This is a genomic window from Kribbella sp. NPDC055071 (assembly GCF_053608045.1).
The window spans coordinates 1-47143 of the sequence record NZ_JBSGUS010000038.1; the positions used below are offsets into that span (position 1 = coordinate 1).

The 47143-nt window shown below is 68.1% G+C and carries 43 protein-coding genes and 2 rRNA genes; 38 read left to right on the top strand and 7 right to left on the bottom strand.

Annotated elements, in window-relative coordinates:
* The 5 genes from ACWF4Z_RS36155 to ACWF4Z_RS36175 form a co-directional block, all read left to right on the top strand.
* Positions 1-88, top strand: a 23S ribosomal RNA gene (locus tag ACWF4Z_RS36155); the annotation flags it as partial.
* Positions 89-299: 211 nt separating this feature from the next.
* A 5S ribosomal RNA gene (gene rrf / locus ACWF4Z_RS36160) occupies positions 300-417 on the top strand.
* A gap of 221 nt (positions 418-638) precedes the next feature.
* Positions 639-1829 (top strand): hypothetical protein, encoded by a 1191-nt coding sequence (locus ACWF4Z_RS36165; RefSeq protein WP_452247731.1) that lies wholly within the window; start codon positions 639-641, stop codon positions 1827-1829.
* A gap of 74 nt (positions 1830-1903) precedes the next feature.
* Positions 1904-2692: a hypothetical protein gene (locus ACWF4Z_RS36170; protein WP_452247732.1), complete on the top strand. Its 789-nt coding sequence runs from the start codon at positions 1904-1906 to the stop codon at positions 2690-2692.
* A 101-nt stretch (positions 2693-2793) separates the two neighbouring features.
* Positions 2794-3660, top strand: coding sequence for a CHAD domain-containing protein (locus ACWF4Z_RS36175; RefSeq protein ID WP_452247733.1), 867 nt, complete (start codon positions 2794-2796; stop codon positions 3658-3660).
* A 32-nt stretch (positions 3661-3692) separates the two neighbouring features.
* On the opposite strand, the gene ACWF4Z_RS36180 is transcribed toward ACWF4Z_RS36175, so the two are convergent.
* Positions 3693-4862: a DUF1015 family protein gene (locus tag ACWF4Z_RS36180; RefSeq protein ID WP_452247734.1), complete on the bottom strand. Its 1170-nt coding sequence runs from the start codon at positions 4860-4862 to the stop codon at positions 3693-3695.
* Positions 4863-4886: 24 nt separating this feature from the next.
* Here ACWF4Z_RS36180 and ACWF4Z_RS36185 point away from each other — a divergent pair, with 24 nt between their 5' ends.
* The 17 genes from ACWF4Z_RS36185 (at position 4887) to ACWF4Z_RS36265 (ending at position 24772) form a co-directional block, all read left to right on the top strand.
* The gene (locus ACWF4Z_RS36185; RefSeq protein WP_452247735.1) at positions 4887-5990 is read left to right on the top strand and encodes an HAD-IIA family hydrolase; all 1104 of its coding nucleotides are present in this window, start codon (positions 4887-4889) and stop codon (positions 5988-5990) included.
* 77 nt (positions 5991-6067) lie between these two features.
* Entirely contained in the window at positions 6068-6604 is a 537-nt protein-coding gene (locus tag ACWF4Z_RS36190) for a phasin family protein (RefSeq protein ID WP_452247736.1), read from the top strand.
* A 1-nt stretch (position 6605) separates the two neighbouring features.
* Complete coding sequence (locus tag ACWF4Z_RS36195; RefSeq protein ID WP_452247737.1) at positions 6606-6977, top strand: hypothetical protein; 372 nt, start codon at positions 6606-6608, stop codon at positions 6975-6977.
* Between the two features lie 4 nt (positions 6978-6981).
* Positions 6982-7797, top strand: a complete 816-nt coding sequence (locus tag ACWF4Z_RS36200) for a TlyA family RNA methyltransferase (protein ID WP_452247738.1) — start codon at positions 6982-6984, stop codon at positions 7795-7797.
* Between the two features lie 14 nt (positions 7798-7811).
* Complete coding sequence (locus ACWF4Z_RS36205) at positions 7812-8747, top strand: NAD kinase (RefSeq protein ID WP_452247739.1); 936 nt, start codon at positions 7812-7814, stop codon at positions 8745-8747.
* Between the two features lie 2 nt (positions 8748-8749).
* Positions 8750-10477: a DNA repair protein RecN gene (gene recN, locus ACWF4Z_RS36210; RefSeq protein ID WP_452247740.1), complete on the top strand. Its 1728-nt coding sequence runs from the start codon at positions 8750-8752 to the stop codon at positions 10475-10477.
* A 79-nt stretch (positions 10478-10556) separates the two neighbouring features.
* Entirely contained in the window at positions 10557-11402 is an 846-nt protein-coding gene (locus ACWF4Z_RS36215) for a helix-turn-helix transcriptional regulator (RefSeq protein WP_452247741.1), read from the top strand.
* A gap of 76 nt (positions 11403-11478) precedes the next feature.
* Positions 11479-12432, top strand: coding sequence for an SDR family NAD(P)-dependent oxidoreductase (locus ACWF4Z_RS36220; protein WP_452247742.1), 954 nt, complete (start codon positions 11479-11481; stop codon positions 12430-12432).
* Positions 12433-12594: 162 nt separating this feature from the next.
* Complete coding sequence (gene steA, locus ACWF4Z_RS36225) at positions 12595-13776, top strand: putative cytokinetic ring protein SteA (RefSeq protein ID WP_452247743.1); 1182 nt, start codon at positions 12595-12597, stop codon at positions 13774-13776.
* Positions 13773-14720, top strand: a complete 948-nt coding sequence (locus ACWF4Z_RS36230; protein WP_452247744.1) for a copper transporter — start codon at positions 13773-13775, stop codon at positions 14718-14720. The genes steA and ACWF4Z_RS36230 overlap by 4 nt, the downstream gene beginning before the upstream one ends.
* A 1-nt stretch (position 14721) precedes the next feature.
* Positions 14722-15531, top strand: a complete 810-nt coding sequence (locus ACWF4Z_RS36235; RefSeq protein WP_452247745.1) for a hypothetical protein — start codon at positions 14722-14724, stop codon at positions 15529-15531.
* Positions 15532-15538: 7 nt separating this feature from the next.
* Positions 15539-17125 (top strand): murein biosynthesis integral membrane protein MurJ, encoded by a 1587-nt coding sequence (gene murJ, locus ACWF4Z_RS36240; protein WP_452247746.1) that lies wholly within the window; start codon positions 15539-15541, stop codon positions 17123-17125.
* The gene (locus ACWF4Z_RS36245; RefSeq protein ID WP_452247747.1) at positions 17122-18147 is read left to right on the top strand and encodes a glycosyltransferase family 4 protein; all 1026 of its coding nucleotides are present in this window, start codon (positions 17122-17124) and stop codon (positions 18145-18147) included. The genes murJ and ACWF4Z_RS36245 overlap by 4 nt, the downstream gene beginning before the upstream one ends.
* A 21-nt stretch (positions 18148-18168) precedes the next feature.
* Positions 18169-19920, top strand: a complete 1752-nt coding sequence (locus tag ACWF4Z_RS36250) for a CTP synthase (protein WP_452247748.1) — start codon at positions 18169-18171, stop codon at positions 19918-19920.
* Entirely contained in the window at positions 19917-20573 is a 657-nt protein-coding gene (locus tag ACWF4Z_RS36255) for an NUDIX domain-containing protein (RefSeq protein WP_452247749.1), read from the top strand. Before ACWF4Z_RS36250 ends, ACWF4Z_RS36255 begins: the two co-directional genes overlap by 4 nt.
* An 88-nt stretch (positions 20574-20661) precedes the next feature.
* Complete coding sequence (locus ACWF4Z_RS36260) at positions 20662-24036, top strand: GH92 family glycosyl hydrolase (RefSeq protein WP_452247750.1); 3375 nt, start codon at positions 20662-20664, stop codon at positions 24034-24036.
* Between the two features lie 16 nt (positions 24037-24052).
* Positions 24053-24772, top strand: a complete 720-nt coding sequence (locus tag ACWF4Z_RS36265) for a peptidylprolyl isomerase (RefSeq protein ID WP_452247751.1) — start codon at positions 24053-24055, stop codon at positions 24770-24772.
* Here the strand turns inward: ACWF4Z_RS36265 and ACWF4Z_RS36270 are convergent.
* Positions 24755-25363 (bottom strand): hypothetical protein, encoded by a 609-nt coding sequence (locus ACWF4Z_RS36270; protein WP_452247752.1) that lies wholly within the window; start codon positions 25361-25363, stop codon positions 24755-24757. The genes ACWF4Z_RS36265 and ACWF4Z_RS36270 overlap by 18 nt on opposite strands.
* 28 nt (positions 25364-25391) lie before the next feature.
* Between ACWF4Z_RS36270 and ACWF4Z_RS36275 the strand changes: the two genes are divergently transcribed.
* Complete coding sequence (locus ACWF4Z_RS36275; protein WP_452247753.1) at positions 25392-25808, top strand: cupin domain-containing protein; 417 nt, start codon at positions 25392-25394, stop codon at positions 25806-25808.
* Between the two features lie 5 nt (positions 25809-25813).
* Here ACWF4Z_RS36275 and ACWF4Z_RS36280 read toward each other — a convergent pair whose 3' ends face one another.
* Positions 25814-26644, bottom strand: a complete 831-nt coding sequence (locus ACWF4Z_RS36280) for an LLM class F420-dependent oxidoreductase (protein WP_452247754.1) — start codon at positions 26642-26644, stop codon at positions 25814-25816.
* A gap of 507 nt (positions 26645-27151) precedes the next feature.
* Here ACWF4Z_RS36280 and ald point away from each other — a divergent pair.
* From ald to ACWF4Z_RS36330, 10 genes are all read left to right on the top strand, one after another.
* Entirely contained in the window at positions 27152-28267 is a 1116-nt protein-coding gene (ald, locus tag ACWF4Z_RS36285) for an alanine dehydrogenase (protein ID WP_452247755.1), read from the top strand.
* Positions 28264-29196 carry a site-specific tyrosine recombinase XerD gene (xerD, locus tag ACWF4Z_RS36290; RefSeq protein ID WP_452247771.1) on the top strand — a complete coding sequence of 311 codons (933 nt, stop codon included), beginning with the start codon at positions 28264-28266 and terminating at the stop codon, positions 29194-29196. The genes ald and xerD overlap by 4 nt, the downstream gene beginning before the upstream one ends.
* 26 nt (positions 29197-29222) lie before the next feature.
* The gene (locus ACWF4Z_RS36295) at positions 29223-30488 is read left to right on the top strand and encodes a hypothetical protein (protein ID WP_452247756.1); all 1266 of its coding nucleotides are present in this window, start codon (positions 29223-29225) and stop codon (positions 30486-30488) included.
* 27 nt (positions 30489-30515) lie between these two features.
* Positions 30516-31772 (top strand): low temperature requirement protein A, encoded by a 1257-nt coding sequence (locus tag ACWF4Z_RS36300; protein WP_452247757.1) that lies wholly within the window; start codon positions 30516-30518, stop codon positions 31770-31772.
* Positions 31773-32200: 428 nt separating this feature from the next.
* Positions 32201-33106 (top strand): ParA family protein, encoded by a 906-nt coding sequence (locus tag ACWF4Z_RS36305; protein WP_452247772.1) that lies wholly within the window; start codon positions 32201-32203, stop codon positions 33104-33106.
* A complete protein-coding gene (locus ACWF4Z_RS36310) occupies positions 33091-33456 on the top strand; it encodes a hypothetical protein (protein ID WP_452247758.1) in 366 nt (121 codons plus the stop codon). Before ACWF4Z_RS36305 ends, ACWF4Z_RS36310 begins: the two co-directional genes overlap by 16 nt.
* A 2-nt stretch (positions 33457-33458) precedes the next feature.
* Positions 33459-34427, top strand: a complete 969-nt coding sequence (locus ACWF4Z_RS36315; RefSeq protein ID WP_452247773.1) for a segregation and condensation protein A — start codon at positions 33459-33461, stop codon at positions 34425-34427.
* The gene (gene scpB / locus ACWF4Z_RS36320) at positions 34424-35887 is read left to right on the top strand and encodes an SMC-Scp complex subunit ScpB (RefSeq protein ID WP_452247759.1); all 1464 of its coding nucleotides are present in this window, start codon (positions 34424-34426) and stop codon (positions 35885-35887) included. Before ACWF4Z_RS36315 ends, scpB begins: the two co-directional genes overlap by 4 nt.
* Complete coding sequence (locus ACWF4Z_RS36325) at positions 35877-36611, top strand: pseudouridine synthase (RefSeq protein ID WP_452247760.1); 735 nt, start codon at positions 35877-35879, stop codon at positions 36609-36611. Before scpB ends, ACWF4Z_RS36325 begins: the two co-directional genes overlap by 11 nt.
* Before the next feature lie 103 nt (positions 36612-36714).
* Positions 36715-37050, top strand: coding sequence for a hypothetical protein (locus tag ACWF4Z_RS36330; protein ID WP_452247761.1), 336 nt, complete (start codon positions 36715-36717; stop codon positions 37048-37050).
* A gap of 102 nt (positions 37051-37152) precedes the next feature.
* On the opposite strand, the gene ACWF4Z_RS36335 is transcribed toward ACWF4Z_RS36330, so the two are convergent.
* On the bottom strand, positions 37153-38055 hold the full coding sequence (locus ACWF4Z_RS36335) for a hypothetical protein (protein WP_452247762.1): 903 nt from the start codon (positions 38053-38055) through the stop codon (positions 37153-37155).
* A gap of 47 nt (positions 38056-38102) precedes the next feature.
* Positions 38103-39206: an alpha/beta hydrolase gene (locus ACWF4Z_RS36340; protein ID WP_452247763.1), complete on the bottom strand. Its 1104-nt coding sequence runs from the start codon at positions 39204-39206 to the stop codon at positions 38103-38105.
* A gap of 185 nt (positions 39207-39391) precedes the next feature.
* On the opposite strand from ACWF4Z_RS36340, the gene pafA reads away from it, so the two are divergent.
* The 3 genes from pafA to ACWF4Z_RS36355 all read left to right on the top strand — a co-directional run bounded on the left by pafA (position 39392) and on the right by ACWF4Z_RS36355 (position 43221).
* Positions 39392-40753 carry a Pup--protein ligase gene (gene pafA, locus ACWF4Z_RS36345; protein WP_452247764.1) on the top strand — a complete coding sequence of 454 codons (1362 nt, stop codon included), beginning with the start codon at positions 39392-39394 and terminating at the stop codon, positions 40751-40753.
* A 52-nt stretch (positions 40754-40805) separates the two neighbouring features.
* Positions 40806-42095 (top strand): GNAT family N-acetyltransferase, encoded by a 1290-nt coding sequence (locus tag ACWF4Z_RS36350; RefSeq protein WP_452247765.1) that lies wholly within the window; start codon positions 40806-40808, stop codon positions 42093-42095.
* A gap of 154 nt (positions 42096-42249) precedes the next feature.
* Positions 42250-43221 (top strand): FKBP-type peptidyl-prolyl cis-trans isomerase, encoded by a 972-nt coding sequence (locus tag ACWF4Z_RS36355; protein ID WP_452247766.1) that lies wholly within the window; start codon positions 42250-42252, stop codon positions 43219-43221.
* 29 nt (positions 43222-43250) lie between these two features.
* Here ACWF4Z_RS36355 and ACWF4Z_RS36360 read toward each other — a convergent pair whose 3' ends face one another.
* On the bottom strand, positions 43251-43673 hold the full coding sequence (locus tag ACWF4Z_RS36360; protein WP_452247767.1) for a hypothetical protein: 423 nt from the start codon (positions 43671-43673) through the stop codon (positions 43251-43253).
* Positions 43674-43749: 76 nt separating this feature from the next.
* Positions 43750-44850: a DUF3866 family protein gene (locus tag ACWF4Z_RS36365; protein ID WP_452247768.1), complete on the bottom strand. Its 1101-nt coding sequence runs from the start codon at positions 44848-44850 to the stop codon at positions 43750-43752.
* A 99-nt stretch (positions 44851-44949) separates the two neighbouring features.
* Between ACWF4Z_RS36365 and ACWF4Z_RS36370 the strand changes: the two genes are divergently transcribed.
* Together ACWF4Z_RS36370 and ACWF4Z_RS36375 are read left to right on the top strand one after the other, a co-directional pair.
* Positions 44950-45906, top strand: coding sequence for a helix-turn-helix transcriptional regulator (locus ACWF4Z_RS36370; RefSeq protein ID WP_452247769.1), 957 nt, complete (start codon positions 44950-44952; stop codon positions 45904-45906).
* The gene (locus tag ACWF4Z_RS36375) at positions 45903-46874 is read left to right on the top strand and encodes a helix-turn-helix transcriptional regulator (protein ID WP_452247770.1); all 972 of its coding nucleotides are present in this window, start codon (positions 45903-45905) and stop codon (positions 46872-46874) included. The genes ACWF4Z_RS36370 and ACWF4Z_RS36375 overlap by 4 nt, the downstream gene beginning before the upstream one ends.
* Positions 46875-47143 lie beyond the last annotated feature (269 nt).

Here is a 47143-nt window from a genome sequence, read left to right on the forward strand (position 1 = left end):
CCAGTAGACCACTGGGTTGATAGGCCAGAAGTGGAAGCACCGCAAGGTGTGGAGCTGACTGGTACTAATAGGCCGAGGGCTTGTCACACACTCACCCATCCCTTCGGGGACGGGCAGAGCACAAAAAGTTTCAGGCTGCGCTACACGTAACAAAGCATGTTCGCGTCCACTGTACGGTTCCCGAAATACGGTCAACCCCAGCAACCGGCAACCCAAAGGGTAGACACCCCACACTGGTGGGATCGACACCCCGGGGGATGCTGTGACTGAGTTGTGGTTGGTTGATATTTTGATAGAGTTTCGGTGGCCATAGCGTCGGGGAAACACCCAGTCTCCATTCCGAACCTGGAAGTTAAGCCCGACAGCGCCGATGGTACTGCGACCGGGAGGTCGTGGGAGAGTAGGACGCCGCCGGACATTCACACTGTTAAGGGCCACCCCACAAGGGGTGGCCCTTAACATTTGTCCGGATCTTTCCGGCCGTGCGATCACGGTCGACGCCACCACGTCACGCTGCAGCCCTCGATGCGGCTGCTGGGCGGAGGTGGCGGTAAGTTTGTGCGGTTGCAGCACACCATCGTTAGGAGTCACCGTGGCTACGCCACCTCGCAATTCTTCCTCCGGCTCAGGGGACCGTCGTGGTTCCTCCGGAGGCGACGGCCGTTCCGGTCGCTCCGGTGGTGGACGCTCGGACTCCGGTTCGGGCCGCTCTGGTGGATTCGGCTCAGGTCGGGGTGGCTCCGGCGGCGGTAGTCGCGGAGGCTCGGGTAGTGGCGGTGGCGGTGGTGGTCGCGCCGGCGCCGGTTCCGGTGGCGGTCGCAGCGGCTCAGGTGGCGGTGGCTGGTCAGGCGCCGGTGGTGGTCGTAGCGGCTCGGGTGGTGGTGGCTGGTCCGGCTCGGGCGGTGGACGGTCGGGTGGCTCGGGCTCTGGTGGATCGAGTTCTGGCGGATCCGGTCGTTCGGGCTCCGGCTCGGGCGGTCGCAGTGGTGATGGCGGTCGTTCGGGGTCTGGTGGCTCGAGCTTCGGCGGCGGGCGCTCCGGCGGAGCCGGCGGTCGGTCTGGTGGACCTGGCGGTAGTGGTGGCGGGCCGCGGAGTTCTGGTGGACCGCGTAGTACTGGCGGCTTCCGGGGTGCTTCGAGTCGAGGGGACGCGCCTCGGACTGGTGCGCCTCGTGGTGGCTCGCGAGCCGGTGGCGGTCGCGATGGAAATCGGGACGAGACGCGGTACGACAACCGGCGCGGATACGTGCGCGGTGATGACAAGGGTGAGCGGGATCCGTTCCGCGGGCAGTTGTCCGGGCGTGGAGACGGCGATGACCGAGGCGACCGCGGACGCGGGCCTGGTCGCGACGACCGCTCTGGTGGATATCAGCGCGACGACCGCGCGGGAAGCGGTCGTGGTGGTCCCCGGCGGGACGACCGGACCGGCTATCAGTCCGGTGGTGAGCGCGGTGGACCGCGGCGGGATGAGCGTTCCGGTGGTGACCGGGGTGGTTATCGGGCCGGTGAGCGGACCGGTGGCGACCGCGGTGGGTATCAGCGGGATGATCGCGCCGGCAGTGGTAGTGGCGGCGGTGGTTATCGCGGTGGTGAGCGCACTGGCGGTGGTGATCGTGGTGGATTCCGGCGTGATGAGCGTGCCGGCGGTGGAGACCGCGGTGGGTTCCGGCGGGACGACCGCGGTGACCGGCGGGATGCTGGGCGTGGTCCGGCCAGTCGTGGGAGTGGGCCGGCGCGGGGAGAGCGTGGAGCTTTCCGGCGCGACGATCGGAACGAGCGTGGCGGACGCGACGACCGTCGCGGTGGGCCGCGTCGCGACGACCGGGTAGAGGAGAAGGCTGGGCCTCGACGGGATGATCCGGCGATTCCGGCCGGCATCACCGGGGCCGAGCTGGATCGATCCGTGAAGGCGGAGCTGCGGTCGTTGCCGCGGACTCTGGCGGACCTGGTTGCGCAGCACCTGGTGGCGTCGGGGCGATTCATCGACGACAACCCTGAGCTCGCGTATCAGCATGCTCGGACGGCTCGGCGGCTGGCGGCGCGGCTTGGCGGCGTACGGGAGGCTGTGGCGATCACGGCGTACCTGGCTGAGCATTACGACGAGGCGCTGACCGAGTTCCGGGCGGTGCGGCGGATGACCGGGAATCACGAGGTTCTCGCGATGATGGCCGACTGCGAGCGAGCGCTCGGCCGACCGGACAAGGCGCTGGCGCTGACCAAGGACAAGCACGTTCGCGATCTGTCCGAGGAGACTCAGATGGAGCTGCTGATCGTCGCGGCTGGTGCGCGGCGCGACATGAAGCAGACGGCGGCGGCGATCCAGACGCTCGAGGTGCCGGAGCTGACCAAGCGCACGCGCGCCGAGTGGTTGCCGCGACTGCGTTATGCGTACGCCGATGCACTCGAGGAGGCTGGACGCACGGAGGAAGCGCTCATCTGGTTCCACCGGGCGGCCGGTGTGGACGCCGACGGAGCCACCGGCGCCGCTGAGCGCGCTGCGCGGCTCGAGGGCCTCGAGTTCACCGACCTGGACGAAGAAGAAACCCCCGAAGAAGACGACTACTTCGAGGACGAGCCCGAAACCGAGCTCGAGGACGACGAACCCGCCGAAGACACGCCGGAAGACGCGGTCGACCTCGAAGACACCGCACCGGAGCAGGCATCCGATCCCGAGGAAAAGCCAGAGCAGTAACCACATGTACCCCGCGCTCTGCGCGGGGTACATGTGTTTTGGGGGAGGCCGGACTGGTCGGAAGGGGCCCGCTGTTTACCTGGAGTAGGGAGAATGGGGGGATGGGTGAGAGTGCGGGACCTTTGGATGGGGACGTGCCGGTTGCGGCGTTGGTCCGGAGTGCTCTGACCAAGGGGATGGGGCGGTTGCGGGGCGCCGTCGGAATGGTGGAGAACGGGGAGGCTGACGCCATTCATCAGGTGCGGGTTTCTTGCCGGCGGTTGCGGAGTGATGTGAAGTTGTTCCGGAAGTTGCTGGCGGGGGATTGGGCCGATGAACTGCGCGGGGAGCTGGCTGCGCTGGCGCAGGCTTGTGGTGAGGCTCGGGATCTGGAAGTTGTTGCGGGGTTGGTTCGCGAGACGGCGAACAGCGAGGACGATGCGGAGCACGTCGAGACGATCCTGACGACGCTGACTCTCGGGCTGGATCGGGCGGCGGCGCGTTCGGCTGAGGTGGTGCTGGGGGAGACCACGGCGGAGTTGCTGCTGACGCTCGAGGCGGTCGCCGCGGGACCCAAACTCAAAAGCACGGCGAGCAAGCCCTGTAATGAGGTCCTGCCCGAGCTGATCGACGCCGCCAATCGCAAATTCAGCGGAGCTGCTGACCAGCTCGAGCCCTGGACCCCGGACGACGATTGGCACCAGGTGCGCCTGTTGGCCAAGCGCGTCCGGTACGCCGCCAGCACCAGCGCCCCTGTACTGGGTGAAGAAGCCAAAGCCACCGCGTCCCAAGCAGCGAAGTACCAGGAACTTCTAGGCCGGCATCAGGACCACTGCGCCGCGGCCGAAGCCTTGACCGCGATGGCCGCCGACGCCGCGTCCCAGGACGACCCAGAGCTGTCCTTCACGCTCGGACGGCTGACAGAGCGCCACCGCGCCGCCCGCAAACCACTCCGCGAGGAATTCCTCAGCCTCTACCACCGAGCCTGACTGACACCAGCGAGCCTGACGCCGGCAACACCTCACAGCGTGCGGAACAGCAGGCCCACCCGCGGCTTCGGACCGAACGACGTCGCCTTCTGTGGCAACACAGCGCCCCGGAGAGCAGACCGGAGCACCTGGTCCATCAACGGCGCCACAAGCTCCACAGCCGCCTGGTGAGGCCCTGCCAGCGCCAGCGCGTCCGCAAACGTGTGGTGGAAGCTGATGTCATCGGCAACCACCCCCCACGCCGGCACCAGCACCTCATGCAGCATCGACACGGTCGGCGTCTCCTGGCCGCGCGTAGACCGCAGCGTCACCCAGTCGGACCCATCAGTCACCGCAATGCGGTCCGGCACATGTTCGACTCGACCAGGTAGGACCTGCCAGCCTTCCGGCGTACGCGATCGCACGGTGTCGAGGTCGAGCCCGGGCACGACTCGGTGGATCGGGTCGAGCGTGAGTGGGTGCCGGTTGTAGTCGACCAGCATGGCCAGACCCACGTCTGTGCCCGCGCGGGTCGGCTCACGGCGTCGGCGTTCCAGATAGGCGGCGTACCGGTGGTGTCCGTCCGCGATCAGCGCCTCGTGCCGGGCCAGCTCCGCTGCGATCGCTGCGAGCTGTACCGGGTCGTCGATCCGCCAGATGCGGTGCTGGCCACCGCCCGCGTCCGCCTCCAACCAGGGCTCACCGGACCGCGCCGCGTCGACCGCATCGCTGGCCACGCCACCATCGCCGTACGCGAGCAGGATCGGCTCCAGATCGGCGTCGGTCGCCTCCATCAGCTCGAGCCGGTCGTCCACCCAGTGCTGCATCACGTTCTCGTGCGGCAGTACGACGCGCCGCGCCGGGTCCAGGCCGAGTGAGCCAACCAGACCGCAGAGTACGGCGTCTCCCAGTTGCTGCTCGTAGACGTAGAGCGCGGGCACCTGGTCCTGCACCACGACACCGGCATGCTGCCACGTGGTCAGCCTGCGCGCGGGTTCGTCGTACCGGCCGGGGCCGAGGTCGGGATCGCGTGGAAGGATGAGCCTCACCATGTTGTGCAGATCAGAGTCAGTCAGCCGCCGGACCAGCTCGGGTTCGAGCACGTCGTACGGCGGGGAAGTCACAGCGCCGAGCGCGCTCACCTTGCCGGCCACGAATCGCCACGCGCGCAACGGATCGAGCCGCAGAATGCTCCCGTTCGACTGCGGATCCGGCGCTGGCATGAGGGGCATCGTACGGTGGGAAGCATGACCACGGCACGAAAAGCGCCCGCCCCGCTCTCGGCGTGTGACGAACCACTCGCCGGCCGGTACGACGTGGCGCTGCTCGATCTCGACGGCGTTGTGTACGTCGGGCCCGATCCCGTCCCGGAAGCACCGGAGAACCTCCGGAAAGCTGCCAAGGAAGGCATGCGGATCGGCTACATCACCAACAACGCGAGCCGGCCGGCGCGGGTCGTCGCCGAGCACCTCGCGTCGTTCGGGCTGGATGTGATCGCGGAGGACGTGGTGACGTCGGCGCAGGCGGCGGCGAAGCTGATCGCGAGCGAGTTCCCGGCGGGGTCGCCGGTGCTGGTGGTCGGCGGCGAGGGGCTGTATGCGGCCCTCGAGGAGTACGGGCTCAAGGCCGTGCAGAGCAGCGATGCGCGCCCGGTTGCCGTCGTACAGGGCTTTCACCCGGATGTGAACTGGGTGATGCTGGCCGACGGCGCGCACGCGATTCACGAGGGCGCGAAGTGGTTCGCGACCAACCTGGACCTGACGATTCCCACCGCAGCCGGGAAGGCACCGGGGAACGGGACGCTCGTGCAGGCGATCCGGGCGGCCGTCGACGTGGATCCGGTGGTGGCCGGCAAGCCCGAGCCGCCACTGCTGGAGACGAGCATCGAGCGGCTCAAGGCCAAGCGGCCGTTGATGATCGGGGACCGGTTGGACTCCGACATCGCCGCGGCGCATGCGGTCGGGATCGCGAGTCTGTGGGTGGCGACCGGGGTGAACGACGCGCATGACCTCGCGCAGGCGCCTCCGGAGCAGCGGCCGACGTACATCGCGGCCGGGTTGAGCGCGCTGGCGCAGAAGCAGCCCGGGGTGACGATCGAGGGCACGCGCCACATCTGTGTCGGGTGGAGTGCTGAAGTCGTCAACAATGCTGTGGCGGTGAAGGGCGAGGGTGAGCCGTACGACGGTCTGCGCGCGATCCTGTCCGCGGTCTGGACCGCGGTCGACGCGCCCCCGAAGCCGGCTGCCAAACCGGCCAAGACCGCCGGCCGGACCCGTCACCCCCGCCCGAAGCCCGCCCCGGCCCCGGGCACCATCGCGATAGACGCGGCACTGCACCGAATCGGCCTGTAGATCAAGCTGTAGGTGGGCTTGGGTGGTATTGCTGGGTTGAGGCGATACCGTTGCTGGAACGAAGCGAGGAGGCAGTCATGGTGATGGACGCACTGCGCGGCTACGTACAACTGGCGAACGGACTGACCGAGGTCACCCGGCAGAAGGCCCAGGCGGCCGCGAAAGCGCTGCTGCAGCAGACCGGCGCGGACACGCTGACGAGCGGTCTGACCAGCCGAGTCAGTGACCTGACCGACGAGATCGTTGCCACCAGCAAGAGCAACCGCCAGCTGCTGCAGGCGATCGTGACGAACGAGGTCGAGGGTGCGGTCGCGCGGCTCGGGTTCGTCCGGTCCGAAGAGGTCGCCGCGCTGACCCGGCGCGTGAAGACGCTGGAGTCGGAGCTCGCCGAGGCGCGTGAAGCCGCCGCTGCCCCTGCGCCGGCCGCGACCAACCTGTCGGCTCAGGCCGCTGCCGCGACCGCGCGCAAGGCGCCGGCGAAGAAGGCCCCGGCCAAGAAGACAGCTGCGGTGAAGAAGACAGCTGCGGTGAAGAAGACAGCGGTTGCCAAGAAGAGTGCAGTGAAGACGACGCCCGCGAAGAAGACCGCCAAGAAGACGGCGAAGAAGGCGTGACGTGACCGAACACCCTGGCGAGCAGTTCCCACCGAACGTCGACCCCGACGTCGAGCCGTACCCGTCCGAGGAGACGCCCGACCAGCCCGACTACGACGCGGAACCTGGTCGGATCGATCCGGCGGAGGTGGAGTTCGGGCCGGAGTTCGCCCGGCCGCGCGGTGAGGAACACGAGCACGCGTTCGTCGCCGAGTCCGCGGAGGATCCGCAGGCCGAGGAGGAGGGGCATCCGTTGGTCGAGGAGACGATGGACCGTCTCGACGGGCTGCGGGATCGGCCGGTCAGCGAGCACGCCGAGGTGTACGCCGACCTGCACGAGCGACTCCAGAGCGCCCTGGTGGAAGCGGACGCCGAACACGGCGATCGCACCTAAATAAGTGGCCAAAGGAGTCAAACGGTCCCGTCTGGACGCCGAGCTGGTACGACGTGGTCTGGCGCGTTCTCGTGAGCACGCGAGCGACCTGATCGCCGCCGGCAAGGTGAAGGTGTCCGGGACGGTCGCGACCAAGCCCGCCACCGGCGTCGGCGCGGACGCACCGATCCTCGTCGACACGTCCGAGACCGATGACCCCGGGTACGCCAGCCGTGGCGCGCACAAGCTGATCGGTGCGCTCGAGGCGTTCCCCGGCGTACAGGTGAAGGGACGCCAGACCCTGGACGCGGGTGCGTCGACCGGCGGGTTCACCGACGTACTGCTCCGCAACGAAGCCACGCACGTGATCGCCGTCGACGTCGGATACGGCCAGCTGGTTTGGGCCTTGCAGACCGACGACCGCGTCACCGTGATGGACCGGACCAACGTGCGGACGCTCACCCTCGACGACATCGGTGGTGAACCGGTTGATCTCGTCGTCAGCGATCTCAGCTTCATCTCGCTCACGCTCGTCCTGACCGCGCTGATCGGTGTGGTGAAGCCTGACGGCGATCTGGTGCTGATGGTGAAGCCGCAGTTCGAGGTCGGGAAGGAGCGGCTCGGCAAGGGTGGCGTGGTCCGTGACCCGGAGTTGCGCGCCGACGCCGTACGCCAGGTCGCGGCCAAGGCGCACGAGCTCGGCTGGGGAATCGCCGGTGTCGCGGCCAGCCCGTTGCCTGGTCCGTCAGGAAATGTCGAATACTTCCTGTGGATACGCCGGAATGCGTCGCCTCTCGATGAGACGATGCTCCTGACCGCGATCGAAAGCGGTCCACAGTGACGTTGGAGGGCAGGGTGGCTGAGCACGAGCCGCGGCGCGTGCTGCTGGTGACGCATACCGGTCGGGAGGAAGCCGTCGAGGTCGCGCGGAACGCGCACCGCCTGCTGACCGACGCCGGGATGCAGGTCCGCCTGCTCGGCGGTGAGGCGGAGGCCCTGAAGCTCGACCCGGTCGAGATCGTCGACGACCACGAGAAGGCCGCGCTGGACGTCGAGCTGATCATGGTGCTCGGCGGCGACGGCTCGATCCTGCGCGGCGCCGAGCTGGCGCGCCCGCACGGTACGCCGGTGCTCGGCGTGAACCTTGGTCACGTCGGTTTCCTGGCCGAGGCCGAGGTGGACGACCTCGAGCGGATCGTCCAGGTGGTCGTGGACCGCACCTACACCGTCGAGGAGCGGATGACGCTGGCCGTCGAGGTCCGGTCCGGCGACGAGCTGATCTTCGACACCTGGGCGCTGAACGAGGCGAGTATCGAGAAGGCGGCCCGCGAGAAGATGCTCGAGGTGCTCGTCGAGGTCGACGACCGGCCGTTGTCCCGCTGGGGCTGCGACGGCGTCGTCGTGGCGACTCCGACGGGGAGCACGGCGTACGCGTTCTCCGCCGGCGGGCCGATCGTGTGGCCCGAGGTCGAGGCGATCCTGATGGTGCCGCTCAGCGCGCACGCGCTGTTCTCGCGGCCGATCGTGGTGGCGCCCACGTCGCGGCTGTCGATCGAGCTGGTGCAGTCCTGGCACGGTCGTGGGGTGCTGTGGTGCGACGGCCGGCGGATGGTCGAGGTGCCGCCCGGCGCCGAGATCCAGGTGCGGCGCGGTCGGACGCCGGTCCGGCTGGCCCGCGCGCACAAGGGGCCGTTCACGGACCGGCTGGTGGCGAAGTTCGATCTCCCGGTGCTCGGCTGGCGCGGCGCCGCCGAACGCAAACGCAACAACAACGGCTTACAGGAGACCTAGGCATGCTCTCGGAGATTCGTATCACCGGGTTGGGCGTGATCGAGGACGCGACACTGGACCTCGACCCGGGGTTCACCGCCGTCACCGGTGAGACCGGTGCGGGCAAGACGATGGTCGTGACAGGCGTGAACATGCTGCTCGGCGGCCGGGCCGACAGCGGGCTGGTGCGGCACGGGACCCGGCGGGCCCGGGTCGAGGGACGGGCGAGCGACGTACCGAGATCGATCGTTCAGCAGGCCGAGGACCGGGGCGGTGAGCTGGACGACGACGAGTTGTTGATCGCGCGGGAGCTGTCGTCCGAGGGCCGGTCGCGTGCGTTCCTGGGCGGTGCGTCCGTGCCGGTGTCGGTGCTGGCGGAGGTGTCCGGCGACCTGGTCGCCATCCACGGGCAGGCCGATCAGTGGCGGCTGCTGCAGCCGGCCCGGCAGCGGGAGACGCTGGATACGTTCGCGGGCAAGGCCGTCCTGGTGCCGCTGCAGGACTATGCCGCCGGCTACAAGCGCCATCGTGAGGTCGAGGCCGAGTTGACGGAGCTGACCACGCGGCAACGCGATCGGCTCGCGGAGGCGGATCTGCTGCGGTTCGGTCTGGACGAGGTGGCGAAGGCTGAGCCGCTGCCCGGCGAGGACGTCGAGCTGGCTGCCGAGGAGGACCGCCTTTCGTACGCCGATGGCCTGCGGACTGCTGCCAGCACTGCAGGGGACGCGTTGGCGTCCGAGGAAGACCAGGATTCGGCGCGTCCGAACGACGTACTGGGGTTGCTCTCTCTGGCGAAGCAGGTCTTGGACGGCGAGCGTGAGCACGATCCCAAGCTGGCTGAGCTGGCGGATCGCGCCGGCGAGCTGGGGTACCTCGCGGCGGATCTGGCCGGCGAGCTTTCGTCGTACGCCGCCGACGTCGACACCGATCCGGCCCGGCTGGCCGTGGTGAGTGAGCGGCGTGCGTTGCTGACCAGTCTCGTGCGCAAGTACGGCGCTGAGCAGGGGACTGTGGATGAGGTCATCGAGTGGACGAAGCGGTCGGCCGAGCGGTTGGCCGAGCTCGATGGGAGTGACGAGAAGGCCGAGTTCCTGACGGCGGAGCTGGCTGAGCTGGACGCGAAGCTGGTCGACCTCGGGCAGCAGATCCGCGCAGCGCGGATCGAGGCGGCCGAGCGGCTCGGTGTCGCGGTGACCGAGGAGTTGAGCGGGCTGGCGATGCCGCACGCGAAGCTGTCGGTCGAGGTGCACGAGGCGAGTGCCGGTCCGTTCGGGATCGACGAGGTCGAGTTCTGCTTCGCGGCGAACCCGGGAAGCCCGGCTCGCCCGCTGCAGAAGGCCGCATCGGGCGGTGAGCTGTCGCGGGTGATGCTCGCGCTCGAGGTGATCCTGTCCGACACGCACCCGGTGCCGACGCTGGTGTTCGACGAGATCGACGCCGGGATCGGCGGCCGCGCCGCGGTCGAGGTGGGCAAGCGACTCGCGCGGCTGGCGGAGAAAGCCCAAGTGATCGTGGTGACCCACCTACCGCAGGTGGCCGCGTTCGCGGACCGTCACGCCGTGGTCCTGAAGAGCGACGACGGCTCCGTCACCACCAGCGGCCTGGTCGCCCTCGACGACGACGCCCGCCTGAAGGAACTCTCCCGCATGATGGCCGGCCTCGAACACTCCGACGCCGCCCAGGCCCACGCCGAAGAACTCCTCGCCCTCGCGGCCGAGCGGCATATCAAGCCGAAGGGCAAGAAGCGCTGAGAGGGCGACCAGCTCCCCGCGTCGTCGTAGGACTGACAGGGCCAGGACAGCGGGGTCGTGGGCCACGCACACTTGGATGATGGAGCGCAGTGAGTTCGGTCAGACGGTTCGCCGCTGGCGGGAGCGGGTCGCGCCCGGGGCGGCGGGGTTGCCGGCGGATGGCCGCCGCCGTACGACCGGTCTCCGCCGAGAGGAGCTTGCGGCGCTGACCGGCATTTCCACCGACTACCTGACTCGACTCGAGCAAGGCCGCGCAACGTCTCCATCGGCACAGGTGGTCGAGGCGCTGGCTCGGGCGCTGAGGACCTCCGACACCGAACGTGCTCATCTGTTCGAGCTGTCCGGACACGCCGTTCCAGGGCCGCACGTCGTGCCGACTCGCATCACGGCCAGTGCGCAGCGCCTTCTCGACCGGCTGGCTGACACGCCGGTGGCGGTCTATGACGCCACCTGGACCCTCATCGCCGCAAATGCGCCGTACGACGCGCTGATGGGCGAGACCGCGGCATGGCAGGGACTCGACCGGAATGCGTTGTGGCGCAACTTCGTCGGTCCCGGCAATCGCGTCGTCCACACACCTGACGAACGGGCTGCTGTGCAGGCAGGCCAGGTCGCCGACCTCCGGCGAACCGCGGCGCGGTATCCGGCGGATCAGTCGCTGCGCCGGCTGGTGCGCGAACTCTCGACGCACAGTCCGCGATTCGCTCAGCTCTGGGCGCGAGACGATCCGGAACCGCGGCGCGACGAGTCCAAGCGCAAGGTCGTCGACCACCCGGTTGTCGGCCCGATCGCGCTCGACTGCGACGTGCTTTTCGTTGTCACCGACGACGTACGGTTCATGGTCTACACCGCGGAGCCGGACACCCGGGACTCCGAGCGCCTGGCCCTGGCAGTGGTGCTCGGCACCCAGCAACTGGTCGAGTAGGTCGCGCCTGGACCTGTCGGTCCTAGGAAAAGCCGACTACTGGCTGGCTGACGATGACAAGCTGAGACTCGAAGGTATGACAGTTCAGAAGTCTGACAGCGCGTCACCGGCCCGGGCGTGGATCGTCACCGGGCCGACGTCCGGCATCGGCCGTCGGACCGCCCTGGAGCTCGCCGCCCACGGCTCCGTCGTGCTGGTCGGGCGCGACCCGAGCCGACTCGCCGGGATCGAGAAAGAAATCCGCGCCAACGGCGGCCAGGCGGTACCGGTGGTCTGCGACTTCTCGGACCTTCCGGCCGTACGGCGCGCGGCGGCCGAGATCGTCGCGCTCGACCTCCCGATCGCCGGGCTGCTCAACAACGCGGGCACCATGCCGATCGGCGAAGGCCGCACGACGTACGGCCGAACCACGCACGACTGGGACCTGGCGTTCAGCACCAATCACCTGGGGCCGTTCGCCTTCACCGAAGCGCTCGCCCCGCATCTCCGCGACGGCTCGAACGTCGTTTTCGTCTGCTCCGGCGTCGAGGATCCCGAGCGTAAGCCCGCCGTCGCCGCGGGCTTTCGCGGCGGTCGCTACATCTCCGCCGAGGCGAGCGCGCGCGGCGAGTGGAAACCGGGCGGCTCGTCGCGTCCCGGCCTCGACGCCTACGCGACCTCGAAGCAATGCAATCTCGCGACGGTTTTCGCGTTCGCGCGCGAGACCCCTCGCCTTCATTTCAACGCGGTCGAACCTGGCTTCAACCCCGCCACCGGCCTCGGCCGTGACGCCAATGCTGCCTTGCGGTTCGTCGCGCGGTACGTCCTCTCGCCGCTGGCTCCCTTGATCAAATACTGGAGCACTCCGCGGCGCGCCGCGCGCGTGATCACGACGGTTCTGACCGACACCTCCGGCGCGACCGGCGTCTACTACGACGAGAACGGCAAGCCCATGCTTGCTTCGACCCAGGTGCGCGATCCCGTGTTCTGTGCGCGCGTCGTCAGCGAAACCCGTGCCCTGCTCGCGGGCGTACGTCGTTCGAAAGGATGAATTCGTCGTTCCTGTACGCCCGCAGCACGCCCGCAGCACGCCCGCAGCACGCCCGCAGCACGCCCGGAGTACGCACAGTGATGGTTAATTCAGTGGGTGAAGGGGTGGCGGGCGGGTAAATGGGCCGGGCGGGGGCTCTTGACATGGCAGGATGAGAGGGCGATGAAACTGCCCAGCCTGCGGAGAGCCCGTCCTACTGAACTGCCCGGTGTCGCCGGAGTGGTCCGGCTGGATCGGCGTACCAAGAATCTCACGAAACGCCTCAAACCGGGCGAGATCGCGGTCATCGACCATGTCGATCTGGACCGGGTCAGTGCCGAGGCGCTGGTCGAGTGCAAGGTCGCCGCGGTGGTGAATGTGGCCGACTCGATCAGTGGCCGGTATCCGAACCTCGGTCCGGAGATCCTCGTCGAGGCGGGGATTCCGCTGGTCGACGGCGTCGGCCGCGAGGTGTTCTCGATCCTGCACGAGGGCGAGCGCGTCCGGCTGAACGAAGGCTCGCTGTACCGGGGCGGCGAGGTCGTCGCCAAGGGTGCGAGCCAGGACAGCGCGTCGGTCGCAGAGCTGATGGACGACGCCCGCGCTGGACTGTCCACCCAGCTCGAGGCCTTCACCGCCAACACGCTCGAGTACCTGCGTCGCGAGCGCGATCTCCTGCTCGACGGTGTCGGCGTACCCGAGATCCACACGCCGATGGACGGCAAGCATGTCCTGATCGTGGTCCGCGGGTACGACTACAAGGAAGACCTGGTCGCGCTGCGGTCGTACATCCGTGAGTACCGCCCGGTGCTGATCGGCGTCGACGGCGGCGCGGATGCCCTGGTGGAGAACGGCTACGTCCCCGACCTGATCGTCGGCGATATGGACTCGGTCAAGGACGAGACGCTGAAGAGCGGCGCCGAGGTGGTCGTGCACGCGTACCGTGACGGCCGCGCGCCGGGTTCGGAGCGGCTGGAGCGCCTGGGGATCGAGTCGATCGAGTTCCCGGCCACCGGCACCAGCGAGGACGTCGCGATGTTGCTGGCCGATTCCAAGGGTGCCTCGCTGATCGTCGCGGTCGGCACCCACAACTCGCTGGTGGAGTTCCTCGACAAGGGCCGCTCCGGGATGGCGAGTACGTTCATCACCCGCTTGCGCGTCGGCGCGAAGCTGGTCGACGCCAAGGGTGTCGGCCGGCTGTACCGCAGTCGGGTGTCCACCCTCCAGGTCGCCGCGCTCGCCGTGGCAGGCCTGTTCGCACTCGGCATGGCGCTGGTCGCCATCGGTGCCGACGACGTGCTCTGGTCGATCCTGCGGGCGCGCTGGAACGACTTCTTCTACTGGATCCGGGAGCTGTTCACGTGATCGACTTTCGCTACCACATCGTCTCGATCGTGGCGATCTTCTTCGCTCTGGGCGCCGGTGTGGTGCTGGGTGCCGGGCCGCTGAAGGGCACCGGCAGCGAGATCGTGCAGAGTCAGGCCGAGCGGGACCGGTCGCAGTTGGCCGACGCGCGCGACGAGATCGTCGACCTGAAGGCGCTGGACAAGTACCGCGACGACTACGTCGCCAAGGTCACCGCCGGGCTGATCGACAACAAGCTCGCGGCCAAGGACATCACGATCGTGACGATGCCGGGTGCCGACAACGACCTGGTCAACGGGCTGCAGGACGAGGTAGAGAAGGCCGGCGGCCAGGTGACCACCAAGGTCGCGCTGGACCCGAAGATGTTCGACCCCGCCCAGCGCCAGCTGGTCGAGTCGCTGGTCACCCAGCTGGTGACCGCGGATGTCGCGTTCCCGGCCGACAGTACGGCGTACGAGCGGGCCGGCATGATCCTGGCCCGCGGGATCGCGGCCAAGGAAGAGGGCAAGACCACCGACGCCGACGCGGTCAGGGTGATCGGCGGACTGACCGGCGCGAAGTTGCTGTCGCTGAAGCCTTCACAGCCGAAGAACCGGGCCAGCCTGGTGCTGGTGGTGGCCGCGAAGCCACCCACGCCGGTCCCGACCACGACGTCGTACAACGACACGGTCGACTTCCTCGAGGGTCTGGACCAGGGCAGCGCCGGTGTGGTCGTGGCCGGTACGGCGGACACCGCGAAGGACGGCGGCCTGATCAAGGCCTTGCGGAGTGACTCGGCGGCCACCAAGATCGTTTCCTCGGTGGACGTGGCCGACCTCCCCTCCGGGCAGATGACGGTCGTCTTCTCGCTGGTCGAGCAGGCGAGCGGCAAGGCGGGGCAGTACGGCGCCATCGACGCGAAGAACGGCGTCGCGCCGCCGGCCGTACAGATAAAGGACAACTGACGTGGGAATTCTCAGCGCTGCCGTCGCGGCAGCCGTCACCGCCGGGCTCGAACGCGCCGCGGAGAAGCTGCCGAAGGAGAACCGGGCGCCGTTCGAGCGGACCAACCACCGCGGTGAAGCGGTCACCCTGCTCGAAGGCCCGATCGCGGTGCTCGGCGCGCTCGCCGGTGTCGCTGCGTCGCGCTCCGATGGCAAGGTGAAGGCCGCGGCGCTCTTGGCCGGCACGGTTTCCGGCGCGGTCGGTGCGTACGACGACCTGCGCGGGACCACCCAGGCCAAGGGGTTCGGCGGCCATCTCGCCGCCCTGAAGCGTGGTGAAGTCACCAGCGGCGCGATCAAGATCCTCGGCGTCGGTGCGGCCGGTCTGGCTGCTGCCGCCCTGCTGCCGCGCAAGTCCCGCGGAGCAAAGGCTGTCGCCGGAGTCGTTGCCGATGGCGCCTTGATCGCCGGCACCGCCAACCTGGCCAACCTGCTCGACCTGCGCCCCGGCCGCGCACTCAAGGCGGTCACCGCGGTGACCGCACCGCTGGCTGTCGTGAACGGCCCGGCCGGCGCTGTTGTCGGTGCTGCCGTAGCGTCCGCGCCCTCCGACCTCGGTGAGCGCTCCATGCTGGGCGACTGCGGCGCGAACGGCCTCGGTGCCATCACCGGTACGGCGCTCGCCGCGTCCCTCCCGGGTCCGTTGAAGACCCTGGTCCTCGGCGCGGTCATCGCGCTCAACCTGGCCAGCGAAAAGGTCAGCTTCACCAAGGTCATCGCCGACACGCCGGTCCTGGACAAGATCGACCAATGGGGCCGGCGGCCTCGATGATCGCTCGGTGACGTCCCGGGACAACCCGGTGACCGGCAGTCGGGTCGCCCGGGCGGCGCTGCTCGTCGCCGGGGTGACGGTCTTGGCCCGCGTGGTCGGGTTCGGCCGGTGGCTGGTCTTCTCGAAGACCGTCGGCGCGGGCTGCCTGGCCGAGGCCTACACGACCGCGAACCAGCTGCCCAACATCCTCTTCGAGATCGTCGCGGGCGGTGCGCTGGCCGGCGCGGTCATTCCGGTGCTCGCCGGTCCAGTAGCTCGGGGCGATCGGGCCGCGCAGGGCCGGATCGCCGGTGCGCTGCTGTCCTGGTCGCTCCTGCTGCTGACGCCGTTCGCCTTGCTTTCTTGGCTTCTGGCGTCCAGCTACACCGATGCGCTCCTGGATCCTGGTGCGGACTGTGGTGGTTCGGCGGCGACCGCGACGCGGATGCTGGTCATCTTCGTGCCGCAGGTGTTCGGCTACGCGATCGCCGTGATTGCGACGGCGGTTCTTCAATCCCACAAGCGATTCGCGGCCGGTGCCTTGGCTCCGCTGATCTCCAGCTTGGTTGTCGTCGCGACCTATTTCGTGTTCGCATCCGCCGCTCCAGATGCGGACGCGGCATCAAGAGGCGCGACCGATCTGCTGGCCTGGGGTACGACGGCCGGTGTGGCCGCACTGGCGCTGACCGTGCTGGTGCCGATGCTGTTGCTGCGGTTGCCGATCAAGATCACGCTGCGGCTGGACCCTGGCGTCGGTCCGGTGCTCCGCAAACTCGCCCTGGCCGGTCTGGCGGTACTGATCGCGCAACAGCTCACCTTCGTCGTCACTACCTACCTGGCCAACCACAGAGGCGTTGCGGGCAGCATCGCCGTCTACACCTGGGCCAACGCGGTCTACCTGCTGCCGTACGCCGTACTCGCAGTCCCCATCACCACCGCGGTGTTCCCACGTCTCGCTGCGGCGTTCGAGGCCAATGATCGCTTCGAGGTCTACGCAGCCGCTTCAACGCGGGCTGTGATGCTGGCAGGCGGTGCAGGTGCCGCACTGCTCGTTGGTACGGCGGTCCCGGTCGCGCGGATCTTCGCGTACGACAACGGATCAGTGCAGGAGGCGCAGGCCACCTCACTCGGCAACGGCCTGGTTGCCTTCGCTCCGGCGGCGATTGGCTTCGCCGTGCTGATGCATGTCGGCCGAGTGCTCTATGCAAGGCACTCCGGTCGGGAGGTCGCTGTCGTGACGTCAGCCGCGTGGGCGTTGGTCGCAGTGACCGGAGTGGTCCTGACAGCTCGGTGGGACGCGGTTCCGGCGTTGGCCGCCGCGATGTCGGTGGGCATGGTGGTCGGTGCGGTGGTCCTGGTGATTGTCCTGAGTCGTGCAGCCGGCTCAGCCGCACTGGTGGGCCTTGGGCGTGCGACTCTGGCTGCGCTGGTTGGTGCGGCGGTGGCAGGCGCAGCAGGCTGGGCGGTCGCTCTGCCGGCTGACAACGCCGGAGTGGGTGCGGCAGTGGTCTTCGCGCTGCTCTCCGGTCTGGCCGTCGTCCTCGTGTACGTCGTGGTCGTACTTGGATTGGATCGCGCGGACGCCCGCGCGCTCATTCGTCGGGAGAAGCTATGAGGATCGGGCTGCTGCTCGCGGAGTCGCGAGGCGGGATCGGGCAGCACGTCGCCTCACTCGCGCCCCGTTTCATCGACGCCGGCCACGAGGTGGTCGTCTGCGCACCGCCCGGCACAGCCGAGCACTTCGACTTCGGTACGGCGACAGTCGTAGCGCAAGCCCCGGCGCTCCGCGGGTCGGATGTGGTCCACGCACACGGCTACCGCGCCGGCATGGCCGCACTGCGCGACCGGTCACAGCTCCGGCCGCTCGTGGTCACGTGGCACAACGCGGTGATCGCACCCGGACCGCGTGGCCTGGTGATGCGGTTGGGACAGCGCCTGGTCGCCAGGGGAGCGGACCTGACGCTCGGCGCCTCCAGCGACCTGGTCGACCTGGCGAAGAGCCTTGGTGCCCGCCGCGCAGAGCTGGCCCCGGTAGCCGCTCCCGCGCTCTCAGCGGCCCGTACGTCGCCGGAAGAGGTCCGGGCGGCGCTGGGCCTCGCCGATCAACCCCTGGTGCTCACAGTGGGGCGCCTGGCGCCGCAGAAGGACTACCCGACGCTGCTGTCCGTGGCGGCCCGCGTGCACGAGTCCACGCCGGACGCGGTGTTCGTGGTGGTCGGCGACGGGCCACTCCGGGACAACCTGCAGGCGCGAATCGACGCCGAGCAGCTCCCGGTCCGCCTCCTCGGACACCGGTCCGACGTGGCCGACCTTCTCGGCGCGGCCGATGTGTTCTTGCTCACGTCGCACTGGGAGGCCCGGGCCCTGGTGATCCAGGAGGCGATGCAGGTCGGCGTACCGGTGGTCGCGACGGCGGTCGGCGGCGTACCCGAGCTGGTCGAGGACAGCGCTGTACTGGCGTTTCCCGGTGATGCGGACGGGTTGGCCGACGGGGTCCGGGCGGTCCTGGCGGAGCCGGCTACCGCGAACGCTATGCGGACGCGGGCCCGGGAGTTGGCCGCCAGATGGCCGGACGAGGACGCGGTGGCGAAGAATCTGCTCGACCTTTACGCGGGTCTCGTCGCGACCGGGGCTTGACAACAGGTAGGCTGAAGGCCCGTGGACAGGGCTTCGAACTCCCAGCAGACCAAGCACGTTTTCGTCACCGGCGGTGTGGCGTCCAGCCTCGGCAAGGGGCTGACAGCGTCAAGCCTCGGCAGTCTGCTGACGGCACGGGGCATCCGGGTCACCATGCAGAAGCTGGATCCGTATCTGAACGTGGATCCCGGCACCATGAACCCGTTCCAGCACGGCGAGGTGTTCGTCACCAACGACGGCGCCGAGACCGACCTGGACATCGGCCACTACGAGCGTTTCCTCGACCGCGACCTCTCCCAGGTCGCCAACGTCACGACCGGACAGGTCTACTCCAGCGTCATCGCCAAGGAGCGTCGCGGCGAGTACCTCGGCGACACCGTCCAGGTCATCCCGCACATCACCAACGAGATCAAGGAACGGATGCTGGCGATGGCCGGCGCCGATGTCGACGTCGTACTGCACGAGATCGGTGGCACCGTCGGTGACATCGAGTCGCTCCCGTTCCTGGAGGCGGCCCGGCAGGTCCGGCACGACGTCGGCCGGGACAACGTCTTCTTCCTGCACATCTCACTCGTTCCGTACATGGCGCCCAGCGGTGAGCTGAAGACCAAGCCGACCCAGCACTCGGTCGCCGCCCTGCGCTCGATCGGTATCCAGCCCGACGCGATCGTCTGCCGGGCCGACCGGCCGATCCCGGACAGCGTGAAGCGGAAGATCTCGCTGATGTGCGACGTCGAGCAGGAGGCCGTCGTGGCCGCCGTCGACGCGCCGAGCATCTACGACATCCCGAAGGTGATCCACGCCGAGGGCCTGGACGCGTACGTCGTCCGCCGGCTGAACCTCCCGTTCCGTGATGTCGACTGGCACCGCTGGGACGAGCTCCTGCGGGTCGTGCACGACCCGAAGGACGAGGTCACGGTCGCACTGGTCGGGAAGTACATCGACCTGCCGGACGCGTACCTGTCGGTCGCGGAGGCACTGCGGGCGGGCGGCTTCGACAACGACGCCCGGGTGAACCTGCGCTGGATCGCGTCCGACGAGTGCGCCACCCCGGAGGCCGCCGCGCGGCTGCTGGGTGACGTCGACGCGATCTGCATCCCGGGCGGCTTCGGCGTCCGCGGGATCGAAGGCAAGATCGGCGCGATCCGGTACGCCCGGGAGCAGGGCGTCCCGATCCTGGGCCTGTGTCTCGGCCTGCAGTGCATGGTGATCGAGGTGGCCCGTGACCTGGCCGGCCTGGTGGAGGCGAACTCCAGCGAGTTCGACCCGGACGCCGAGCAGCCGGTGATCGCGACCATGGAAGAGCAGAAGGACATCGTCTCCGGCTCCGGCGATCTCGGCGGCACCATGCGGCTCGGCCTCTACCCGGCGAACCTGGCCGACGGCTCGATCGTCCGGAACCTGTACGGCGCTCCCTCGGTCCAGGAACGGCACCGCCACCGCTACGAGGTCAACAACGCCTACCGCGACAAGCTGGAGACCGCGGGGCTGGTGTTCAGCGGCCTGTCGCCGGACAACGAGCTGGTCGAGTTCATCGAGCTGGACCGCTCGATGCATCCTTACTTTGTCGCCACCCAGGCGCACCCGGAGCTGCGCTCGCGGCCGACCAAGCCGCATCCGCTGTTCTCCGGGCTGATCTCGGCCGCACTGGTTCGCCAGCGCGAGTCGCGGCTACCGGTCGAGGAGCCCACGATGGCCCAGCCGAAGACCACTCAGCAGAAGACCACTCAGCAGAAGGCCAATCAGCAGAAGACTGCGGTCAAGACCCGATGAAGGATCACCCCGAACTGCGCTTCGGCGACGGACTGATCGACGTACCGGAGCACTGGCCGGTCTCGAAGTCGGAGGTCGTGTACGAGACCGGCCGAGTGATCTCGGTACGGCGTGACACCATCGCCCCGGCAGGTCAGGACCCGTTCGTGCGGGACGTCGTCGTACACCCCGGTGCCGTCGGCGTGGTCGCGCTGGACGAGCACAACCGGATGCTGCTGGTGCGTCAGTACCGGCATCCGGTCGGCTACCGGCTGCTCGAGCCGCCGGCCGGGTTGCTCGACGTCCAGGGCGAGCAGTACCGCCTCGGCGGCGAGCGGGAGCTGTGGGAGGAGACCGGGACCAAGGCCGCCGACTGGCGCATCCTGGTCGACGTGTTCAGCTCGCCGGGTCTGACCACCGAGGCGATCCGGATCTTCCTGGCCCGCGATCTGTCCGCCGCCAACGACTCCTACGACCGCCGCGACGAAGAGGCGGACATGGAGACCGTGTGGGCGCCGCTGATCGACGTGGTCGGCGCGATCCTGGCCGGCCACCTGCAGAACCCGATCCTGATCATGGGCTCGCTCGCCGCCTGGACCGCCCTGAACGGCCCCGGCTTCGATACCCTCCGCCCGGCCGACTCTCCCTGGCCGGCCAAGGACATTGGTGGTTAGTGCTTGACCGTCGGGACACGGCGGGGTATTTGTTGCTGACAACGATGTCACACCGCCCTGTTCCGACGTCGAAATGTGGGGGATACCCATGCCGCGCTCCGTCCCGCGCCGCCGTACCACTGCTGTCCTGACCGCCACGCTCTCGCTCGCCCTCGGGCTGACAGCGACGGCTCATGCCACGCCGAGCCCGGCGCCTCCATCGGATGGCCCGGTCCAACCGACCACAGCTACTCCGCCGGATCCTCTCGCGGACGCCTCCCGTGCCGCCACGGCCGATGGCGCGACCCGGATCACCAGCAGCTCGGTGGATCCGACCGAGCACGTCGATCCGTTGATCGGTACGACGAACGCCGGCAACGTCTTCCCGGGCGCGGTGACGCCGTTCGGGATGTTCTCGTTCAGCCCGGAGACGAGCCGCGGGAACGCCTACCGCACCGCCGCGCCCGGCGGCTACCTGTACTCGGCCACCAAGATCCGCGGCTTCAGCCTGACTCACATGAGCGGCACCGGCTGCGCGGGCGGCTCGGGTGACATCCCGATCTTCCCGTACGTCGGCGACGTGACGACCTCACCGCAGAGCGACGCGAAGGACGACGTCTACGCGAGCACGTTCAGCCATGCCAACGAGGTCGCCGAGCCCGGTTACTACAAGGTCGGCCTGGACTCCGGCGCCACCGCCGAGTTGAGCGCGACCACCCGCAGCGGCTCGGCCGCCTTCACGTTCCCCGCCGACAAGGCGAAGACGCTGCTCTTCCGTACGTCGAACTCCGAGGTCGGCTCGAGTGACGCGCAGCTCAGCATCGACCCGGCCAAGCGCACGGTCAGCGGATCCGTCACCAGCGGCAACTTCTGCGGCTACCTCGCCAGCGTCGGGCAGCGCAGCTACTACACGCTGCACTTCGTCGCCGAGTTCGACCAGCCGTTCAAGAACCAGGGCACCTGGACCGACACGACGGTCACCCCGGGGAGCACGCAGGCGAGCGGCGGAACGACGTACGGGACCGATGGCTGGATGCCGCCGAACAAGGGCTCCGGTGGGTACGTCGGATTCGCCGGCGACAAGGTGACGATGCGGATCGGCATCTCGTACGTGAGCACCGCCAACGCCCTGGCCAACCTGCACGCGGAGAACCCACGCGGTACGTCGGTGGCAGTCACAGCCGCGAAAGCCAAGCAGGCTTGGCGAAAGCAGCTCGGCCAGGTGGAGATCTCCGGTGGCACCACGGACCAGCGCACCACGTTCTACACCGCGCTCTACCACGCACTGCTGCACCCGAACGTGTTCAGCGACGTGAACCGTCAGTACTGGGGTTTCGACCAGAAGCCGCACTACCTGGCGCGCGGACAGCAAGCGCAGTACGCCACTTTCTCCGGGTGGGACGTCTATCGGTCGCAACTGCAACTGTTGACGCTGCTGGAGCCGGAGAAGGCCGGTGACATCGCGCAGTCCTTGCTCAACCAGGCCTCGCAGAACGGAGGCATCTGGGACCGCTGGACGCATGCGGCCGGCAGTACGGCGGTGATGACCGGCGACCCGTCCGCACCGGCCGTTGCGGGCATCTATGCCTTTGGTGGCACGAACTTTGACGTGCAGAAGGCTCTGAAGTCCCTGGTGCAGGCTGCGACCGTACCGACCGCCAAGGACCTCAGCTCGGCCGGTAAGCCGGTCATGTCGATCGGACAGCGGCCGTCACTCGACAAGTACCTCGCACTGCACTATATCCCGACCAAGTCGAACGCGTGGGGCGGTGCGGTCGAAACACTCGAGGACTCCACCGACGACTTCGCTCTGGCCCAACTAGCGCAGCGTACTGGCGACAAGTCGACGTACAAGACCTTCTTGACCAGGTCGCAGTACTGGCAGAACGTCTTCAACCCGCAGAACGGCGGCTACATCCAGAACCGGGACGACAACGGCGCATGGCCGGGCTTTACGCCGTCAACCGGTGACGGGTTCGCCGAGGGCAGCAGTGCGCAGTACACGTGGATGATTCCGCACAACCGAGCCGGACTGTTCGATGCGATGGGTGGTGTGGATGAGGCGCGCCAACGGCTCGACGCGTTCTTCAAGAACCCGGATGGCACCTGGGCGCTGACCGGATCGGGCGACCTGCACGCGGAGATGGACAACGAGCCGTCGATCAACACTCCGTGGATCTACAACTACACAGGCCGCCCGTACCAGACGCAGGAAACGTTGCGGCAGGCAATGAACCAGCTCTGGAACACCAGCACCGGTGGGATTCCCGGGAACGACGACCTCGGCGCGATGTCGTCCTGGTTCGTGTGGACAGCACTCGGCCTCTACCCGGACGTACCGAGCCGTGCGGAGCTACAGGTCGCCGCACCGCTGTTCCCGCGCGCTGTGATCCACCGGGGCAGCAAGACGATCCGGATCAACGCTCCCGGCGCGGATGCGACGTACGTGCAGTCCTTGAAGGTGAACGGGCGTACGACGACCAAGCCGTGGCTGCCGGAGTCGTTCGCGCAGCACGGTGGGACGTTGGACTTCACGCTCGGTACGACGGCCAACACGTCGTGGGGCTCGGCGGCCAAGGACGCACCGCCGTCGTGGCGGACTGGCGAAATCCCCTTCCAGACGTCGACTGATGCGAGCCGGGTAGTCATCGCTCCGGGCACCACCAGCGCCCCGATCGCGCTGCAGGCACACCGGCTCAGTGGCACCGCTCAGCAGGTCTCGTACGTCGTGACCACACCGGCCGGTCTGACTGCGACACCAGCCAGTGGGTCCTTCGCCGTTGACACCGAGGGGAGTGCGCCGGTGACGATCACCGCCGCACCGGGTACGCCGGACGGGCGCTATGCGGTCACCGTGGCGATGAAGGCGGCAGACGGTACGCAACTGCCGCAGGTCGGTTTCACTGTCGTTGTGGGTCAGCCGAACTCGTTCTTCGTCCTGCGTGAGGGCGTGGCGATCTCGGACGACGCCGGCGACCACACCGAGGCCGACTTCGACGGTGGTGGCGTCAGCTACTCGCGGCAGGCACTGGCGGCTGCGGGACTCACACCGGGTGGTGTGAAGACTGTGGACGGCCTGACCTTCACCTGGCCCGACGTCCCGGCGGGAGACCCCGACAACGTGCCTGCCGACGGACAGCTGTTGAACCTGAATGTTCCGGCCGGTGCGACCAAGCTGTCGTTCGTCGGCAGTGCAGTGAACGGCAATCAGCAGACAACGGCGACGCTGCAGTATGCGGACGGTACGACGAGTCCGATCGACCTGTCCTTCAGCGACTGGACTCTCGGCGGAGGCGGCGACACTCTGCACTACGGAAACGTCATCGTCGGGACCACGCCGTACCGGAACGAATCGGGTGGTGGACGGGACAACGTCACCACTCATATCTTCGCGACCGCGCCTGTGCCCTTGACCAAGGTCCCGGTGAGCATCATTCTTCCGAAGAATCGTGATCTGCGGATTTTCACCCTGGCTACCGGCTGATCGGAGAGGACTCATCATGAGAGTCACGAGTGTGATCGCATCCGCGACGGTGACGATCGCGAGCTTGTTGGTCGCGACCGCCCCCGCGGATGCGGCGCCCGCCCCGAAGAGTGGTCCGTGTGGGTACACGGCAACGCCCGACGATCCGCCGGCGCGGCCGGTCAAGCTGCCGCCGGACCCCGCGCGGACGCCGGACAAGGGGATCGTGAAGGTCCTCGTCGCCACCAACCAGGGGCCGTTGCTGCTGTCGCTCGACCGGGCCAAGGCGCCGTGCACGGTGCAGAGTTTCCTGCACCTGGCCAAGAGCCGGTTCTACGACTTCACGACCTGCCACCGGCTCACGCTGTACCCGACCTTGAAGGTCCTGCAGTGCGGCGACCCGAGCGGAACGGGTGAGGGCGGCCCGGGCTACTCGTACAAGGACGAGCTCCCGACCGACCTGCCCAACTGGCCGGACGACCCGACCGGCACCCGCAAGGTGTACGCCCGCGGCACGCTGGCGATGGCGAATGCCGGCCCGAACACCAACGGCAGCCAGTTCTTCCTGGTCTTCGGTGACTCGCGCCTCCGGCCGAACTACACGGTCTTCGGCAGCGTGGACCGCCTCGGCCTCAAGGTCCTCGACCATGTCGCCGCCGGTGGCATCACGCCGACCGCCGACGACCCGGCTCCGGTCGACGGTCCGCCGACCCGCAAGACCGACATTCTCATCGCCCGCTCACTCGGAGTCTGGTAGTTCGACCGCCTCGCCGCCGTCCTCCGCGAGGGCGGCGGCGACCAGGCGGGTGCTGGCCTGCAGCTCCTCAGCGGGGATGTTGGGCAGCATGTCGTCCCACGCGGCGATGAACGCGCCGCGCAGCTGCATCATGCCGAGCGGCCGCGCGAGGAACCACAGGTGGAAGTGCTCGCTGCCGTCGCCCCAACGGTTGAAATGCGTCCGGCCCACGCTGTCGATGCGACGGATGGCGCTCGTCACGCGCTGGATCATCGGGCCGAGCGTCGCTGTGAGTTCGGGCGGGAGGTTGTCGAGGCGGTAGTGCTCCCGCGGCTCCAGGATCGCCACGAACGGCAGACCGCTGGCGTACCCCTGCTTGAGCTGCCACTGATCGTCGCGCCAGCTCACGAGCTTGTCCGGATCGGCGCACGTCCCGCAGGGCTCGCCGCCTGTCTCACCGCGGCGGGGTGGCTCGGGCAATACGGGCTCGGCGAGTGGGACAACCTGGATGTCGCCCTCGAAGGGGAAGAACGGGTGACCCAGCAACGGCTCGGCGGACATGCGCTCGCCGTACGGAAGTCTGCGGTGGTACTCGGATGGTCGGTCGGTCATGGGCCGCACTCTGCCCGACAATGGGTCTATGGAGAAGCCGGAATTGGCGACGTTGCTGGGGCTCGAGGCGCATCCGGAGGGTGGGTGGTACCGGGAGACGTGGCGCTCGGACGTGAAGTTCGAACCGGAGGGGTACGACGGCAGCCGGGCCAGCGCGACCGCGATCTATTTCCTGCTCGACGTCGGCGACGAATCGCAGTGGCATCGGGTCCGGTCGGCCGAGATCTGGCTGTGGCACTCCGGCGGACCGCTGACCTTGGAGTACGGCGAAACGCCGGAGACGGCCACCGCGGTCACGCTCGGCCCGGATGTGGGCGCAGGGCAACAACCTCAGGTGGTGATCCCGGCCGGCGCGTGGCAGGCCGCGCGACCGGCCGGGGATCAGCATGTCCTGGTGTCCTGCATCGTGTCACCCGGCTTCGACTTCGCCGACTTCACGATGTAGACGCCTTACTCCAGGACCGTTGCCAGGGCTTCGTACCCGGGGAGCAGGTCGATGCCTTCGTGTCCCAGTTGCTGGATCGCGACGTGGTCGGCGCCGGCGTCGAGGTGAGCCTTCAGGCCTTCGGCGATCTCGACCGCCGAGCCGTGCAGGACGAGCGCGTCGACCAGCCGGTCGCTGCCGCCGTCGGCGAGGTCCTCATCGGTGAGCCCGAGCCGCTTGAAGCTCGACGTGTAGTTGCTCAGTTGCAGGTACGTCGACAACCGCTCGCGGGCCGTGGTCCGGGCGATCTCGGGGTCGGTCTCGAGCACGACCATCTGATTCGGCGCGAGCAACACCCCGCCACCGAGGGCCCGCCGGGCTTCCCGGGTGTGATCGGGCGTGGTCAGGTACGGCAGTGCGCCGGCCGTCCGCGCGCCGGCGAGTTGCAGCACCTTCGGGCCGAGCGCGGCGAGCGCCCGTCGTTCGACCGGAACCTTCGCCTCGTCGAGGTCGTCGAGGTAGCCGACGATCGTTTCGTACGGCGACTTGTACTCGCCCGTGTGCTCGCGGTGACCGATCCCGACGCCGAGCAGGAACCGGCCCGGCTGCTCGTCCTCCAGCCGGTGGTACGACTCGGCCACAGCGGCGGCGGGTGTCTTCCACATGTTCACGATGCTGGTGCCGACGGCAACGGAGGTCGTTGACGCGAGCAACACCTCCGCGTCCCGAAGGCCCGCATCCGGGGAGCTTCCGAGCCACAACGCTCCGTACCCGGTCTGTTCCAGTCCGGCTGCCAGCTCCGGACCCCAATGGCTGGGCCCGTGCCAGACGCCGTACCGTCCTATTTCGACCGCCACGCCGTACTTCCTCTCGTCGTCACATTTCGCAGTGTGCAACTGGGAGCGGGCGGGCTCCTGTCGTCCACAGGCAAGCATCCCTCGTGACGGGGGAGTGCCGTCAATGATCGTTGTCACGTCAAAGGCGGGACGCGATCCCCGCGGGCAGGTCAGAACCTTCCTTCAAGTGTTTGGTTGCGGGTACCGGAGGTGCAGAAAAGATGGCTTTTCCGGGCAGTGCGAGACTGGGGGAAAGACAGAAATGGAGATTGCGTCAAGATTGCGCAAAGCCTGCCAGGTAAAGGGATCCCGGGGTGAACGACACGGGTGGCCGGAGCGTCTGACAGGAGTGTAACCGAACCGCCGGGCAATGTTCCGCGAGTCTCCACCCGATAGGACCATGCGGTCGGGTGGTATGAACCCCGCGGGCTTACACTCGGCAGCGACCTGGCAGCACACCCCTCACCGCCGGGCCGCGGACACACCGTCGTGAGCCGCACACCTGGACATGGGAAAGAAGGGCGAGTTGTGAAGGTCGGAGTTCCGAAGGAAGTCAAGAACAACGAGTTTCGGGTGGCGATCACCCCGTCCGGCGTGCACGAGTTCGTGCGCAACGGGCACGAGGTGCTGATCCAGCAGGGGGCCGGGGACGGGTCGCTGATCCCCGACGAGGAGTTCGTCGCGGCCGGGGCACGGATCGTGCCGACCGCGGACGACGTCTGGGCCGACGCCGAGTTGGTGCTGAAGGTGAAGGAGCCGGTGGAGGAGGAGTACCACCGGATGCGCAAGGACCAGGTCCTGTTCACCTACCTGCATCTCGCGGCCAGCGCCGACACGACGCAGGCGCTGCTGAAGTCCGGTATCACCGGCATCGCGTACGAGACGGTTCAGCTTCCGGACGGCTCGCTGCCGTTGCTGGCTCCGATGAGTGAGGTGGCCGGCCGGCTCGCCCCGCAGGCCGGTGCCTACCACCTGATGAGCAACGGCGGTGGTCGTGGCGTCCTGATGGGTGGTGTCTCCGGCGTGCACCCGGCTCGGGTCGTGATCATCGGCGCCGGTGTCGCGGGGATGAACGCGGCCGCGATCGCGCTCGGGATGCAGGCGCAGGTCCAACTGTTCGACCGCAACATCGCCCGGCTGCGCCAGGCCGACCAGATCTACCAGGGCCACCTGCTGACGATCGCGTCGAACGCGTACGAGATCGAGCGCGCGGTCCTCGAGGCCGACCTGGTCATCGGCGCGGTCCTGGTCGTCGGTGCGAAGGCGCCGAAGCTGGTCACCAACGACATGGTCCGCCGGATGAAGCCGGGCAGTGTGCTCGTCGACATCGCGATCGACCAGGGCGGCTGCTTCGAGGACTCCCACCCGACCACGCACGCCGACCCGGTCTACAAGGTGCACGACTCGCTGTTCTACTGCGTGGCGAACATGCCCGGTGCCGTGCCGAACACGTCGACGTACGCGCTCACCAACGTGACACTGCCGTACGCGATCGAGCTGGCGAACCAGGGCTGGCGTGAGGCGCTCAAGGCCGACCACAGCCTGGCGCTCGGCCTGAACACGTTCGACGGTCACGTCACCTACGGTCCGGTCGCGGACGCGCACGACCTGTCGCAGTTGAAGCTCGACGAGGTGCTGGTCTGAGCATCAACCGAGCGGTTGGTGCTTACCTCGACCACCTGACGGTGGAGCGCGGCCTCGCCGCGAACACCTTGGCGTCGTACCGGCGTGACCTGCGCCGTTACGACGCCTACCTCGTCTCCGCCGGAATCGACTCGCTGGACCGGATCACCGAGGCCGTGGTCAGCGACTTCCTGATGCGGTTGCGGGAAGGCGATGCCGATCACCCGCCGCTGACCGCATCCTCGGCCGGCCGGACGGTTGTCGCCGTCCGCGGGTTCCACAAGTTCTGTTTGCGGGAAGGGCTGACGGCCGTTGATCCGGCGGCCGCGGTGAAGCCGCCCGCGCCACCCCAACGGTTGCCGAAGGCCCTGTCCGTGGACGAGGTGACCCGGATCCTTGCGGCTGCCGCGGGGGCCGAAGCGGAACCCGCCGTACTGGCGACCCGGGATGCTGCGTTGCTCGAGTTTCTCTATGGGACCGGGGCGCGGATCTCGGAGGCCGTCGGTCTCGATGTCGACGACATCGATCTCGAGGTGGGGGCGGTCCTGCTCCGCGGTAAGGGCAGCAAGGAGCGGGTCGTGCCGGTCGGGTCCTACGCGCGCGAGGCGGTGTCGGCGTACCAGGTCCGCGGCCGTCCCGATCTGGTACGACGAGGGCGCGGGACGCCGGCGTTGTTCCTCAACGCCCGCGGCGGTCGCCTGTCCAGGCAGAGCGCGTGGACCGTCCTGCGCCGAGCCGCCCAACGAGCCGGCGTGGCCAAAGAGATCTCCCCGCACACCCTGCGCCACTCCTTCGCCACCCACCTCCTCGACGGCGGCGCCGACGTCCGCGTAGTCCAGGAACTCCTCGGCCACGCCTCCGTCACCACCACCCAGGTCTACACCTTGGTAACGGTCGACAAACTCCGCGAGGTCTACGCAACCTCCCACCCCAGAGCCCTCCACACCTGACCCCACCCCGCCCTAATACTCGATCCATGCCCCTCCACCCGGCCTTCGTCGACCAACTGAGCCGCCGGATCGCGGCGTACACCGGTGGTGACATCACCGACCGGCTGCGCATAGCGGCCGGGCTCCGGGCCGACGAGTCTCCCGGCGATGGGTGGCAGGAACGAGTCGCCACCTACATGCTCGAAGACGTCCGACGCCGGCTCGCCGAACCGGCCGGGAACAGGTACGACTATCTCCACCGGGAAGTGACCCGGGTGCTGCACGACGGATCGCGAATCAGCGTGTCCGCGGAGGACGGCCCAGGCTTCGTTCACGAAGGTCAGGCGGCCGGCGACGCTTCGAGGGTCTTCTACGCCGCAGCGGCGGTCATCGAGCCGGACGCTCAGGATCTCGCGGCGCCACTCGCGCTGGAGCGGCAGCGCACCGCCCGTTTCGCTGGGGCGGTGCGAGTGCTGGGTGCGTTCCCGGAGGACCAGACGCAGCGGGTGGGCCAGTTCCAGCGCTGGGCGACGGAGGCGGAGCGGCTCCGGAACGCACCAGCGGGTAGCGAGCGGCTCGAAGACCGCACCCGGCTCGCGGCCGATTTCGACCAAGAGCTCAAGCACTGGGCCGGTGTTCGTCGCGACAATCCTCGGACAAGCAAACGCTCCCCCGAGGACTCGCTACGCAACGGCGCCGCACTGTCCGAGGTTGGGCGGGTGAAATCCGAACTCGCTCAGGAGCTCGGTATCGCGGACGCGATCGCGGGCATCGAGCTGCCGCCGTCGGACCGCTTCGAAGGCCCGATGGTCGAGGGACTGACAGCTGCCGTCGCTGAGCGGACGGGTCGGTCGGAGGACGAGGTTGTGCAGCTCCTGTGTTCCACGGGTGGTCACGGCGACCAGTGGGGGACTGTCAGCCGGCTGCTGATTTCGGATGAGGCGTTGGCGCAGGCTGATCAGGACGGGCGGGAGCCGCGGGCAGCGGTGAAGCACGCCATGCAGGACGAGTTCAGCACCTATTACGGCAACCCGGACAAGAAGCAGGATCTCGCTCCGGAGGTGGTCGGGAGACGGATCATCGAGGCAGGCGTTGCCACGGCGAGTCGCCACGGGATCGAGGTGTCCCGGCCGGACCCAACTCTCGACGCGACGATGGCGCAGGCATCCGCCGGGATGGCTCCGGCGGGCTCCCGATCGGCCTACCCGGCGCTGACCGATGCGGAGTCGAGCGCGCTGGGAGCGGTGCTGGGTCAGCAGGACACGTCAAAGTCCGTGACACGTTCGGACAAGTCGGACGGACACACGTACTAGCTCCGCTCTGCCTTTAGTCTGCTTGGCGTGAGTGAGCAGACGGCTGCTGAGGAGCGGCATGCCAGTTGGTTGGAGTTGTTTTTCGATCTGACTGTGGTGGCTGCGGCGGCGCAGATTTCGCATCGGTTGCACGGGGCCGAGAGTGTGGGGCAGATCGCTGCGTGTGCGGCGCTGTACTACGCGGTGTGGAGCGTGTGGACGACCACCAGCGTGTACGCGAACGTCGCGGGGGAGCGGACCCGGCAGCGCGCCGTACTGCGGACCATGTTCGGGATCGGGGTGATGGCGGCTGCCGCGCCGGGTGTGTGGCCGGAGTTGGTGCCGGGGGAGCATCACCCGCCCGAGGGGCGTACGGCGGCGTTCGTCATCGCCTTCCTGATCTGTCGCGGCATGGCGTCCCGATCCGCCGCGCGGGACGGGCAGGTGGTCACCTTCTGGCCCGCCACCCAGACCGTCGCGGCGACGCCCTGGGTCGTCTCGCTGTTCGTGCCGCCGACGGCCGCGTACATCCTGTGGGGTTTCGCGATCGCGATCGACATCGCGTTCTCGATGGTTGGCGCGCGCAGCCCTCGGACGGTCGAGCGGCTGACTCTGCAGGCCCGGCGGCGGCAGGAGAGGGAAGACGAGCGGAACTCGGCCCGCCTGGCCGAGCTCATCCGTCGTGGCGTCTCGCCGGAGCGGCTCCCGGACCCGTCTCCGACGCTGATCTCGGTAGCGAAGGTGCAGACCGGTCACCTCAGCGAACGCCTCGGGCTGTTCGTGATCATCGTGCTCGGCGAAGCACTGGCCCAGGTGGTCACCGCGAATACGAACCTCGACTGGACCCCGGATGTGGTCATCGCATCGCTGGCAGCGTTCTGGCTGCTGGTCCGGCTGTGGCGAGTGACGACGGAGTCCGGTTTCACTCCGGCCCCGCCGAGTACCAAACCGCTCGAGCCGTGGCAGGCGCTCCCAGCACACCTCGGGGTGACCGCTGCGATCGTTGCGATCGCAGCCGGCCTCGGTGCGCTGATTCCGGAGGCCGCGGAGCACCTGCACGCCAAGGATCGCTGGTACATCTTCGGTGGGCTCTCGCTCTACTTCTTGACCAGTGTGTTCGCCGGACTGGCCGGACGAGCCCCACTGCGGTGGTACCTGGGGTGGGTCCTCCCCAGTACGGTCGTTGCCGTGCTGGCCGGCGTACTGGGTCATTTGGTGCCCGGATGGTCACTGGCCGTCGTGGCGTTCGCCGTACTGGTGTGGTTCGCGTCGTACCATCAGCTGGATTCGCGGCGTACGTCGTGAACCCCGGTGCGTTACCTCAAGGACGGTGTGCGATCATTTGACTACGGTTCGTCACCTCGCCAGGGTGATCGAGCCGGTTCGGAGCTTTGTCGACAAACAGCCCCACCCCGCTGCGGAGTGGCTGGTTGAGAGTGCTTGAATGCACGCTTACAGTCGCTGGGATCGCCCGTATCGGTTGAAAGGTTTGACGAGTCATGAACGAGTCGACATTCCCGGGCACCGAACACAATCCTGGGCACACGCTGGGTCACGCACCGAGTGACTCCATGGGTAACTCGCTGGGTCAATCACTGGGCCACTCTCTGGGGCACGTCGCGGCTGAGCCGCCGGCACCGGAGCCGGCCCGGCCGACCACCCCACCGGTGACCCCACCGCCCGCACCGGCGACGCCGCAGCGGAGCCTGACCCCACCCGAGAACTATGCGGAGATGCCGAAGCCGACGGCCAAGCTCACCGCGGAGGACCTTGCACCTGTGAATGACGGCCCGCGCAACAAGATCGGACCGACAGGCCGGCCGCTGCCGGATCTGCCGGAGCCGAAACCGCCGACGAAGACCGGGCCGGCCCAAGTCATCGCGATGTGCAACCAGAAGGGTGGCGTCGGCAAGACGACGACCACGATCAACCTCGGCGCGGCGATCGCCGAGACCGGCCGCAAGGTGCTGCTGATCGACTTCGATCCGCAGGGCTCGGCCTCGATCGGGCTCGGCGTGCAGCCGCACGACCTAGAGCTGTCGGTCTACAACCTGCTGATGCAGCGCGACATCACCCCGGACGAGGTGATCCGGCCGACCCGCGTGGAGAACCTCGACCTGCTGCCGGCCAACATCGACCTGTCCGCGGCCGAGGTCCAGTTGGTCCAGGAGGTCGCCCGCGAGTACACCCTGCAGCGCGTGCTCGAGCCGATCATCCCGAACTACGACGTGATCCTGATCGACTGCGCTCCGTCGCTCGGCCTGCTCACCGTGAACGCGCTGACCGCGTCGAACGGCATCGTCGTACCGCTGGAGTGTGAGTTCTTCGCGCTCCGCGGCCTGGCCATGCTGACCGACACGATCGGCAAGGTGCAGGACCGGCTGAACCCGAAGCTGGAGATCGTCGGGATCCTCGGCACCATGTTCGACGGGCGGACGACGCATGCCCGCGAGGTGCTCGACCGGGTCGTGCAGGCCTTCGACGAACGCGTTTTCCACACTGTCATCCGGCGTACCGTCAAGTTCCCCGAGACCACGGTCGTCGGCGAACCGATCACGACGTACGCCCCGTCCTCGTCCGCGGCGCACCAGTACCGCGATCTTGCCAAGGAGGTGCTCGCGCGTTGTCCCGCCGGGTGAGCCTGCCGGGTGCCAGCGAACTCTTCGGGGGAGCGGCACCCCAGCAGACCAAACCCGAGAAGCGCGCCACCACTGACGGACCCTCATCGGCTTCCGTGCGCTCGCGCACGGCCGTCGCCGAGGACCGTAAGTCCAGTGGCCGGATTCGGCACGACACGAAGATCACCGTGTACGTGACCGAAGAAGAGCTGATCGGCTTGGAGAAAACCAGACTCGCACTGCGCGAGGAACACGGCCTGAACGCCGACCGCGGCCGGATCGTCCGGGAGGCGATCGACGTGCTGCTGGCCGACTTCGTCGACCACGGGCCGGACTCCGTGCTGGTACGGCGGCTCAAGGCGTCGGAGTGACCGTGGTACCTGAATCGTTGCCGTTGGACCTGCCGCCGGGCGATGGCCCGGCTGTTGCCGAGGGCAAGGGATTCAGCGTTCACCTGGTCAACTTCGAGGGGCCGTTCGACCTGCTGCTGCAGTTGATCAGCAAGCACAAGCTCGACATCACCGAGATCGCGTTGTCGGTGATCACGGACGACTTCATCGCGCACATCAAGGCGCTGGGGTCGGAGTGGGACCTGGATCAGACGTCGGAGTTCCTGCTGATCGCGGCGACGCTGCTCGACCTGAAGGCGGCGCGGTTGCTGCCCAAGGGTGAGGTCGAGGACGACGAGGACCTCGCGCTGCTGGAGGCGCGGGACCTGTTGTTCGCGCGGCTGTTGCAGTACCGGGCGTTCAAGCAGATCGCGGCGCTGGTGCAGGAGCGGATGGCGGCCGAGGCTCGTCGCTTCCCGCGATCGGTCGGGATGGAGCCGCGGTTCGCGGAGCTCCTGCCGGAGGTGCTGCTCGGCATCGACCCCGCTGGGCTGGCCGCATTGGCGGCACGTGCGATGGCGCCGAAGGTGAACGTGCCCGAGGGCGTCTCGCTGGCGCACTTGCACGCGCCGGCTGTGACCGTTCGCGAGCAGGCCCTGGTGATCGTTGACCGGTTGAGGCGTCAACGCAGTACGACGTTCCGCGCGCTGGTGTCCGATTCGCCTGACACTGTGACCACTGTCTGCCGGTTCCTGGCGTTGCTGGAGCTCTTCCGCGAAGCCGCCGTCACCTTCGACCAGATGACACCCCTGGGCGAACTGACCATCCGCTGGACCGGCACCGACGAGGGCGAGATCGACGTCTCCGACGAGTTCGACGAACTCCCCGCCCCACCGTCCGAGGAAGGCGAAGCCCCCACCGTCTCCGACGAAACCGACTTCCTGGAGCCCGGCGAAACCCTGACCGCAGAGGACGCCCCCTCCCACCCCAACCCCGAAACGGCGGCCCAGTGACCGACCACCCCCACCCCACCCTGGACCCCGCCACCCCAGACGCCACCACCAGCGAGCTGCCGGAAGCGCAGCCGCGGCCCGAACCCGAGCAGGCTGCATCACCCCAGCCCTCAACCGAAACTCAACAGGCTACGCAAACCCAACCCGAGGCCAGTCCCACGGATCACACCGACCCGGACGCCGAGGCGGGTGACGCCGACACCACGCCGGCAAGCCAAGCCCAGCTCACCGACGACGAGCCGGCGGAGCCCAGCACCAGCGAGCTGCCGGAGCACCAGCTGCCTGCGGAAGCTGACCAGGCTGTGGAGGAGGGTGGGGTTTCTGGGGGTGAGCTGGATGAGGATCATCTGCCGCCGGGGCAGACTGAGGTGCCGGTGGGGGATGAGGTTGTTATTGATGACGACACGATGCGGCGGGCGCTCGAGGCGATCCTGATGGTGACGGACGAGCCTCTGCCGGTTCTGACGTTGGCTCGCGCAGTGGGCCGCGCGACCGGTGATGTGGCTGCGGCGCTGGGGACGTTGGCTGAGGAGTACACCGAGCAGGGACGTGGGTTCGACCTGCGGGAGGTGGGTGGTGGCTGGCGTTACTACACCCGCGTAGAGGCAGCGACGTACGTCGAGCGTTTCATCCTCGACGGACAGCAGGCACGTCTCACGCAGGCCGCGCTGGAGACCCTCTCGGTCGTTGCCTACAAGCAGCCTGTCAGCCGCGCGCGGGTCTCCGCGATCCGTGGTGTGAACGTCGACGGCGTCATGCGTACGCTCATCGCCCGCGGCCTCGTCGAGGAAGCCGGCTCCGACACCGAGTCCCAGGCGACGCTGTACCGCACCACGTCGTACTTCCTCGAACGCATGGGCATGCAGTCCCTGGACGACCTCCCCGAACTCGCCCCCTACCTCCCCGACATGGACGACATCGAAGAGGAGTTGGCCGCCCAAGCCCTCCCACCCCAACCCACCCCAGAAGACCCCAGTACGACGCCCCCCGACGAGCCTGCCGCGGACGAGTCCGAATCACCCCAGGAGCCGAGCGAGCCCGAGCCAAGTGCCCCGAACACCGACGAAGCCTTCACGGACGACGCCGCCGAGCTCGACACCGGCACCGACGCAGACCTGAGCACCGATGACGGGCTTCCTGCGGGCGGCTCGGATGGTGCCGACTCCGCTGCTGGGATCGACGCGGATCTGGGCGCCGATGACGAGGTTGCCGCGGGTGATTCGGGCGGGGGCGGATTTGGTGTTGGGATCGACGCGGATCTCGGTGTCGGCGACGAAAATGCTGCCGGGGACTCGGGCGATTCCGATGAGGATGAGTCGGACGGTGGGATTGATGCGGATGTGCGCACCGAGGGCGACGCGGCTGAGCTGGGTGCGCTGGCTGTGGATGACGCTGGCGATGGGGGCTCGGGTGCGGGGATTGATGGGGATTTGAGGGTGGGGGAGCGGCATGGAGGATGACGGCGGGATTCGGTTGCAGAAGGTGTTGGCGCAGGCTGGGGTGGCTAGTCGGCGGAACGCGGAGATTCTGATCGAGCAGGGTCGTGTCGAGGTGGACGGGACCGTGGTGACCGAATTCGGGAAGCGCGTGGACCCGGAGGTCTCGATCATCCGGGTGGACGGCGAACGGATCCCACCGGTCAGCGCTCACGTCTACCTCGTCCTGAACAAGCCCCGCGGCGTCGTCACGACCATGGCCGACCCGCAAGGCCGCCCCAACATCTCGGACTATGTGCAGGATCGCGAGGAGCGCCTCTTCCACATCGGACGCCTCGACACCGACACCGAGGGCCTATTGCTGCTCACCAACCACGGTGAATTCGCACACCGGCTCGCGCACCCGTCGTACGAGGTCTCCAAGACGTACGTCGCCGAAGTGGACGGCAATGTGAAGCCCGGAGTGCTCCGCCAACTGCTCGACGGCGTCAAGCTGGAGGACGGCCCGGCGAGAGCGGACACCGTGAAGATCATGTCGAGTATCCGCGGCCGCACGCTCATCCAGATCACCCTGCACGAAGGCCGCAACCGAATCGTCCGCCGCATGTTCGACGCGGTCGGTCACCCGGTCAAACGCCTCACCCGCACCGCCATCGGACCGGTCCGGCGGGGCAACCTGCACACCGGCGAACTGCGCCCGCTGGACTCCAAAGAACTAGGCCAACTCCTCGACCTCGTCGACCTGTAGAACGCAGCCGGCCAGCAGAAACCCGCGCCGGTACGACGGAGTCGGCTCCTCGACACCATCGACCGCGAAGGTCCACACTGAGTGCCGACCAGGGGAGGTCACGATGTGGGCGGTCATCGGGGTGTGGGACATCGATCCGGAGTTGATCGAGGGACTGCGTGACCAGCTGTCGCTGATGGCGTCGAGCAAGATCGCGTTGTCCGGCTTCGTGCACGGCACCTGGACCATGGATGGTCACATGATCCAGGTGTACGACAACGAGGCGGATGCGCGCAGCTACCACCAGGCGATGCTGGACCAGGGCGCAGTCGACCGCCCCGGCATTCGAAGCGTCGTATGGCACGTCGCCGAGGTCGGCTCCGAGTCCGACACCGCCGGCTGGACAGACCGCGAAGGTCGACGCCACGACCCCTCCGACCAGCCCGAATCGACACACTGACGGACAACGCAACTAACCAGACAGTTGGTTGGTTACGCGCCAACTAACAACCGGTTGGGCCCACGCCACCCCCAACAATCCAGCTACAGGGTTCGTCTCGGGTCACTCCCCGTACAGGCGGGGGACGTCGGAGTCGGCGCCGTAGTAGCGGAAGTACGTCTTGTCGGTGAAGCTGGTCGGTGCCTTGCCGAGTCCCTTGATGACTGTCGACGTGCCGTTCGCGTGGCCGACGGCGTACAGGTAGCCGCTGTGGGTGTCTTTGTCGATGCCGAGCAGCAGAGTGCTCTGGTTGCCGCACCTGACCGCGACCAGCGCCTCAAAACTCTGCCAGGTGGACGCACGGACCTTCTTGACCACCGGACTGCCGCTCAGCGGGATCCGGATCGTGTACAGCGCCCCACCCCGCGTTGTCGCGAGGAACGAGTCGTAGGTGGCGGTCTGGCTGATCAGAGTCATCGTCTTCACCGCCGAGAACCCGCCGTACGTCGTCTTGTTGCGCCATGCACCCTGCTCAACGGTCCACCGGGTGATGACGTCGCCGCGCAGCGCATAGGTGGTGGTCCGCTGCCAGACCCGCGACTCCTCCAGGTACGTGTAGTCAGACGTCCAGCCACCGCCGACCTTTCGCTGCGTATACGACCCTGGGTCGAGCTGCCCGGTGGAGTCGTCGATTGCATAGTTGAACGCGTACAGATCGGTCGCGATCGTCACATAGCCCCGATACACCCACGCCGCCGGCGGATCTTGCTCGTACCCGAGCCCGGTCGCCAACCCCACATTGCCCGCCGGGAACAGTCCAGTCGGCTCGACGACGGTCTGGCTCACCGAGACCGGACTGGTCGCCCGGACTGCCTGCCATTGGTGATCGCCCGCGGCGGTGACCGCCCCGAGCGTGACCGAGCAGGCGGCGCTCGCGGAGGCCTGCGCCGACCCCACCCCCGGCACCAGCGTCGCCGCGAGCACCGCAATACCCGCCAGCCCCGCCGTCCTGCGAAGTCTGGTCATCCGCGTCTCCTCAGAACCAGCGACTCTGTTCCTCAGCTAGATGCCGCCTACACGCGAAAGGTTAGGGCGTGTGCGAAGAAGGTACGGACCAGCTTTCGTACGGCGGGGACGCCACGCGACCCACTCCCGATCAGGTGCGCGCGAGCTGTCGGTGAGACCAGCCCAGCTGACTGCAGTTGGGGTGTGAGCGCGGCGTAGTCGGTGAAGACCCAGTGGTTGGCGTCGGCGAACTGGACACGCCGGACTGGTCCGCCATGCGACATCAGCGCCGCCCAGCTCCGATCAAAGCGCGCGTCCCGAAACCCGTCCGTCCCGGCCAGCAGTAGCGGCTTCCGTGTCCCGTGCTGAGCGATCGGATAGAGCTCACCGTCCAGCGTGTCCAGGTAGCCCTCCAGATTGACGGCTGCCCGCACCCTGACGTCGTCAAGCGCGACCGCAGCGGTCGCGCCGCCGGCCGAATGTCCGTACACCCCGATTCGCCGCTCGTCGACGGCAACCGGCAGGTCCGGCAACCGATCGAGTACGAAGCGCAGGTCGTCGAACCGTGTCGACATCATCAACCGCGACAGCACCGGATCGGTCGGCGTCGTCGGTGGCATCTCGATCACCCGCAGGCGTCCGTCCGGGAACACGACCTCACTCGCCTCACCAGGATGATCAATCGTCAGTACGACGTACCCATGGCTGGCCAGGTCCTCGGCCACCGACGTCCCGACCGTCCGTGGGTCCGCACCGCCGGGGCTGTACAGCAGCACCGGGCGACGTCCCGGGAGCGCCGGTGCGTCGACGTACGAGTGAGTCATGGTGGCCGCCCAGTCGACTCCGCTGGTTGGTAGCTCCGGATGAAGCAGTCCGGCGTCGAGACCCTTGAACACCCCGGCTGCGGCGGGTGTGAGCTGTGGAGCACGCGCATAGCCGCGTACGGCGCTCGCCGGGTAGTACAGCGTGATCACGAGCTCCCGGGCGCTGGCGCCGTTCCAGGGATCAGATCGGTGCACGTCCGTCAGGGCGAGCGTCGTCGTACCGATGTGGTGTGGTCCGGTCGGTGCGGGCAGTCCGAGAGTCAGCCCGGTTGCACCTGCGTAGGCGGGTCGAAAGGCGAGTGGTAGGGCTAGTGATGTGGCGGCGGTGATGAAGGTTCGTCTCCTCATAACCAGCACGCTGGCAGCCACAATCGGTTCGATCACTACTGTCGGACAGACCTCCACCCGAAGATCCACCCGATGGTTTGGGCACCCGTCCAACCCTCGTTGGTTGACATCAAAGGGGTAACGCCGGAGGACGGCGCGCCTGAGACATGGCCCGGTTGTCGGAGCGGCGCCGTAGTGTGGGTGATGTGAACCGGCGAATCTTCGGTCTGGAGAACGAGTACGGCGTCACCTGTACATTCCGCGGTCAGCGCCGACTGACCCCGGACGAGGTGGCTCGGTACCTGTTTCGGCGGGTTGTGTCCTGGGGGCGGAGCAGCAACGTCTTCCTCCGCAACGGGGCACGGCTCTACCTCGACGTGGGCTCCCACCCGGAGTATGCGACGGGCGAATGCGATTCGGTCACGGACCTGATCGCGCACGACAAAGCCGGAGAGCGGATCCTCGAGGGTCTGCTCGTCGACGCCCAGAAGCGGTTGCACGACGAGGGCATCTTCGGCGACGTCTACCTGTTCAAGAACAACACCGACTCGGCCGGCAACTCCTACGGCTGCCACGAGAACTACTGCGTCAGCCGGCACGGGGACTTCGCCAAGCTGGCCGATGTGCTGATCCCGTTCCTGGTCACCCGGCAGCTGATCTGCGGCGCCGGCAAGGTGCTCCAGACGCCACGCGGCGCGGTCTACTCGGTCAGCCAGCGGGCCGAGCACATCTGGGAGGGCGTCTCCAGCGCGACCACGCGGTCCCGGCCGATCATCAACACCCGCGACGAGCCGCATGCGGATGCCGAGCGGTTCCGCCGGCTGCACGTGATCGTCGGCGACTCGAACATGTCCGAGACGACCATGTTGCTCAAGGTGGCCAGCACGGACCTGGTCCTGCGGATGATCGAGGCCGGCGTCGTGATGCGCGACCTGACCCTGGACAACCCGATCCGCGCGATCCGCGAGATCAGCCACGACATGACCGGGCGCCGTGAGGTCCGCCTGGCGAACGGCCGCGAGGCCAGCGCACTGGACATTCAGGGCGAGTACCTGAACAAGGCGCGAGACTTCGTCGACCGCCGCGAGCTCGGTACGCCGGCCGTCGAGCGGGCGCTGAACCTGTGGGAGCGCTGCCTGAAGGCGATCGAGTCCGGCGACCTGTCCGGGATCGAGCGCGAGATCGACTGGGTGATCAAGTACCGGCTGATCGAGCGGTACCGCCAGCAGAACAACCTCGGCCTGGCCAGTCCGCGGGTCGCGCAGCTCGACCTGGCGTACCACGACATCCACCGCCCGCGCGGTCTGTACTACCTGCTCGAGCGGCGTGGAGCGGTCACGCGGGTCGTCGACGACCTGCGCGTCTTCGAGGCGAAGTCGGTGCCGCCGCAGACCACACGGGCCCGGCTACGCGGAGAGTTCATCAAGCGCGCACAGGAGCGCCGCCGCGACTTCACCGTCGACTGGGTCCACCTCAAGCTGAACGACCAGGCCCAGCGGACCGTCCTCTGCAAAGACCCCTTCAAGTCCCACGACGAAAGAGTCGAAAAACTCATCGCCAGCATGTAGGCAGAAGCTAAATCAAGTGCCTGAGCAACCGGTTCACGCATAGAACTTCGGCATGGTTGTTGAGATTCGGCCGATCACGTTCGCGGAGTCGGCGGAGTACTTGTCGGTTCTGCCGTATGTGAATGGCCTTCCGCAGGAGGAACCGGAGCCGTCTGCCTGGTACGCCGGGCGCGCGGCCTGGCCGCCGCAGGTGCCGGCGACCGCAAACGACCTCCAGCGGTACGCCGAAGAGCTGCAAGCGGACTGGATCCGTCCGCAGGCTGCCTTCGTGGATGGCAAGATCGCCGGCGGCTCAGCCATCGTCTCCGTCGAGCTCACAGTGCCCGGCGGGCGGCAGGTCCGGCTCGGTGGAGTCACCTCGACCGGCGTGCTCCCGACGTACCGGCGACGCGGTCTGCTGCGGAAGATCATGACCGCGATGCTCGACGACTGCCGCGAGCGCGGTGAGTTCGTCGCAGGGTTGAGCGCCAGCGAGGGCACGATCTACGGACGGTACGGGTTCTCGCCGGCGACGTTCCAGCACCGCTGGGAGGTTCGCCGTACGGACGCAACCTTCAGGGCAGACTTCACAGACCCGGGATCGCTTGAACTAGTGGACAGCGCGGTCGCCGCTGAGGTCTGGCCGGTGCTGCACGAGCAGGTGCGCGCAGTGCGCGTCGGGGAGATCAGTCCGCTCCCCGGGAAGTGGGACGCCACCCCAGGACTTCCAGCCGACGGCTCCGGACCAGCGCACCACCTCCTGCATCGGTCCGCCGCCGGACAGGTGGACGGCGCCGCATCGTTCCGGCTGCCGTGGTCGCCGGATCCGGAGCACGCAGGCGTGCTGCAGGTCGAGGCGTTCGAAGCGCTCACCCTGGATGCGTACCGAGCGCTGTGGGGTCTGCTGCTCGACTTCGACCTCACCAAGCGGGTGGTCGCGGCGAGGCGGCCGGTCGACGAGCCACTGCCCTGGATGCTGACCAACCCACGCGCACTGAAGCTCACTCGCACCCGTGACAACCTTTGGCTGCGGATTCTCGACGTGCGCGCGGCATTGGAAGCACGCACGTACGCCGCCACCGACAGCCTGGTCCTGGACGTGTCGGACGACCTGTACGACGAGAACTGCGGACGCTGGCGGCTAGAGGCCGGACCGGACGGAGCCGTCTGTACGGCGGCGCCCGCGGACTCACCGGACCTCAGCCTCACGGTGAACGAGCTGGGCTCCCTTTACCTCGGCGGCGTCAGCGCAACCGTGCTGAGCCACGCGGGCCGCATCACTGCGCATGCTCCCGGCGCCTCAGGACGACTGGACGTGCTGTTGCGACAGGATCGCGCTCCGCACAACGCGGTCGGCTTCTGAGCGCGGTGACCGTACGTGGTGTGATGCAACGGTGACGCGGGCGGACGCTGGTGTGGTTGGGCCCGCAGGCTAGGGTGGGCCGCGTTGTTGCCCCGAGAGGGCGTCCGAGTCGATCGGCGCGGTCCGCGTCGGGATGTTTCGAGGTGCTGGTTTCGTGCGCAAGTTGTTGAGTCTGGTCGTGGTCGCGGCGCTGGGGTCGTCCCTGGTGGCGTGTGGCTCCGAAAAGAAAGCCGAGTTCGGGGCCGGCGGAATCAAGGTGACCTCGGACTTCGGACAGAAGCCGACCGTCACCCATCGCGACGGTGATCCGGACAAGACCCTGGTGACCGAGGTCCTCAAGGAGGGCGACGGGCCGGAGGTCAAGAAGGGCGAGTTGCTCACCGCGAACTACCTCGGTCAGATCTGGCGCGACGGCAAGGTCTTCGACAACTCCTACGACCGCGGTGCGCCGTCGTCGTTCCCGATCGGGGTCGGCGGCGTCATCTCCGGCTGGGACGAGGGACTCGTCGGCAAGAAGATCGGCAGCCGGGTGATGCTGTCGATCCCGTCCGACAAGGGCTACAAGACCGCCGGTAACGAGCAGGCCGGCATCAAGGGTGACGACACCCTGATCTTCGTCGTCGACCTGGTCGGCGCCTCGGCCAACGACACCCCGCTGGACGCTGAGGCGGTGACGCCGTCGACGCCGACCAAGATCAGCGTCAGCGGCCCGCTGAACGCGGAGCCGAAGGTCACGGTCGCGGCCGGGACCAAGCCGCCCGCGAAGCCGGGCAAGCCGGTCGTGTTTGCCCTCGGGAAGGGCAAGCCGATCGAGAAGGGCAGCCAGCTGATCGGCCGCTACGTCGTGTACGACTACGCCGGTAAGAAGCAGGCCAGCACCTGGGACGGCCAGCCCGCCACCGCGCAGGCCCCGGCCCAGCCCGGCGCTCCGACCGACCAGCTCCAGGTCGGCCCGAGCGCGACCGGTCAGGCCGGCGCGCTCGACGGCCTCGCCGGCATCCCCGTCGGTAGCCGCGTCCTGGTCGAGCTTCCGCCGTCCAAGGACGAGAAGGGCAAGGCCATCAACGCCTTTGCGGTGATCGACATCCTGAACGCGTTCCCGGCCCCGAAGCAGACGGGCCAGTAGCAACACCAGCTGAAGCGAGGCCGGTCTCCCTACCTGGGAGACCGGCCTTTCGCGTTGAACCAGCGGGCCGTCTGCGGGTTGAGGGTGAGCACCAACGCCGTCAGGACCGCGGTCAGGTGGACCGTGCGGAGACCGGCGATGATCACCGACGTGGCGGTCCAGTCAACGGTCGTGAGGTCACCGTTGCTGATCAGCCAGCCGATGGGTTCGGAGACCAGTGAAGCCACGCCGACCGTGCCGAGCAGGCCAGCGACGAAGTAGCGGGACCACCGGACGCCGTGCCGGAAGTAGCGATCGATGATCACGAACAAGGCGCCATAGATGACCGCCCGGATAGCGATCTGGCCGGCCAGAGACGACATCGAGTCGCCGTCCGCGAGCGCGTGAGCCACTTGGACCACGGTCTCCACAACCCCAGCACCCACCGCAACCAGCCAAAGCGACGTAGCCACCCGGGCTGTCTGAGGTGCCTGTCCTACCTGAGTAAGCGTTGTCATACCCCAACAGTGACCGCACCCTCAGCCCGTTTCAGGAGTACTGCAACCCCACCCCGGGTGGAGGTACGTCCACCAGTCGAGCAGCGTGCCGACCCGCCGCTGCTGCCGCCTCGAAGTACGCGCGGTCCCCATCGAGGTCCCGGCCCATCGTGGACAGTTTGACCGGTGCGGCCAGGAGAGCGTCGTACAAACCGTCCACGTCGATGCGGACGACCCGGTGGTGGGACTTCAGGGGCTCGGCGGCGTCACGGATGGTGTCGCCGAAGTCGCCGGGGAGGTCGGGTACTACGACGTCTGCGGGGTGGAGGGCGACGCGACCGTAGGCGGTGAGGCTGTGGTGGGAGATGCCTCGGTGGCGTGGGCGGGGGTCGGCTTCGGAGATGCGGAGTGATGCGACGGCTCGGCCGCCCAACGTCCCGACTGCGTTGACCGCCTCGCCCGACTGAACGCCTGAGAAGCCCCACCGGGTGCCCGTGCCCAGGTTGCCCGGGCCTTGCGTGAGTACGACGAGCTCCGCGGACAGGACGTGGACAGCGGTCAACAGGCCGGTGTGAACCGTCACAGCCTCCCGGTCCCCGCCGTACGCCTGTCCGACGGTCACAGTGCCGCTCAGCCAGCCACTGTCCCGCAGCGACGCCACAGTGCGCGAGAACGCGAGTGGTAGCGCCCCACCATCGGTCATGACGTACACGACCCGCGTTGTCGGGCGCGCCTCGTACACCCCGGCCAGTACGGCGGGAAGCGCCGAGTGCAGGTCCGCCACGACCACCGGCGTACCGAACAGGTCGTCTGCATCCCGCAGTACGTCGTGATCGGGCGAATCCTGCTCGTCCGCACCCATCACCATCACCTGCAACGGCGTATACCGAGCCTTGACCAGGTGACCGTGCTCCGGCGGGTCCGCAGGCAGTCGATCCGGTACGGCGACCACCAGCGCGTACCCGCCCGTGCCCAGACCCCGATCCAGCGCTCCGACGTTGAGCAGCACCCGGTCACCGGCCGCCGGCGTACCAACCAGCTCCGGATACGCCAGAGCGCGCACAGTCTGCGCACCGACCGTCACACTCAGCTCAACCGCCCCGGCCCACGTCCGCCCAACCGCACTCACCACACCATCTCGCCACCGAATCACCCAGCGAGGTTAGCGCCTCGTCGAGAGCCTCGAACCCGTGTTCGAAGGTTTCGGTGCGGCAGGGCGGGTATTGACGCCGAAAGGCCGTAAGGTGGTCGGGTGTCGGCGCGGAAGAGTGAGCGACTGCTCAATGTGGTCATCTGCCTCCTTGTCGCGCGCACTTACGTGACCAAGGAACGCATCCGCGAGGTCGTCGAGGGGTACGCGGGCCAGACCGACGACGCGTTCGAGAAGATGTTCGAGCGGGACAAGGACGAGCTGCGCGATCTCGGCATCCCGATCGAGATGGGCACGATCGACAAGTTCTTCTCCGACGAGGTCGGTTACCGGATCCGCCGGGACGTGTTCGAGCTGCCCGAGGTCCACCTCGAGCCGGACGAGGCCGCCGTACTGGGCGTTGCCGCCCGGGTCTGGCAGCACGCCAGTCTGGCCGAGGCCACAACGTCTGCGGTGCTCAAGCTGAAGGCGGCCGGCATCCAGACCGACCAGTCCGCCCTGAGCGCGATCGAGCCGCACGTCGGCGCGTCAGAGCCGGCCTTCGACCCACTCTGGTCGGCTGTGGTCAGCCGGACGGTGGTGAAGTTCCAGCACCTCCGCAGCGGCGCGACCGAGTCCACGACACGGACTCTGGAGCCCTGGGGCATCGTGTCCTGGCACGGTCGGTGGTACGTCGTCGGCCGGGACCTGGACCGTCAGGCCACCCGCATGTTCCGGATGTCGCGGATCGGTGGGAACGTGAAGACGGTCGGCGAGCCAGGCGCGTTCGTGGTGCCGGAGGGGACAGACCTCCGGTCACTCGTGTCTGAGCTCGGACCGCCGCGGCCGACGTCCGAGGCGAAGATCCGGGTCCGCACCGGGACGTGTGTCAGCCTGCGGCGCCGGGCGAACGCGATCGAGGACTACGAGGAGGGCTGGGACCTCCTGCAGGTCCCGTACGCCGACTCCGCCGTGCTCGCCGAGGAGATCGCGTCGTACGGTCCGAACGCAGTGGTCGAGGGCCCGGGAGACGTGCTCGACGGCGTGCTCTGGAGACTCCGGATGGTGGCCGGGGCATGACGAACGCTCGGGATCAGGTGCAGCGGTTGCTGGCACTGGTGCCGTATCTGCGGGAGAACGACGGAGCCCGGGTCGACGATGTGGCGGCGGAGTTCGGCGTCCGGCCGAAGCAGATCATCGCGGACCTGAAGGTGTTGTGGTTCTGCGGACTGCCCGGCGCGCAGATGGGCGATCTGATCGAGATCGACATCGAGGCGGCCGAGGGCGACGGCGTCATCCACCTCAACAACGCGGACTACCTGGCGCGACCGCTGCGACTGGCCGCGGACGAGGCGCTCGCGCTGCTGACCGCGCTGCGGACGCTGCGGGAGGTGACGGCCGGAGCCGATCGGGACGCGGTCGACCGCGCGATCGCCAAGCTGGAGCGGGCCGCAGGGGAGGCGGCCGCGGCGAGCGAGGGCGCAGCAGCGCATGTGCACGTCGAGCCGGCCGATCCGGAGATCGCCGAGACAGTCAACCGGGCGCTCGCCGGGAAGCGGCGGCTGCATCTCACGTACGACGTCCCCTCGCGCGACGAGACCACCGAGCGGGACGTGGACCCGATGCGCCTGGTCGTGTCGGAGGGCCGCACCTACCTCGAGGCCTGGTGTCGGCTGGCCGAGGACGTCCGGCTGTTCCGGCTGGATCGGATCGCCGCGGCCAAACTCCTCGACCTCCCGAGCGAGCCGCCACCGGAGGCGACACCGCGGGACCTCTCCAACGGCATGTTCCAGCCGTCCGAGTGCGACCTGCTGGCGACCGTCCGGCTCGCCCCGCCGGCTCGCTGGGTCGCCGAGTACTACCCGAACGAGTCCGTCGAAGAAGGCCCCGAGAACTCCCTCATCGTCAAACTCCGCGTCGCCGACACCGCCTGGCTCCAACGCCTGGTCCTCCGCCTCGGCGGCGCCGCCACCGTCCTCGACCCACCGGACCTCAGCACGCAAATCGCAGCCACAGCCCGCGAAGCCCTCGCGGCGTACGACAACTGAGCGCAGTCCCCTCGCCGTCGCCTCATCTGCCCGGCACACGCGAGGGGGGTTATCCGGCTCTGGTGTCGGATGTGTGGGTTGATTGGTCGCCGCTGCGCGGCGGCTGTCCTGTTGCCGCCTGCGGCGGGGGCGCGGGTGGTGGGTTCGCCGGCTCATGTGGTTTTGCGCGGAGGGGACTGTGGTGGCGCGGTCTCCGGGCTGCGTGATGGTGCTGGTCGCGGTGGTGTGGGTCAAGGGCGCCTTCGGCGTCGCTGCGCGATCTTCGACCC

Bases quoted from the DNA above. Each gene is read 5' to 3' on its own strand.
- ACWF4Z_RS36215 (WP_452247741.1), top strand. From the start codon at position 10,557: ATGGAGCGCAGTGAGTTCGGTCAGACGGTTCGCCGCTGGCGGGAGCGG.
- ACWF4Z_RS36325 (WP_452247760.1), top strand. From the start codon at position 35,877: ATGGAGGATGACGGCGGGATTCGGTTGCAGAAGGTGTTGGCGCAGGCT.
- recN (WP_452247740.1), top strand. From the start codon at position 8,750: ATGCTCTCGGAGATTCGTATCACCGGGTTGGGCGTGATCGAGGACGCG.
- ACWF4Z_RS36305 (WP_452247772.1), top strand. From the start codon at position 32,201: ATGCCGAAGCCGACGGCCAAGCTCACCGCGGAGGACCTTGCACCTGTG.
- ACWF4Z_RS36265 (WP_452247751.1), top strand. From the start codon at position 24,053: ATGAGAGTCACGAGTGTGATCGCATCCGCGACGGTGACGATCGCGAGC.
- ACWF4Z_RS36270 (WP_452247752.1), bottom strand. From the start codon at position 25,363: ATGACCGACCGACCATCCGAGTACCACCGCAGACTTCCGTACGGCGAG.
- ACWF4Z_RS36350 (WP_452247765.1), top strand. From the start codon at position 40,806: ATGGTTGTTGAGATTCGGCCGATCACGTTCGCGGAGTCGGCGGAGTAC.
- ACWF4Z_RS36190 (WP_452247736.1), top strand. From the start codon at position 6,068: ATGGTGATGGACGCACTGCGCGGCTACGTACAACTGGCGAACGGACTG.
- ACWF4Z_RS36245 (WP_452247747.1), top strand. From the start codon at position 17,122: ATGAGGATCGGGCTGCTGCTCGCGGAGTCGCGAGGCGGGATCGGGCAG.
- ACWF4Z_RS36375 (WP_452247770.1), top strand. From the start codon at position 45,903: ATGACGAACGCTCGGGATCAGGTGCAGCGGTTGCTGGCACTGGTGCCG.
- ACWF4Z_RS36275 (WP_452247753.1), top strand. From the start codon at position 25,392: ATGGAGAAGCCGGAATTGGCGACGTTGCTGGGGCTCGAGGCGCATCCG.
- ACWF4Z_RS36260 (WP_452247750.1), top strand. From the start codon at position 20,662: ATGCCGCGCTCCGTCCCGCGCCGCCGTACCACTGCTGTCCTGACCGCC.
- ACWF4Z_RS36175 (WP_452247733.1), top strand. From the start codon at position 2,794: ATGGGTGAGAGTGCGGGACCTTTGGATGGGGACGTGCCGGTTGCGGCG.
- ACWF4Z_RS36295 (WP_452247756.1), top strand. From the start codon at position 29,223: ATGCCCCTCCACCCGGCCTTCGTCGACCAACTGAGCCGCCGGATCGCG.
- ACWF4Z_RS36340 (WP_452247763.1), bottom strand. From the start codon at position 39,206: ATGAGGAGACGAACCTTCATCACCGCCGCCACATCACTAGCCCTACCA.
- ACWF4Z_RS36335 (WP_452247762.1), bottom strand. From the start codon at position 38,055: ATGACCAGACTTCGCAGGACGGCGGGGCTGGCGGGTATTGCGGTGCTC.
- steA (WP_452247743.1), top strand. From the start codon at position 12,595: ATGAAACTGCCCAGCCTGCGGAGAGCCCGTCCTACTGAACTGCCCGGT.
- ACWF4Z_RS36185 (WP_452247735.1), top strand. From the start codon at position 4,887: ATGACCACGGCACGAAAAGCGCCCGCCCCGCTCTCGGCGTGTGACGAA.
- ACWF4Z_RS36180 (WP_452247734.1), bottom strand. From the start codon at position 4,862: ATGCCAGCGCCGGATCCGCAGTCGAACGGGAGCATTCTGCGGCTCGAT.
- ACWF4Z_RS36255 (WP_452247749.1), top strand. From the start codon at position 19,917: ATGAAGGATCACCCCGAACTGCGCTTCGGCGACGGACTGATCGACGTA.
- ACWF4Z_RS36220 (WP_452247742.1), top strand. From the start codon at position 11,479: ATGACAGTTCAGAAGTCTGACAGCGCGTCACCGGCCCGGGCGTGGATC.
- ACWF4Z_RS36330 (WP_452247761.1), top strand. From the start codon at position 36,715: ATGTGGGCGGTCATCGGGGTGTGGGACATCGATCCGGAGTTGATCGAG.